The organism is Chloroflexota bacterium (assembly GCA_020161265.1).
GTDB lineage: Bacteria > Chloroflexota > Chloroflexia > Chloroflexales > Herpetosiphonaceae > Herpetosiphon.
Genome location: JAIUOC010000011.1, coordinates 57672 through 115342 on the forward strand (window position 1 = coordinate 57672; position 57671 = coordinate 115342).

At 49.6% G+C, this 57671-nt stretch carries 40 protein-coding genes (2 of these 40 cut by a window edge); 26 read left to right on the forward strand and 14 right to left on the reverse strand.

What is annotated here, in order from left to right; genetic code table 11:
- Window positions 1–58 carry the 3' end of a hypothetical protein gene (locus tag LCH85_22805; GenBank protein ID MCA0354835.1) on the forward strand. Its footprint begins 407 nt before the window's first position, so the window shows 58 of its 465 coding nt (coding positions 408–465); the start codon falls outside the window, past its left edge; its stop codon occupies window positions 56–58.
- Window positions 59–122: 64 nt separating this feature from the next.
- On the opposite strand, the gene LCH85_22810 is transcribed toward LCH85_22805, so the two are convergent.
- The 4 genes from LCH85_22810 to LCH85_22825 form a co-directional block, all read right to left on the reverse strand.
- Complete coding sequence (locus LCH85_22810; GenBank protein ID MCA0354836.1) at window positions 123–1280, reverse strand: carboxylate-amine ligase; 1158 nt, start codon at window positions 1278–1280, stop codon at window positions 123–125.
- A 107-nt stretch (window positions 1281–1387) separates the two neighbouring features.
- Window positions 1388–2749, reverse strand: coding sequence for a hypothetical protein (locus LCH85_22815; protein MCA0354837.1), 1362 nt, complete (start codon window positions 2747–2749; stop codon window positions 1388–1390).
- Between the two features lie 75 nt (window positions 2750–2824).
- Window positions 2825–3823 carry a hypothetical protein gene (locus LCH85_22820; protein MCA0354838.1) on the reverse strand — a complete coding sequence of 333 codons (999 nt, stop codon included), beginning with the start codon at window positions 3821–3823 and terminating at the stop codon, window positions 2825–2827.
- Window positions 3824–3996: 173 nt separating this feature from the next.
- Window positions 3997–4368: a helix-turn-helix domain-containing protein gene (locus tag LCH85_22825; GenBank protein MCA0354839.1), complete on the reverse strand. Its 372-nt coding sequence runs from the start codon at window positions 4366–4368 to the stop codon at window positions 3997–3999.
- Window positions 4369–4908: 540 nt separating this feature from the next.
- Here LCH85_22825 and LCH85_22830 point away from each other — a divergent pair.
- The 4 genes from LCH85_22830 (at window position 4909) to LCH85_22845 (ending at window position 8507) form a co-directional block, all read left to right on the forward strand.
- On the forward strand, window positions 4909–6153 hold the full coding sequence (locus tag LCH85_22830; protein ID MCA0354840.1) for a hemolysin family protein: 1245 nt from the start codon (window positions 4909–4911) through the stop codon (window positions 6151–6153).
- Complete coding sequence (cdd, locus tag LCH85_22835) at window positions 6143–6550, forward strand: cytidine deaminase (GenBank protein ID MCA0354841.1); 408 nt, start codon at window positions 6143–6145, stop codon at window positions 6548–6550. Before LCH85_22830 ends, cdd begins: the two co-directional genes overlap by 11 nt.
- Window positions 6551–6693: 143 nt before the next feature.
- Window positions 6694–7686, forward strand: coding sequence for an aldo/keto reductase (locus LCH85_22840; protein ID MCA0354842.1), 993 nt, complete (start codon window positions 6694–6696; stop codon window positions 7684–7686).
- A gap of 275 nt (window positions 7687–7961) precedes the next feature.
- Window positions 7962–8507, forward strand: coding sequence for a PadR family transcriptional regulator (locus tag LCH85_22845; GenBank protein ID MCA0354843.1), 546 nt, complete (start codon window positions 7962–7964; stop codon window positions 8505–8507).
- 52 nt (window positions 8508–8559) lie between these two features.
- Here LCH85_22845 and LCH85_22850 read toward each other — a convergent pair whose 3' ends face one another.
- The 3 genes from LCH85_22850 to LCH85_22860 all read right to left on the reverse strand — a co-directional run bounded on the left by LCH85_22850 (window position 8560) and on the right by LCH85_22860 (window position 14875).
- Window positions 8560–10701, reverse strand: a complete 2142-nt coding sequence (locus LCH85_22850; GenBank protein MCA0354844.1) for a hypothetical protein — start codon at window positions 10699–10701, stop codon at window positions 8560–8562.
- 148 nt (window positions 10702–10849) lie between these two features.
- Window positions 10850–13003, reverse strand: coding sequence for a hypothetical protein (locus LCH85_22855; protein MCA0354845.1), 2154 nt, complete (start codon window positions 13001–13003; stop codon window positions 10850–10852).
- A 261-nt stretch (window positions 13004–13264) separates the two neighbouring features.
- Window positions 13265–14875: an ATP-binding protein gene (locus LCH85_22860; GenBank protein ID MCA0354846.1), complete on the reverse strand. Its 1611-nt coding sequence runs from the start codon at window positions 14873–14875 to the stop codon at window positions 13265–13267.
- Window positions 14876–15221: 346 nt separating this feature from the next.
- Here LCH85_22860 and LCH85_22865 point away from each other — a divergent pair, with 346 nt between their 5' ends.
- The 9 genes from LCH85_22865 to LCH85_22905 all read left to right on the forward strand — a co-directional run bounded on the left by LCH85_22865 (window position 15222) and on the right by LCH85_22905 (window position 30781).
- Window positions 15222–15599: a response regulator gene (locus tag LCH85_22865; GenBank protein MCA0354847.1), complete on the forward strand. Its 378-nt coding sequence runs from the start codon at window positions 15222–15224 to the stop codon at window positions 15597–15599.
- Window positions 15600–15638: 39 nt separating this feature from the next.
- Window positions 15639–18428, forward strand: coding sequence for a phosphoenolpyruvate carboxylase (gene ppc, locus LCH85_22870; protein ID MCA0354848.1), 2790 nt, complete (start codon window positions 15639–15641; stop codon window positions 18426–18428).
- 285 nt (window positions 18429–18713) lie between these two features.
- Window positions 18714–20210, forward strand: coding sequence for an aldehyde dehydrogenase family protein (locus LCH85_22875; protein MCA0354849.1), 1497 nt, complete (start codon window positions 18714–18716; stop codon window positions 20208–20210).
- A gap of 185 nt (window positions 20211–20395) precedes the next feature.
- Window positions 20396–22942, forward strand: a complete 2547-nt coding sequence (locus LCH85_22880; GenBank protein ID MCA0354850.1) for a TIGR03663 family protein — start codon at window positions 20396–20398, stop codon at window positions 22940–22942.
- Between the two features lie 43 nt (window positions 22943–22985).
- Window positions 22986–26507: a TIGR03663 family protein gene (locus tag LCH85_22885; GenBank protein MCA0354851.1), complete on the forward strand. Its 3522-nt coding sequence runs from the start codon at window positions 22986–22988 to the stop codon at window positions 26505–26507.
- Between the two features lie 131 nt (window positions 26508–26638).
- Window positions 26639–27040 (forward strand): hypothetical protein, encoded by a 402-nt coding sequence (locus LCH85_22890; GenBank protein ID MCA0354852.1) that lies wholly within the window; start codon window positions 26639–26641, stop codon window positions 27038–27040.
- Between the two features lie 259 nt (window positions 27041–27299).
- On the forward strand, window positions 27300–28721 hold the full coding sequence (locus tag LCH85_22895; GenBank protein ID MCA0354853.1) for an aspartate ammonia-lyase: 1422 nt from the start codon (window positions 27300–27302) through the stop codon (window positions 28719–28721).
- 177 nt (window positions 28722–28898) lie between these two features.
- Window positions 28899–30158: a WGR domain-containing protein gene (locus tag LCH85_22900; GenBank protein MCA0354854.1), complete on the forward strand. Its 1260-nt coding sequence runs from the start codon at window positions 28899–28901 to the stop codon at window positions 30156–30158.
- A 29-nt stretch (window positions 30159–30187) separates the two neighbouring features.
- Window positions 30188–30781 (forward strand): hypothetical protein, encoded by a 594-nt coding sequence (locus LCH85_22905; protein MCA0354855.1) that lies wholly within the window; start codon window positions 30188–30190, stop codon window positions 30779–30781.
- A 181-nt stretch (window positions 30782–30962) separates the two neighbouring features.
- Here LCH85_22905 and alr read toward each other — a convergent pair whose 3' ends face one another.
- A complete protein-coding gene (gene alr, locus LCH85_22910; GenBank protein ID MCA0354856.1) occupies window positions 30963–33518 on the reverse strand; it encodes an alanine racemase in 2556 nt (851 codons plus the stop codon).
- A gap of 206 nt (window positions 33519–33724) precedes the next feature.
- Here alr and LCH85_22915 point away from each other — a divergent pair, with 206 nt between their 5' ends.
- Window positions 33725–33937 (forward strand): helix-turn-helix transcriptional regulator, encoded by a 213-nt coding sequence (locus LCH85_22915; GenBank protein MCA0354857.1) that lies wholly within the window; start codon window positions 33725–33727, stop codon window positions 33935–33937.
- A 170-nt stretch (window positions 33938–34107) separates the two neighbouring features.
- Here the strand turns inward: LCH85_22915 and LCH85_22920 are convergent, their stop codons facing one another.
- The 3 genes from LCH85_22920 to LCH85_22930 form a co-directional block, all read right to left on the reverse strand.
- On the reverse strand, window positions 34108–34884 hold the full coding sequence (locus LCH85_22920) for a hypothetical protein (GenBank protein ID MCA0354858.1): 777 nt from the start codon (window positions 34882–34884) through the stop codon (window positions 34108–34110).
- 117 nt (window positions 34885–35001) lie between these two features.
- Entirely contained in the window at window positions 35002–35955 is a 954-nt protein-coding gene (locus LCH85_22925) for a hypothetical protein (GenBank protein MCA0354859.1), read from the reverse strand.
- 177 nt (window positions 35956–36132) lie between these two features.
- Entirely contained in the window at window positions 36133–37497 is a 1365-nt protein-coding gene (locus tag LCH85_22930; protein ID MCA0354860.1) for a hypothetical protein, read from the reverse strand.
- 634 nt (window positions 37498–38131) lie between these two features.
- Between LCH85_22930 and LCH85_22935 the strand changes: the two genes are divergently transcribed.
- On the forward strand, window positions 38132–40573 hold the full coding sequence (locus tag LCH85_22935; protein MCA0354861.1) for a GAF domain-containing protein: 2442 nt from the start codon (window positions 38132–38134) through the stop codon (window positions 40571–40573).
- On the opposite strand, the gene LCH85_22940 is transcribed toward LCH85_22935, so the two are convergent.
- Both LCH85_22940 and LCH85_22945 read right to left on the reverse strand, forming a co-directional pair.
- A complete protein-coding gene (locus tag LCH85_22940; protein MCA0354862.1) occupies window positions 40570–45012 on the reverse strand; it encodes a GAF domain-containing protein in 4443 nt (1480 codons plus the stop codon). The genes LCH85_22935 and LCH85_22940 overlap by 4 nt on opposite strands.
- 126 nt (window positions 45013–45138) lie before the next feature.
- On the reverse strand, window positions 45139–45822 hold the full coding sequence (locus LCH85_22945; GenBank protein ID MCA0354863.1) for a class II aldolase/adducin family protein: 684 nt from the start codon (window positions 45820–45822) through the stop codon (window positions 45139–45141).
- 194 nt (window positions 45823–46016) lie between these two features.
- On the opposite strand from LCH85_22945, the gene LCH85_22950 reads away from it, so the two are divergent.
- From LCH85_22950 to LCH85_22990, 9 genes are all read left to right on the forward strand, one after another.
- Entirely contained in the window at window positions 46017–46580 is a 564-nt protein-coding gene (locus LCH85_22950) for a hypothetical protein (GenBank protein ID MCA0354864.1), read from the forward strand.
- Window positions 46581–46585: 5 nt separating this feature from the next.
- Window positions 46586–47281: an STAS domain-containing protein gene (locus LCH85_22955; protein MCA0354865.1), complete on the forward strand. Its 696-nt coding sequence runs from the start codon at window positions 46586–46588 to the stop codon at window positions 47279–47281.
- A 177-nt stretch (window positions 47282–47458) separates the two neighbouring features.
- Window positions 47459–48910 carry an FAD-binding protein gene (locus tag LCH85_22960; protein MCA0354866.1) on the forward strand — a complete coding sequence of 484 codons (1452 nt, stop codon included), beginning with the start codon at window positions 47459–47461 and terminating at the stop codon, window positions 48908–48910.
- Between the two features lie 361 nt (window positions 48911–49271).
- The gene (locus LCH85_22965) at window positions 49272–49850 is read left to right on the forward strand and encodes a hypothetical protein (protein ID MCA0354867.1); all 579 of its coding nucleotides are present in this window, start codon (window positions 49272–49274) and stop codon (window positions 49848–49850) included.
- A 52-nt stretch (window positions 49851–49902) separates the two neighbouring features.
- Window positions 49903–50484: a single-stranded DNA-binding protein gene (locus LCH85_22970; protein ID MCA0354868.1), complete on the forward strand. Its 582-nt coding sequence runs from the start codon at window positions 49903–49905 to the stop codon at window positions 50482–50484.
- A 222-nt stretch (window positions 50485–50706) separates the two neighbouring features.
- Window positions 50707–52140: a helix-turn-helix domain-containing protein gene (locus tag LCH85_22975; protein MCA0354869.1), complete on the forward strand. Its 1434-nt coding sequence runs from the start codon at window positions 50707–50709 to the stop codon at window positions 52138–52140.
- 87 nt (window positions 52141–52227) lie between these two features.
- Window positions 52228–52659: a hypothetical protein gene (locus LCH85_22980; protein ID MCA0354870.1), complete on the forward strand. Its 432-nt coding sequence runs from the start codon at window positions 52228–52230 to the stop codon at window positions 52657–52659.
- A 111-nt stretch (window positions 52660–52770) separates the two neighbouring features.
- Window positions 52771–53457, forward strand: coding sequence for a hypothetical protein (locus LCH85_22985; protein MCA0354871.1), 687 nt, complete (start codon window positions 52771–52773; stop codon window positions 53455–53457).
- Window positions 53458–53469: 12 nt separating this feature from the next.
- Complete coding sequence (locus LCH85_22990; GenBank protein MCA0354872.1) at window positions 53470–55308, forward strand: adenylate/guanylate cyclase domain-containing protein; 1839 nt, start codon at window positions 53470–53472, stop codon at window positions 55306–55308.
- Between the two features lie 73 nt (window positions 55309–55381).
- On the opposite strand, the gene LCH85_22995 is transcribed toward LCH85_22990, so the two are convergent.
- A complete protein-coding gene (locus tag LCH85_22995; protein MCA0354873.1) occupies window positions 55382–56815 on the reverse strand; it encodes a glycosyltransferase family 39 protein in 1434 nt (477 codons plus the stop codon).
- A 366-nt stretch (window positions 56816–57181) separates the two neighbouring features.
- Between LCH85_22995 and LCH85_23000 the strand changes: the two genes are divergently transcribed.
- Window positions 57182–57671, forward strand: the 5' portion of a protein-coding gene (locus LCH85_23000; protein MCA0354874.1) for a hypothetical protein. 272 nt of this gene lie beyond the right edge of the window; 490 of the gene's 762 nt are visible here — the first part of the coding sequence; it begins with the start codon at window positions 57182–57184; its stop codon lies beyond the right edge, outside the window.

The following is a 57671-nucleotide window of genomic DNA, read 5'->3' on the forward strand; positions in this document are numbered from 1 at the left end:
CGCACCAACATTAAATATTCGCTGGCGGGTCAATCGGTTTGGTTGCGATAGTGCCTAAATTAAGGCCAAGCAGAGCATCAAAGCCCCTCGCCCACGGCAATGGACGAGGGGTTGGATGGAGTTTAGCCACTGACTACTTGAGTTGCCTGATCGAGCGGCACACCTTCCATGGTTTCGCGAATCAGTTGATCAACAACCGCTTTGATATCGCCAGTTTCTTCGTAGGTGCGCAGTTGACGTTCGGCGCTGGTGCCATGCTTGAGCACTTGGTCAATATAATCGATCGCTGATCGCGAACCAAGGTCATCAACCACATCATCAACAAACTCACGTAATTCAATCATCAAATCGTGGGCTGATAATTCTTCACGACGGCCAAAATCGATCAGCTTGCCACCAAGGCCATAACGCGCCGCCCGCCATTTGTTTTCATTGATCAATGCACGGCTATACACGCGGAAGGTTTGGTTTTGGCGGAATAAGCTATAAATTTTGACAAAAATCGCCTGAACCAAGCCAGCGATCATAATTGCTTCATCAACTTTGGTGGCAATATCGCAAATCCGCACTTCTAGCGTGCCAAACATCGGGTGTGGCCGCGCATCCCACCACACTTTTTTGCCATTGTCGATGCTATGAGTTTTGAGCAAAATGTTGATATATTGCTCAAATTCCGCATACGATTGGAAGGTGTCGGGAATGCCAGTGCGTGGAAAGTTGGTGAAAATGATTGAGCGATAGGATTGAAAGCCAGTTTTGCGCCCCATCCAAAAGGGCGATGAGGTTGAAAGCGCCAATAAATGCGGCAGAAAGTAACGCGCCACATTCATAATTTCGATGCAGGTTTCGTTATCAGGCATGCCGATGTGCACATGCATGCCAAAAATCAGCAAGCGCCGCGCTGCCTCTTGCATCTCCTCAATCACGCCATAATAGCGCTCGTGGGGATAAATATCTTGCTTTTGCCACGATGAAAATGGGTGAGTGCCAGCAGCGGCAATTCGCAAGCCCTTGCTCGCGGCCAAACTGCCAATTGCGCCACGCAAACGAATAATCTCGGCGCGAGCTTCCTCGACCGTGCGACAGACATGCGTGCCCACTTCGACAATCGATTGATGCATTTCGGGCTTCATCTGTTCGCGTAAAATCAACTGACCCTCATCGAGAATTTGGGTGATGTACGATTTTAATTCGCGGGTTTCAGGATCGATAATCTGATATTCTTCTTCGATCCCAATCGTAAAAGGAAAATGCGGATGCCCCGGATCACGATATTCCATAAGATCCCCCGTTGGTGTGTCAGTTGATAGTGGGCTTTGGGTGGGTTGCTGCCAGTGGTATTGCCCTTTAGAATAGTTGATGTTTTTGCGCTTGTCTATGGTGAGATTTAGCTCAATTTAGAGAGCTGAAACGTTGGTGTGGTTGAGCCGCCGCCAGCGGTCACATTCAGCAACGTCACGGTCGATAAGCGCGTCAGACAACCTTGAACTTCGCTGCCAAATAAAAATGGATCAGTATCGACCAAGCGCTGGCCGATATGCAATTGACCATCGACAATAGCTGGATAATCCTCGTAGGCGATCACCACCCGTTCTTGCACCACAAATGGCTCAGTTAAGGCCTGTTGCAGTGCCAAATCCCAAGCTTCGGCCTCGGTTTCCCAGCCAATCGTAATCCCTTGGCCGCCATAATCGTCGTTTGGTTTGAGCAACAGTCGATCGCGGTTTTGCCGAATAAAATCCAGTAGGTCAACTTCTGTGCCAGCATAATCGGTGCGGCCAGCTGCCACTCGCCGCGTCCAAGGAATGTGCTGGGCAAGTTGTTGTTGGGTGGCTGAGCTAATTCCAGCGGCGCTAGTGATCGTCGGATCAGATAACAAGCCAAAGATCATTTTTTTGTGCAGCAACTTGGCACGAAAATTATTGGCCAAACAAATCGCTCCATCGCGGTAGGCCTGGGTTAATGGATGTTCAAAGGCTTCATTGCCCAAACGCTGCAAAAATTCGGTCGTCAACAAGCGTTTATAGACAAAATTAACTGGTGTGTTATTGGCATACAGCGTGCCAGCCTGATAGCGCAAATCTTCCGGCGCACAAATCACTGTTTTCAAGCCATGTTCAGCAAAATATTGCTGAAATAGTTGAAACTCCGAAAGCGTTGGCAAGCCATGCCAATCGACAATGGCAATTTTTGGCTCGCCTGTACCGCCCCATTCGCGATAAACCGCCAAAAAAGCTTCCAACAAGCGTTGGCGAGCAGGCAAACTTTCAACCCGATAGTGGCGCTGAAACTCTTGCATAATCGGCAATTGCTCGAACACCTGCGAAAGAATATCTTCGTAGGCAATTGCGGCGGGGCTTTCGGCGTTATATTCAACAAATTGAAACGAGCTACTATCGCTAGTTAAAAATGAATCAAGTCGTGAAGAAACACTCAATTCACGGTAGCCAGGCTCATACCTAATTAATTGATGTTCACCCTCGGTCAAGGCCAGCAGATCGAGTACCTCAGGCGTGCGCAACGCATACTCAACCACCGTGCGCGACGCTTCGGCCACCAGCTGCGAGACGCGCTCGATCAAGCTCGATTGCTCGGCGCTGAGAAAATGCGGGCGTAGCACATTACACAACGGACGGGTGCCAAAAAAAAGATTTTGTTGCTGTTGTAGGCTAGTGAGACGTTCTTGAGAAGCACGAGCGAGATCGGGCGTGAGGAGGGCGTGATAATCACGAATCGCTTGCTCTAACATAGGCCGCTCCATGAATAGCAACAGCGAACATAGCCGAAGGTATTTAAATGGGCTATGTTCGCTGGCTTGTAGCGATTATTCTTCGCTGGTTTTACTTGAACGCGCCTTGGGCTTGCTCGTCGCCGTCAGCAACGAGTTCCATTGATAGGTCACTTTGGTTTGTTTGCGCTTACCTAAGGCATAATCGATACACATATCAGCCATGGCATTGACCACCCACGGGAAATAGTGGTCGGTCAAAGAGTTGATATCCATATCGGGAGCTGGGTTGGTAAAATCGATGGCATAGGCGATGCCATCCTTAATCGCAAACTCGACCGTGTTCATATCATAACCAAGGGCTTCATTGAGCTTGCGTGCGCCATCGAGCACTTGTTGGCCTTCTTCGGGCGTGAGGAAGCCAGGTTCGTGGAAATAGCGATGTGGCCATGGGGCGTTGGCATCAAACTTCATCACCATAAAATGCTCTTTGCCAATACACATCACGCGGGCATATTTTTCCCATTCGATGCACTCTTGCAGCATCATACACTCAGTCCCAGTGGTGTTATAGGCATCGTACAATTGATCATAGGTATAAAGTTTGAATACTTGCTTGAAACCGCCGCCCCAAGCTGGCTTGAGAATTACCGGAAAGCCCCCGACCGCCTCGACATGATCTTCCCACGGAATCGGGTAGATCAAATTGCGCAGCGATTCATCGACCACGCCTTCGACATACGAATGTGAGGGCAAGGCAATCGTGCGTGGATGTTTAACCCCAATCGCATCGGAGAGCGAAGCGCCAAAAAACTTATCATCGGCACTCCACCAAAACGGGTTATTGACCACAACCGTGCCTTGGAGCACAGCATTTTTGAGATAGGTGCGATAGTAGGGAATTTCGTGGGAGATCCGATCAACGATGACAGCGTACTCATTTGGCTCGTTCATGGCCGTCCCGCCCAATTGCAGGTATTCGGCGGTTACGCCAACATTGCGCCGATTGACTTCCTCGATAAATGCTGGCGGCCACGACCATTCACGCCCAACCATGACCCCAATTTTCTTATCAGCTTTTTTTGCTTTTGCCAAGCAAAACCTCCTTGTAGCGGACTAGGCTTTGAGGGAAAATTCTGTGGGTAACTTTGTGGATGCTGCTTCGTTGCGAGGCGCATCATAGCATATCCAGCCGTGCTACGCCAAAATTGCTACCAGCAGAATTCTCGATCAATTGCTAGCACAAGCAGATTATTGACCATCAATCGCTAGTTATTGCGCTTATCATCGTTACGATCTTGTAAATCGCGCTGGAACAAGACAAATTCATAAACTTGCTGGCGGCGATCCGGGCTAAGCGTGGTAAAAATTGAGAGCAATGCTTCTTGTTCCCGCCGCGAATCAGAGTAGATTTTGGTTTCGGTCGAGGCTGCTTCACTAATCATTTCTAAGGCAGTCGTGCGAAAAACTTGGGCCAAGCCTTCAACTTCGGCAATGCGGGGTGAAGTATTGCCAGCCTCAACCGCGCTAATATACGAGCCAGAAACTCCAACTTTTGCGCCTAAATCATTTTGGGTTAAGCGATCGCGAGAGCGTTTGCGTTTGATAATTGCGCCAATAGCCTCACTCAAACTAGCCATGCCAATCTCCTATCTTGCTGCTAATTCGGTTGCGATTCGCTTGCATTGTACAAGAAAACCCAACAAAAAAGGAAGAATTATGAGGGATGAGGGATGAGGGATGAGGGATGAGGGATGAGGGATGAGGGATGAAATTTAACCGCGAAGAACGCGAAGGTGAAGATTTTAACGCAGAGACGCAGAGCATGGGTGGCTACAGGCTTCAGGCTAGCGGAACAATTGTTGATATCTCAAATGATCTTCGAGCCAATAGCCATAGCTCGCTTCGTGCTCTTCGTGTTCTTCGTGGATCAATCATCAATAAGCTTCTTCATATTAACCATGAAAACGTTAACGGTTGACCTCTTGCATTCACCCACAATATGCCTCATACTGCATAGTACCGAAATCTATAACTCTAGTTCGAGGAGGACGAAGGCGACAATCTGGATTGTTGCTGCTGCGTCCACAACCAGCCAGCCATAATAACGCCGTAAGGCCCGATTGAAGCCGATTGAACCCATGGACCCTGCATCTAGTTTAGAGCTGCTTGGGCTTGCGATGTGTCTCATTATTGTGAGTGTCGCATCAGCAGCCGAAGCAGCGCTCTCTACTATCTCACGCCACCGAATGAATACGCTGTTGGAGAACGGCGAACGCCGCGCCAACGTGGCTATGCGCCTGTTGGAAGACCCCTATCATCTGCGCATTGGGACATTGTTGCTCAGTACGGTTGGAACAATTGGAGCAACGGCGCTGCTCTTGACGTTTGTCGCCAATCGCACTGGTTGGCAGCAGGCCTCGTTTCTATTGATCTTTCTGCTGATTTGGCTCACCATCGGCACAACCTTACCCAAAACCCTCGCCACTGCTTATCCCGATAGTATGGTGCTTTGGACGGTGCGTCCATTGCGGATTTTGCTGTGGCTGGTTGCGCCAATGCAATGGCTCTTACGCCAAATTGCTCGCCCAATTGGCCTGGTAACAGGCCAGCATCCTCACATCGTCACCGAAGAAGAACTAAAATTAATGGTCAACGTCGGCGAAGAAGAGGGCGTGATCGAGGCCGAAGAGCGCGACATGATCGAGGGTATTTTTGAATTTAGCGATACGGCTGTGCGTGAAGTCATGGTCCCACGGATTGATATCGTCGGTTTGGCTGCGACGGCCTCGATGGAAGAAGCGCTGAATTTGTTTATTAGTGCTGGCCATTCGCGGTTGCCAATCTACGACGAGTCAATTGACCATGTGCTCGGAGTGTTGTACGCTAAGGATCTGTTTCCGCTGTTGCGTGATGGGTTGCGTGATGCTCCGTTGCGCTCGTTGGTACGCCAGCCCTATTTTGTGCCCGATTCGATCAAAGTTGATGATTTGATGCGGGCTTTGCAAAGCCGCAAAGTGCATATGGCGATTATCGTCGATGAATATGGCAGCACGGCGGGCTTAGTCACAATTGAGGATTTGCTGGAAGAGATCGTTGGCGAAATTCAAGATGAGTTCGATAGCGAAGAAGCGCCGATTCAACAGGTTGGCCCTCACGAATGGCTGTTCGATGGTCGGGTCTCAATTGATGCAGTCAATGATGCCACAGAGTTAACATTAATCAATGACGATGTAGATAGTCTCGGTGGCTTCGTTTTGTCTATGTTAGGCTCAATGCCCAAAGTCGGCGATGTTATCCAAGCTGGAGATACAACAATTGAGGTTGTTACGATTCAAGGCTTGCGACCACAACGCCTACGTGTAAGCTTAGCCCATGCCGAACACGAGTTTGCCGAGGTTGGGAGTAATACCGATGATGGTTGACTACCAAGCCCTGTTGGCCAACGCCAAAACCGCCCGCGAACGAGCTTACACGCCATACTCACGTTTCAAAGTTGGCGCAGCAGTTCTGACCGCCAGCGGTCGCATATTCCATGGTTGTAATATTGAAAATGCCGCCTATCCAGTCTGTTTATGTGCTGAACGTTCAGCCCTCGCTGCGGCTTGGAGCGCTGGCGAAACAGAATTTATCGCGTTAGCAGTTGTGGCTGATACGCCTGGCCCAGTTGCACCCTGTGGTATGTGTCGCCAATTTATGTTTGAACTTGCGCCCGATCTTCCTGTGCTGCTGGCAAATTTGGCCGAGCAAACCCAACATACTACGCCACGCGAGCTGCTGCCTGGTGGCTTTTCTCCTGAAAGTCTCAATCACAACCGTTAATCAAAACTAAAATATATATTCGACCAAGGCCCTTGTGTTGCACAAGGGCTTTTTGGATTGCTCAAAATTGGGGTATTGACTTAGAGCGCACGCAAATGTTTAGAATGCTGGCAACGACGAATATTTAGCAGGGAGACACAGGCATGCTCAAGCGAACTATTGGCAAGAGTGGCATTGAAGTCAGTGCTTTAGGTTTAGGTTGTTGGGCGATTGGCGGCCCATTCAATCACAATGGCAATCCCTCAGGTTGGGGCCAAGTTGACGACACTGAATCAATTCAGGCAATTCATGCGGCGCTTGAATTAGGCGTTAATTTTCTTGATACTGCCAATGTCTATGGTTGTGGCCATAGTGAGCAAATTATTGCCCAAGCGATCGCTGGCCGCCGCGATCAGGTGATTCTAGCCACTAAATTTGGCAATAGCTGGGATGAAGGCAGCAAAGATTCGTTTGAGCAAATTCCGATTAGCCCTGCCGAAATTCGCCAACAACTAGAAGCCAGCCTCAAACGGCTCAACACCGATTATGTTGATTTGTTGCAATTTCACTTGTGGGGCTATCCGGTCGAAGATGCCGCCCCGGTGCGCGATACGCTCGAAAGTTTGGTGAGCGAGGGCAAAATTCGCGGCTATGGTTGGAGCACCGATCGGCTTGATGCGATTGAACTCTTTGCTGAAGGCCCACATTGTATTGCTGTGCAACAACAATTGAATTTATTGCATGGCCATAGCACCGGCGAGAGCGATGCAATTATTGCCTTTTGCGAAGCCCACAATTTAGCCAGCATCAACCGAGCACCGTTGGCAATGGGTTTATTGACGGGAAAATTCACCCCCAGCACGAGCTTTAGCAGCGACGATGTGCGCAGCAAAGTCGCATGGTTCGAAGGATTTCAGGCTGGCAAGCCCAACCCTGAATGGCTTAAAAAGCTCGAAGCCTTGCGCGAAGTGTTGACCAGCGAAGGCCGCACGCTGACCCAAGGTGCTTTGGCGTGGTTGTGGGGGCGCAGCAGCCAAACCCTGCCAATCCCAGGCTTCCGCACCGTCGCTCAAGCCAGTGAAAACGCCAAGGCGCTGCAATTTGGCCCATTGAATCCTGCTCAAATGCAGCAAATCACTAGCATTTTGCAAGGCTAAACTATTTGTTTAACCGCGAAGAGCGCGAAGAACACGAAGGTTGAGGCTATGTTGGCTGAAGGCTCTAGGCTATCGGAATAATTTTGGGAATCACCATGATCTTCGATAGCCAATAGTCAACAGCCGATAGCCTAGGCATCTTCGTGTCCTTCGTGGTTAAATTTCATCCTTCATCCCTCATCCCTACAATGCTTCCCCCCTGAATTCACCTTGACAAACCCCTGATTATTCAATAATCTAGATAGACACTATTCTACTACTAGGATATACGTGCTATGAAAAAGTTGACTCAGGCTGAGGCGGCGATTTTAAGCTTGTTGGCAGAGCAGCCACGCTATGGCTATGAGCTCGAACAAATTATTCAGGCGCGGGGGATGCGCTCGTGGACGGAAATTGCTTTTTCGTCGATCTATTATTTGCTCAAAAAGCTTGAGCAAGCGCAATTGGTCGCGGGCGAAACATCTCAGGGCGATGGGCGACCATCACGTATGGTCTACAACATTCTACCAAGTGGGCGGGTCGCTTTGCAAGAGAGCCTACGCACGATGCTGAGTGTACCGCAACAACGCTATTCAGCGCTACTTTTGGGCATGGCCAATTTACCACTACTTGAGCTAAGCGAGGTTGTGGTGGCTTTGGAGCACTATTGTGAGGAGTTACGGGCGCAAATCGGGCGGGTGCAACAACGTCGTGCTGAAGAACAAACTCAATCTTGGCATATTCAAGGCTTATTTGACTATACCGAAACCATGATTCAAGCGGAACATGATTGGCTAACAACCTATTTAACTCAGATTCGCCAGCAACTTAACCAAGCTTAGCCCAAACAATAGCCACGCTCTTCGGCAACCCAAGAGCGTGGCTAGCACCGATTTACTTCACAACTTGGGGAATAAACAATTGATAGGGCAGTGGTTCAGGCTCAGCAGCAAGCTGAAAGCTGGCCACTCCTAAACTTGGGTTTGCGCCAATATGGCTAAAATTACCGCTCAAATAGAGATAGTTTTCAGTAATTGCCATGTGTTCAACTGTGCCGTTTGGGGTTTGGCTTGGGGCTTGCCAGCTATTGCCATTCCAGCGCACAATGCTGCCCAGCTGTTGCTCACCGACTTTGCTAAATGCTCCGCCAACATATAAATAGCGATCATTGATGTTGGCAAGTTGCAACGGCGCACCATCAAACTCAAATACCATGCTATTGCCAGTGTTTTCGAGCCGATGCAACTGATTGCCGTTGGTAAAATACAGCTGATTGCGCCAGGTTACAAATTGCGGCATCGAGCCATTGCTTTGCACAAACAACCCAGTAAAATCGACCCAAGCAGTACCATTCCAAGTGTCAATATCGATATCCCACCAATCATGGTTTTGGGTGATCATCAGCGAATAGATGCGATTATTGGCATAATAGATCTGGCGAAAATTGGTGTTTAGTCCTAATTCACGCCATTCAGTACCATTCAGTGCCACCGCCCCACTGATTGATTGGCTGTTAATCATCGTTATGCCATTAGCCAAAAGCTGGGTTCCCGAAAGTGTCCAGGTGGTTGTCTGGCCAATTAATTGCAAGGGAGCAGTCAACGCCCCAGTCGAATCAAATTGCCATAGCGAACTGCTCAATGAACCTGAGGTTTGATACGGATAGGGGTACGCCAAATAGGCGCGATCATCACTGGTGGCGAATAGGCTAGCCATCCCCTGCAATGCGTGGCTCGTTTGCCAGGTTTGACCATCCCACTGCTTGAGCACATTCGGCCAATTGGGTTTGATAATTGGCTGACCTTGAACGCCGGTTATTTCATCGAGCCGTGGATAAACACTGGTGCTGGCAAGTGGCGTAAGGGTTGTGCCATTCCAATGCACCAATTGCACGGCGCTGCCATCCACTTCAAAATTACCAGCAAGATACAACCCATTGGCATTGCCAACAACTGTAGTAATAGAGTTGATCGTCATTGGCAGATTGACCAATTGCCATTGATTGCCAACTAAACGCCAGAGATCGCTGATAGTGTAGGCATATAAATCGTTGCTTTGCGCCACACCAAGCACAAATTCATCGATCCAGCTGCCAAACGCCTGCCACTGATTAGTATTCCAACGATAAATCATGGTTTGCCGCGGATCATAGTTATTGGCCCAGGTATAGAGCGTCGTCCCAATTCGCCCAATTTGATCACGGGCGGCATTTGGGCCTGGCAAGCTGGAGTTTTGCCAGGTTGTGCCATTCCATAAGCCTAAACCTTGAATTGAGGTTTGATTGACGCGGCTTACACTCCCAGATGCAAAAAGCGTATTGGGAATCGCATCGAGATCGCTGATTACGCCATTAAAATCGCCAAACTCGCCAAAGCCAGTCGGTCGCCAAAAAGCTGTGCCATGGGCGGCTAGGCCATTAAACGTATCAAAATTGCCACCGAGATACAGCGTATCGCTCAGGACTTCAATATCATAGACTTGCGAAATAATGTTGTTGCGATATGAATCGTTGATGCCACTGATGCCACTGCCAAATGCTTGAAATTGGCTGCCATCCCAACGGGCAAGGCCATTCATGGGCTGGCCCGCCAATCGGCGAAAGCGCCCAGCCACCACCAATTGGTTTTGATAGCTATCCATGGCATTGATCGTATCGACATCGTTTGGTTGCAAGCCATAGCCTTGCCAAGTTGTGCCATTCCATGCGGCTAGGCCATTAAACAATTGCCCATTCAGGTAATTGAATTTACCAGCGACATATAAACGATTATTGGCATCAAGATGCAACTTGGTGATCGTGCCAGCGGTCGCTAAACTATTGCCAAATTCATTATTCCATGTGCCACTAATCACGCTGCTGCTGCTGAGTGGCGTAATTTGATTGAGTTCAATTGGCGCTAGTTGGGCGGTGCTAGCCCCAAGCTGTTTAGCAGTGACTTTTGCAGGTAGCGTTTGGCTGGCAAAACTACTGATTATTGCGCCAAGGAGCAGCACAATTAAGCCCCAACGTCCTTTAAAAAACCGTCTCTTCTGCATGGTTAGTTCCTCGTACACAATCAATAAACTAGGCTCGATCCTACCATTGCTGCGCTGGTTGAAAGATCGTCGGTAGGGCTGATTTTATACTCAAAGCAACGCGCTCGATTTAAACCAAACGCGTTGCAATCGGTGCGATCAATTGAGATTACTTCATTGCTTGGGGGATAAATTGGCGAAAGCTAGGATTCGCCGCAACCCCGTTAATCACAAAACTGGCAACACCCAGTGATGTAGTTGCGCCAACATGGGTAAAACTTCCAGCAATCTGAATTAAATCTGAGGTGACTGCCAATTGGCTGATCGCTCCATTTGGTACATCGGCAAGGCCTTGCCAACTGGTTCCATTCCAACGTGCCAATGGGCCAACGGCTTGATTATTGACTTGGTTAAAGCGCCCAGCAACATAGAGATAATCAGCAGTGCTGCGCAACACGAGCGGCATATCATCGAAACTCGCAACTGACACTAAATCTGTGCTATTAAAATCAAAACGCCGCAGATCATTGCGATAGAGAAAATAGAGTTCGCCATTCCAAACTGCAATTTGCATGGTTAATCGCTGATCAAATTGTTGCCATGCGGTCAGATATTGCCAAGCTGTGCCATCCCACACTGACATTTCAATAATCCACGAAGCCCGCTCGGCCTCGGTACGGATTGAATAGATCTGTTGATCGGTAACATAGACATTGCCATGGGCATAGCTAGGAATGAATGATCGCCATTGATTGCCGTTGATCGCAATTGTTCCAGCAATTGGTTGATTGTTGATTGTGCCTGAATGCATACTTGCTAAGACATCTGTCCCCGAAATTGTCCAAGTAACGTTATAGGCATTTAAGGGAACTGGCGCACTCAGGCTGCCATCTAGCTGCACTTGCCAAATTGCACTTGCTAAATTTGAGGTGGTCGTAAATGGGCTACTGCCAACTAAATAGGTATTGTCGGCGGTGGTCAACAGTTGAGTTCCATAAGGCAACCGACGCAATTGCTGCCAAATCGAGTTGTTCCAAACCTGAAGCATCGATTGGGCTCTAGCGATAATCAACGGCTGCCCATTAAGATTGGCAATATCTTGGGCATAGCCTTGTTGGATCGTCGTTGCCAAGTTGGTGATTGTGTTGCCATCCCAAAAAATCAAATGACTTGCTTGGCCATTGACCGTAAAACTGCCTGCGAGGTAAATTCCAGCGCTGCTAGCTTCGATCGCCGTAATAGTTTGAATTGCCATGGGCAGATCAAGGCTGCGCCAACCAGCTGCCGTGCGTTGCCAGAGCTTGTCGTTGGTAGCGCTATACAATTGCCCATTCAATTGAATAAGATCACGGGCTGAGCCAGTAATCACGGAGCTATCGACAACCCAATCGTTGGCATCCCAATGATAAAACTGGGTAAGATAGGGTTGTTGATTGATATATTTGCGTAGATAGAAGGTATTATCAAATGTGTGAAGCTCTTGGTAAAAACGGACACCTTCTGGGATTGGGGGATTGCTCCAAACACCATTTTGGCGTAGCGCAAAATAATCAACCCCAATATCATTAATTGAGAGTAATTCGCCCGATAGCAGAATTGCATTATCAATTGCCGCAAATTGATAGAGTGAACTATCAATATCTGCAACTTCATAATAACCGCTTGGCCGCCAAGCAAGCAGTGAATTGACTGCTAAATTATTGAATTGAGAAAAATTACCACTGATATACAACGTATCAGTCACAACATCAAGATCATAGATTTTAGGTCGATTCGAATAATCAAAAAAATCGCTGGTGCCACGAAAACCCGTTCCAAACGCTTCGAATGCTTGGCCATTCCAACGGGCGATCCCGTTCATGGTTTGGCCCGCCAATTTGTCAAAACTGCCACCAACAATCAATTGATCGTTGTAGGTAGTCATGGCGAGAATTGAGCCTGGATCGTTAGGGTGCAAGCCATAGCCTTGCCATGTGTTGCCATCCCACGCGGCCAGCCCATTGAATTCGTGCCCATTCAGATAATTGAATGAGCCGGTGACATACAGCCTATCGTTGGCATCGACATACAGTTTGCTGATAGTGCCTGGGCTTTGCAAGCTATTCTGAATAGTGGGATTCCATGTGCCTGTGATGACGCTGCTGGTGGTTAAGGGCGAGGATTGGATGGTTGTTGGTTCAAAAGCCCTGTCTGTCGCTGAGCTGAGCGGCTGATTTGGTTGAGATTGGGGCTGTTGGGCTTTGACTGTGCCCAGATTGAGCAGGATACCAATTAAGATTAAATAAAATCCGATTCTGTTTCCGACGATCCGTTTCCGCGCCATTGCTGAACTCCAATAGGCATCTTCATGCCACTAGCTATTCCTAGCCAGGTGTAGTTGGACTATAACATATCGACTACGACTACTACCTTGCCTCGTAATTAGTATAGAAAGTCTGTCAATGATTTTATTAAAACCGCTAAATTTTATTACGTCAATTATTAATAAAATAGCCAGCTCTATTTAATTCATTATGTTAGGTTAATTAAATAAAAACAGCCTGTGAATGTAACAGGCTGTTCAATAATGATCTGACGAAACTGATTAATCGAGTCGAACTTTGGCACCGAAGTTTTTGGCTTCTTTGCTGACAAAGTACGTGCCACACGCTGCATCTATCAAATCGGGATTGAAGGTGACTTGTTCCATATTATATTTGGCGATGCTGATCATCTGATCGAGAATATCGCGCGGTTGGCACATACGGAAAGGCCGATCATCCGGCTTGTACCATTTTTCCACCAAATAATCTAAGCCCTTGGGATCGAGGTTAATTTTGCGACCTTTGCACACCAACGACCAAATTTGTCGCCATTGCGATTCATCGGGGTCGCGCACCTCAATTTTGAATTTGATCCGACGCAAGAAAGCTTCGTCAGCCACTTGACTAGGGTCAAGGTTGGTCGAAAAAATTAGCAATTGATCGAATGGCACTTCGATTTTTTGGCCAGTGATCGTGGTCAAATAATCGTAGCGCTTTTCGAGCGGCACAATCCAGCGGTTGAGCAAGTCCATTGGGCGACATTGTTGGCGACCAAAGTCGTCGATCAAGAAAATCCCGCCGTTGGCTTTCATCTGGAAGGGTGCTTCGTAAAAACGCCCAGTTTCGTTGAAAGTCAAATCGAGCGCTTCGAGGGTCAGTTCGCCCCCGACCACCACCACAGGCCGTTTGATTTTGGCCCAACGTAAATCATAGCTTGAAGTGCCGATATTGGCCTCTTTATCGACCAACGTATGCACAATGCTATCGTAAACTTTGATAATTTGACCATCAGCATCAATCGCATAGGGCACGAAAATATCATCGCCCATCAGGCGGGTAATCCGTTCGGCGATACTGGTTTTGCCATTGCCAGGATAGCCAAACAAGAAGATCGACGCGCCCGAATTGACCGCTGGCCCAACTTCATTCAACACTTGATCGGTGATAATCAAATCGCTAAAGGCTTTGCGAATATTGCGCCGCGTGATCACCATGTTTTTGATCGTTTGCGCCTTGACTGATTCTAAAAACTGCTCGAATGGAACTGGAGCAGGCCCGCTGTAATTGCTTTTCTTCATGGCATCTTCGGCAGCTTGCGAGCCACGCGGAGTCAAAATATATTCGTAATTGGTATCGCCAAAGCCACGTTGCCCAGCAATGTCGATATATTCCGAGTTGCGCATTTGGGTGATGACTGGATCGACCACACTATAGAACAAGCGCACTTCTTGGGCTAGCTCCATACCAGTGACCCGCGAACGGTTATAAATCACCCGCAGCAATTGGTCCTGAATTTGGGTTCGATTCAGGCCAGTTTCTTCAATTGTAGTTGGTACTTTGGGGTGATAGCTATTCCCCGATGGGGCTGAGCCGTCATCGTTCGGCACATCCCCCCCAAGTACCCGCGCACCACTCAACTTGCCGCTGGCTTGGGCCTCGGCCACCAGCGCATCAAGCTGTTGTTTGTGCATATTTAAGTGGCGCGTTGCCTCATAGTCGTTCTGCTCACGCGCTTCCTTCAAGCAATCATACAGGGCACGAGCAACGGCATACTTAATTCCATCGACATACATATGATGCAAATATTCGCCCGGTCGCACGTAGCAGTCGGGTGTATGATCATTGCGGGCTTTCATTTCGTCATACGAACGCGCATCGAGTAAAAATCGCATGCCTCACATCCCTTCGTTTACTGCGCTTGCAGCAAGCGTTGCTAAATTCTCAAAATCAATCTAATTGATTATAGGGGGCAAAAATCACCCCATGCAAGCACGACTTTGGGGGGAAATGGTTAAAGTACCTTAATCCCCTCTGCTTGGCCTACTATCGCCGATGACCATAACAGGTCAATACTGCTAATTGTGGGTGGGGGTTTTACGCCAACCAACGACTCGCCGCAATATGCTATCGTATAGTCATTATTGTACTACTACATCATATCGTAATTATTCACGATTCTTTAACCACAAGACCATGAGTTGCTAAAGAACTCGTGTAGGATGAGCAAGGAGCGCCAGTATGTTTAAATCAACGCCGCAGAGCGCACAAATTGTGATTATTGAAGATAGCGCGACCGTGCGCGATATGCTTGCACATATCATCCGCGACGATGGCTATCAGGTTGCAACCTACACAACTGCCGTGGATGGGTTAAAATACCTCCAGTCCAGCCAACCGCCGCGTCTGATTTTGCTTGATCGGGTCTTGCCGTATATGTCGTCGGAAGAATTTCTCGAGGCATTGCAAACCGAGCCACGGCTCAGCGCGATTCCAGTTGTGATCATTTCAACCTATTTATACGACGAACCAGCGCCGATCCCGTACACGGTTGGCTATCTCGAAAAGCCAATCGCGATCGACGATTTGATGCGTGTGGTGCGTCGCTATTGTGATTAGGCTGCGGCCAGTGTGCCGCTTATGGTTTGGAGTGTGGCGATGTATACACCTGAAACCGACCGCACGCCGCTTTCAATGCTGATCCATTCCCTCGGGCATGTGCTTGGCGATGTGATTGTGGCCCAAGATGGGGTGTCAGCGTTTGAGCTTGAAGAAGATGTGCGCCAACGCACCAAGCAACGCCGAAGCGATGGAACGCTGCAAGAGACTCAAACCCTGACCGAGTTAATTAGTCAATTACCAGTCGCTCAACTAATCGGGCTGATCAAGGCCTTTACCCATTATTTTGGCTTGGTCAATTTGGCCGAAAGCGTTGAACGCTTGCGAGTGCTAGCCGAGCGCGACCGCCAAAACGGCGATGCTCCACGTTCTGAATCGGTTGAATTGGCGTTGCAAGAGCTGCGTGATCGTGGCATTACCGCCCAGCAAGTTCAAGATTTGCTTGATCATGCCGAGATTCGGCCCGTTTTTACCGCCCACCCGACCGAGGCCAAACGCCGAACAACGCTCAAAAAGCATCATCGGATTGCTGGGGCGGCGCGGCAATTAACCGCCGATACAACCTTTCAACGTCAACGTGAACGCTTACTCGAATCAATTCGTGAAGAAGTGATCTCGCTTTGGCAAAGCGATGAAGTGCGAATTATCAAGCCAACCGTGATCGACGAAGTGAAAAATAATCTCTATTACTTCGAAGAATCGCTGTTCGATATGATTCCGCAACTCTACCGTGATACTGAGGCTTCGTTGCGCCAAATTTACCCTGAGCACGAATGGCGTGTACCAGCCTTCTTGCGCTTTGGCTCGTGGGTTGGCGGCGATCGCGATGGCAATCCATTTGTGATTCCCTCAGTCACGGTTGAAACGCTTAAATTGTTGATGGGCCGTTCGTTGCGCGAGCATATTCACTCAGTTGAGCGCTTGAGCCATCGTTTAAGCCAATCGTCGCGCCAAGTGCCAATTAGCGAAGAATTAGCCCAATCGCTAATCCACGACGCGCCGTTGTTTCCTGAATTGGCGCAAGTGCTGGAGCGGCGCAATCCGCATGAGCCATATCGCCAAAAATGCTCCTACATTCACGCCAAGTTACATGCCACATTGGCTTATGTTGAGCGCTACGAGCCAGATTGGGCACGCGGCGGTCATCGCCCAGCTGAAGGCACATGGTATGCCAATGCCAACCAATATCTCGCCGATTTAGCGACCATGGAATATAGCTTGCGCACCAATGGCGCAGCCTCAGTCGCCGATGGCTTTTTGCGCGATATCCAATGCTCAGCTAAAGTGTTTGGCTTACACACTGCGACCCTCGATATTCGCCAACACAGCAGCCGCCACACCAACGCCTTGAGCGAAATTTTTGAATATGCAGGCATCTGCGACGATTACGCCAGCCTGAGCCAAGCCGAACGTACCATTGTTTTGGAGCGTGAGCTAGCCAATAATCGTCCGTTGATCCCAACCCATCTCTACTACAGCCCCGAAACGGTTGAGATCATCGAAACCTTCCGTACAATTCGTGCGGTGCTTTCCGATTTGAATGCTGAGGCAATCGAAACCTATATTATTTCGATGACCGAAGGCCCAAGCGATATTTTGGCAGTGCTGTTGCTGGCGCGTGAGGCAGGCATTTATCAGCCAGGCGAGCATAGTTGGCTAAATATTGTGCCATTATTTGAAACTGGAGCCGACCTCATCGCCGCGCCAGAGATTATGCACACGCTGCTTTCGAGCGAAGCCTATCGCCAACATTTGGTGCTGCGCAACGATGTGCAAGAAATTATGTTGGGCTATAGCGATTCCAACAAAGATGGCGGTTTTGCCGACGCTCACTGGGCGCTCTATCTTGCCCAAGTGGCCTTAGCCGAAACCTGCTTCCGTCATCGGGTAGCAATGCGCTTGTTCCACGGTCGTGGTGGAGCGGTTGGCCGTGGTGGCGGGCCTGCCAATCGCGCGATTTTAGGTCAACCACCAGGCACAGTCGGCGGGCGGATCAAAATCACTGAACAAGGCGAAGTGATTAGCGATCGTTATGCCGAGCCAGAGACGGCCTATCGCCATCAAGAGCAAATTATCAACGCCGTATTGCGCTCGTCGTTAGGCGTGAGCATCGCGCATATCAGCCAAGAATGGCACGACGCGATGAGCAGCCTAGCCCAAGTATCGCGCAAAGTCTATCGGGGCTTGGTCTACGATCATCCACATTTCTTGGAATACTTCCGCAATGCTACGCCGATTACCGAAATTAGCCGCTTGAATATTGGCTCACGCCCAGCCAGCCGCAAAGCCAGCGACCGCATCGAAGATTTGCGGGCGATACCCTGGGTCTTTAGTTGGATGCAAAGTCGGCATACCTTGCCTGGTTGGTATGGCTTGGGCAGTGCCTTGGAGCATTTAATTCAAGCTGATACCAATGGCCTAACCACCTTGCAGGGAATGTACAACGATTGGCCATTCTTTCGCACCATGCTGGATAATGCCCAAATGATTTTATCTAAGGCTGATATGGATATCGCGGCGCAATATGCCCTACTTGTGCCCGACCAAGCCTTAGCCAACGAAATCTTTGGCTTGATTAAGGCCGAATATCAACGCACGGTTAAATGGATCTGCGAGGTGGCTCAAATTAATGAGCTGTTGGATACCAGCCCAATTTTGCAGCACTCGATTAAGCAGCGTAATCCTTATGTTGACCCATTGAGTTTTGTGCAAATCGAATTGCTCCGGCGTTTGCGCACCGATCCCGATGGGCTTGAGCACAACGATCTTGAGGATGCAATTCTGCTCAGCATCAATGGGATTGCCGCAGGCTTGAAAAATACTGGTTAGCAGTCGGGGTCTAGGGATCAGGGATCAGGGATCAGGGATCAGGATGGTAAGCACATAGATCATAGCTGGAATGGTTTATACCGTTGGCCGTGGTTTAACGTTATAAACCATTCCAATTAGCAGTCCGGTTACGAAAAGCCAAAAGCCTAGAGCCAATCCCCCTTCGTGTTCTTCATCCTTCATCCTTCATCCTTCATCCTTCATCCCTCATCCTTCATCCCTCGTCGCCCCAAGCTTGTATGGTAAGATAAGGCAAGATTTGATTTTACTTCACGGAGGACAACGATGTCGGACCATAAGGTGTACTATAACTACATTGGCGGCGAGTGGGTGCCAGCGCGTTCGGGCAAGACCTACGAGAACCGCAACCCCGCCGATACCCGCGATGTGATTGGCATCTTCCCCGACTCTGGTGCTGAGGATATTGCCGATGCGGTTGCCGCAGCCAAAGAGGCCTACAATGCATGGCGACTTGTGCCAGCTCCCAAGCGTGGCGAGTTGCTGTATCGGGCTTCGCAAATTCTTCAAGAACGCAAAGAGCAATATGCCAACGATATGACCCGTGAAATGGGCAAGGTTTTGGCCGAAACCCGTGGCGATGTGCAAGAAGCGATCGACATGGGCTATTTTATGGCTGGCGAAGGTCGGCGTTTGTATGGCGTAACCACGCCCTCGGAATTGCCCAATAAATTCCAGATGAGCGTGCGCCAACCGTTGGGCGTGTGTGGCTTGATTACACCATGGAACTTCCCAATGGCCATCCCATCGTGGAAGATCTTTCCAGCCTTGATTTGCGGTAACACGGTGGTGATCAAGCCTGCCGAAGATACGCCACTTTCAACCTACAACTTTGTGCAAGCCTTGGTTGATGCTGGCCTACCTAAAGGTGTGGTCAATATTGTTTCGGGCCATGGCCCAACTGCTGGCGAGCCATTGGTGCAACATCCCGATGTGAAAGTGATTTCGTTCACTGGCTCGACCGAAGTTGGTCGCCATGTTTCAACCCTTTGTGCCCAACAAGGCAAGCATGTGTCGCTCGAAATGGGCGGCAAAAACCCCATGATCATCATGGACGATGCTGATCTTGATTTAGTGTTGGCGGGCGCAGTTTGGGGCGCATTTGGCACAACCGGCCAACGCTGTACCGCGACCTCACGGATTATTGCTCATCGCTCAATTGTTGATGAACTGACCAGCCGCATCCAAGCTGAAGCCAAAACCATTCAAGTGGGCAATGGCTTGCTCGACGGTATGCAAATGGGGCCATCAATTAACGAAGGCCAATTGAGCGTGGTTGAAAAATATGTCAAGATTGGCCGTGAAGAAGGCGCTGAATTGGTGCTGGGCGGCGAACGCTTGACCGATGGCGATTTGGGCCATGGCTTCTTCCACCAGCCAACCATTTTTGGCAATGTCAAACGCAATATGCGCATCGCTCAAGAGGAAATTTTCGGGCCTGTGGTTTCGATCATTCCGGTTGATAGCCTTGAAGAAGCGATTGATGTTGCCAACGACGTGCCATATGGTTTGTCATCGTCGATTTATACTCGCAATGTCAATAATGCCTTCATTGCCATGCGTGATCTCTACACTGGGATTGTCTATGTCAATGCGCCAACCATTGGGGCCGAAATTCACCTGCCCTTTGGTGGCACCAAAGGCACTGGCAACGGCAAACGCGAAGGTGGCACCCAGGTACTCGATACCTACAGCGAATGGAAATCGTTGTATGTCGATTACAGTGGTGGCTTGCAACGCGCCCAAATCGATAACGCCGAATAATCAGTATTTCAGCCGAGAGCCAGTCGTTGGGCTGGCTCTCGATTGGATGCAAAAGCGCGTTAAGACTTTGTTTCTTGTCACTCCCCCCTCGTTCGAGTACAATACCAAAAAATTCTGGCACATTTCGTTGTCTCAATGAGCAGCGCTGCTCCAACCCCTTTGCAACGACACGAGAACACACACTTATGATCGCAACATCTTCACGACAGGTAGCCGTGCCACGCACACAACGTCGCCGCTTCACGGTTGAACATCTGGCCTATATTGGCCTTGGCTTGCTCTCGGTGCTGATGCACTTGTGGGCGCTTGGCGGTCGATCATTGCACCACGATGAAACGATTCATGCCTATTATTCGTGGTTGCTCTATCGCGGCGATGGCTATTTGCATGATCCGTTGACCCACGGGCCGTTTTTATATTATTGGACAGCTTTGCAATACTTTTTGTTTGGCGACAATGATTTTACGGCGCGTTTGGCCGCTGCGACCTTTGGAATAGCCTTAACCCTCACTCCTTGGCTGTTGCGCAAAAATATTGGGCGTGGCACGGCCTTGTTGATGGTGGGCTATCTGTTAATTTCGCCAGTAACCTTGTATGTCGGGCGTTTTATTCGCCACGATATTTTTGCGGTTACCCAAGAAATTATCTGTCTGATTGCGATCATTCGCTATATTTCCACCCGCCATGTGCGCTGGATTTATATTTTCTTCGCTTCGTTTGCTTTAATGTTTGTAACAATTGAGACCTCGTATCTCTTTACCTTGACCCTTGGCAGTTTTATTGTGTTGGTCACCTTGTGGCAAGTCAATCGCAAGCTGTTGATTCTGTTTGGAGTCTATGGCTTATTGGCGGTAGCTTGTCTCAAGGGCATCCCTGATCATCGTGGCCTGTTGGTTACAGCTAATGGTAATCCAGCCCCAGTGCTCGATGTTAACGGCCAAGAGCAATGGCTGCCGCTGCCGTTGGTTACTGAAAGCCAAGCCTTGGTCGTGCGCAATCAAGGCGACGATCTGTTTTTCGATGACACCGCCAATGGTGGTTTCCGCCAAGGCTACTTCTCGAAGCTCAGCGAAACCTTGTTTGGGATTGATGATGCCGAGGTACAATCGAACCCAAGCCGCTTGTATCACCAAGTCAAAAATCAAACGCTTTATGGCAATAACGGCGTGTTTATGCACATGCCAATTACCGCCCTAACGCTGCTCACGCTGGTCTTTTTGATCGCGGTGATTGTGATTATTTGGTTTTACAAGGGCAAAGATCAAACCCAAACCATGTGGAAACGAGCGGTCAGCCAAGCCCCTGAGCGTAGTTTATTGCCAGCTTTGGATTCACTGTGGAGCATTCACGGGGCGCTGGCAGTAATTTTGGGCTTGGTGATTTACGCCGCCTTCTTCACCTCGTTTGGGGTGCATCCAGTTGGCGTGGTTTCGGGGATTGCTGGTTCGCTGCTGTATTGGGTGGCGCAACACGATGTTGAGCGCGGCGGTCAGCCCAGCCATTACTATTTTGTCCAATTGCTAGTGTACGAGCCATTGCTGCTCTTTGCTGGCTTTGCGGCAACCTTGGCAGGTATCGGCCACTTAGCGTTGCAAATCAAACGGGGCGCTGCTTTGACGGCTCAGCGCATGGCTCCTGGCTTGTTGGCGTGGTGGGCGGCTGGCTCATTTGCCTTGTATAGCTGGGCTGGCGAGAAAATGCCATGGATCACCCTGCACGTGGCCGTACCATTGATTTTTATTGCCGCTTGGGGCATTGGGCAGATTTTTGCTTGGGGCTTTCAGCCAATTCAAAAAGCTTGGCTGAGCAGCAAAATGCCAACCCGCCGCGATGAATGGCTTGGGCTATTTGGCTATTTGGCGGTGGTGGGTTTGGTTGCTAGCTATGCACTCATGCAATTGGTGCGGATGATTCGCATCCAACCCAATATTGCGCCAACTGGTAGCCCCGCCACACCGATGTTCCTCGTAAGCATGATTTTGATTGTGCTAGCAATTACGGGCTTTTATAGCTTGTTCCATGGCTGGCGGCGAGCGCTGACAGGCTTAACCTTGGCCTTAACCATTATGTGGAGTGCCTATTCATTCCGCTCGGCTTGGCGCTTGAACTATCAAAATGGCGATATTCCAGTAGAAATGCTGGTGTATGTGCAAAGTTCGCCCGATGTTGGCCGCGTGATGGATGATTTACGCGAAGTTTCGTTCGCAGAGACAGGCCGCATGGAATTGCCGATTATGTACGATAACGAGCAAATCTGGAAGTGGTATGTGCGCGAATATACCAAAGCAGTCGGCTTCTCTGGCTCGATGAATAGCCCAGCCAGCGCTGAAACAGCGGCAATTTTGATGATCGACAGCAATTGGTCTACCAACGAAGCCAATGTCCAAGGCTTCCTTGAAGGGCGTTTCCCATTGCGTTGGTGGTTCCCCGAAGGCCAGTTTTATCGCTTTGCCGAAGTACCAGAACTTGATGCCAATGGTCAAACCATGCGCGATAGCAATGGCGAGCAAGTGATGAAAGCTGCGCCATATGATCAAGATTCGACAATTGGGCGGGTGATACGCAACCCATTTGATGCTAAAACCCAAAATGAGCTTTGGCGTTATTTGCTGTTCCGTCAGCCACCAGGCCAACTCTCATCGGTTGACTTTAAAGTCTATGTTCGCCCGCGCTATGCCCACGTGTTGGGCGTGCAAGCTCAAAACGTGAATGGCCAATCGCAGGTGCGTTAGGCCGGTCTGTGTTTCCACTTTGTAACGAGATGATTTGTTGCTTATGACCACACCTGACTTAACCAAAAAGCGTCTGCGTCGCGCTCAGCCAATTCAAGTGCGCCGTCGGCAGAGTTCATCATGGTTAGATCGTTCGATTGCGTTTAGCTGGCTGAATAGCGAGCTGATCGGCTATGTTGTGTTGATTGCGCTGAGTGTGTTTATGCACTTGTGGCAATTGGGCAATATGGCCATGCACCACGATGAATCGATCCATGCCAAATATAGCTGGCAGTTTTATATGGGCAAAGGTGGTTTCCAATGTGGCCTGAATAGTGCCCAGTCGGATACCTACTGTTATAACCCAGTTTTTCACGGCCCAACCCTGTATCTCAGCACCTATCTGAGCTACTTTTTATTTGGGGCGAGTGATGCCACCGCCCGTTTGCCAATGGCAGTCGCAGGGATTGCCTTAGTCGCTTCGTGTTGGATGTTGCGGCCATTAATTGGTAAACGCGCTGCGTTGTTGAGCGCTGGCTTGATGGTGCTCTCACCAACCTTGCTCTACTTCACGCGCTTTGCCCGCCACGATGCCTTGGCAATTCTGTTCACCTTCTGGTTGATGGTTGGCTTGTTTCGCTTTTGGCAATCGGGCCGCAGTCGCTGGCTGAATTTGGCCATGGCCAGTTTGGCGCTGCTCTGGGCAACTCATGAACTGGTCTTTATCATTGGCTTTATCATTATCAGCTTTTTGGCGCAACGTTGGCTCTGGGAAGTTTTAGGCTCGAAAATATTCGTGATTGGCTCAGGCATTTTGATGGCCGTCACTGGTATTTTGATGATCTTCCAGCCGCATGTTTCGCTGCCAACTGCCACCAACCAAGAAGCCAATGTATTAAATTTTGGTGGAATCGGCTTGATTGGCTTTTCAACCTTGCTCTTTGGCCAATTGGTCAGCTTGCGTTGGAGCGAAGCGCCGCTATTTCGTCAAGGCTTGCGCTATGTCAATAAATGGGTGTTTTGGCAAGCCTTTGCCGCTTTTGCCGTAACCTTTATTGTACTGTTTAGCACCTTCTTCACTTATCCACGCGGGATAGGCGATGGCCTGTTTGCTGGAATTAGCTATTGGTTTGGTACGCAGCAAACCTATGCGCGTGGCGACCAACCATGGTTCTACTATTTCATGCAATTGGGCATCTACGAATTATTGCCAGTCAGCTTAACCTTGGTTGGCTTAGGCGGCTGGCTGGCCAAAATTGGTTGGCGCAAGGCGGTTATCAATTCCAGTTTATGGGATGAAGAAACTCCCAAACCTGCTGAGGCTGACGCTGCTCCTACGCAACCCGAGGCCGAAGCTGAGCCAGCAGTTGTGACAATTGAACCAATTGTTGATGGCATTCCAGTTGGCGAAAATCCAGTTGTAATTGCTGGTCAAACCTCATATATGGCCCAAGCTGAAGCCGAAGCCAATACAACCAAACCTGGATTCGAAGAAACAGTACCAGCAATATGGTTAGGATTTTTATTCTATTGGTTCTTGATGGCCTTGACCGTGTTTTCGTGGGCTGGCGAGAAAATGCCTTGGCTAACGATTCACATGACCTTACCAGCAGTTTTGGCCGGAGCATGGGCGCTCGATAAAATCATTGAGCGCACCAATTGGGCCGAAACCAAGCGCACAATTGCATGGTTGGCAATTCCTTTGGGTAGCATTGCTTTTGCCCTGATTATTGCAATTATGGGTTCGATTGGGGCTTCAACCGGAGCCAGCCAACAGGTGATGACCACTCGCGTCAGTGGCTTCTTGCTGGTCGTGTTATTGCTGATCGTTGGGGTGTTGCTGTGGATGTTGACGCAACGAGCACGTTTGCGCATCATTGCAGCTTTTGCCACGTTGGGAATTTTGGCACTTTTGGGGATTTATAGCCTGCGCTCCAGTGTGGTTGCAGCCTATATTCAACCAGATGTGCCCGTGGAATTTTTGGTGTACACCCAAACCGCCCCTGATATGCCCGTGATTGTGCGTGAAGCTGAGCGCTTGGCAATTAGCCAAACCCGCAACAGTCGCTCAATCGAAGATCCAACGGGCGGCCATACCATGAAAATTCTAATTAGCTCAGGCGATGATGCAAGCCCAAGCCGCGAAGGTGGCTTGAATCAACCGCTCGATTGGTATTTCCGCGATTGGACGAATATTCAGTGGGTCAGCAAGAGCCAAATCGCCACGCTCGACCAAACGATGCTCGATGCACCAATGGCGATCTTCTCGAAATCGAATTTAGCTACTGATACGACCCAACGCATGGAACAAGCAGGCTATGTGCAGCTCTACGATACCTATCATAACTGGTGGTTCCCTGAGACGAGCAGCGATGGCCTATCAAGCTATAAAGAAAAACTGTATGATCCGGCCTATGGCTGCGATCCAGCACTCAAAGGCCAGCAAGATGTCAATGGGCGCTCAAAATTTAACTGTACCTTGGGCGGCGCATTTATTCTAACATGGCCATTCCGTCCATCGAATTGGGTCGCGTTGCGTGAGTACATGCTCTCGCGTGAGTTGCCCGATACGGTTTCGTTGAGTGGCCGTGAAATTGTCGTTTTCGTCAAGCGCGATTTGGCTAGCTTGCCGGTTGGCGAGGGCGGGGCAGTTAGCGGTACAGGCAGCACGCTCAAATTGGTTTCCGAAGGCCAATTGTTAGGCGATGAACCAGCCGAACCACGTGGCATTGCAACTGGTCCCGATGGCTCGGTCTATATTGCCGATGCCCCGAACAATCGCATTTTGGTTTATCAAACTGACAGCCAAACCCGCATTATCAGCGGCACGAACACTGGCGCATTGCTCGAACCATCGGGCGTTGCAGTCGATGAACAGGGCTTTGTCTATGTTGCTGATACCTGGAATGCCCGCATTGCTAAGTTCAACCCTCAAGGCAATTTCGTCACCAGTTGGGGCAGTGGTAGCGAAGAATTACAACCTGGCTCAGGCAAGCGCTTGACCCGCACTGGCGGCACAACTGAGGGCAATAGTGCTAATCCGCTGGGCTTCTTTGGCCCACGCAACTTAGTGGTCGGTAGTGATCGCGTCTATATTGCCGACACAGGCAATAAACGGGTGGTTGTCACCGATACTGATGGCAATTATCTGGGTCAAGTTGGCACCGCTGGCGCAGGCATCGGCCAATTCAACGAGCCAATTGGCTTGGGCATTGCCAACAACAATTTATATGTTGGCGATACTTGGAATGGTCGAATTCAGGTATTCCCACTTGATGCCAATGGCGTACCGCAAGGCGTACCAAGCGTGCAATGGCCAGTTGCGGGCTGGCAAACCGATACCTACCTCGACCCATTCATTGCGGTTGATAGTCAAGGTCGGGTGGCAGCGGCAATTCCTAGCAAAAACCAAGTTGCCTTGTATGGGGCAACTGGCCAATTGCTATTGGTTTGGGGTGGCCAAGGCAACGACGATGCCTCAACTGGTCAGCCTAGTGGCATGGCCTTCGCACCCGATGGCAGTGTGTATGTCAGCGAAAAAGCCAATCGCCGGATTCAGCGCTGGGTTCTGCCCAAAGTTCGCTAAATTGTCCTAGCTTACTACAAGCCCATGGTCAAAACCATGGGCTTGTGTCATTAATCAGGCTTGCTATGCTACAATGGCGTTAATTCCAGCCCCCATTATTAACTGCTCTTTTGCGTAGGTGAAGGTGTGTTATGACTCAGCCGCAAACCACATATGACCCCGATAGCGATAGCCTTTTGTTGCGTTTGGCCTATGGCGATGAATGGTTGCAGTTTGATTTAAACGACTATGTGCAGGTCGAGACCGATCCCCAATTGCAAACGTGCTATGCCCTAACCTTAAATGATTATTCACTGCTGATTGCTCAAACCAAATACGGCCAGCGTTTCTTTCCGCTTGATGGTTTGCAAACGCTCCACCAAGAGCAACAAGAACGGCTGCTGGCATTATTGCTCAGCCAAGGCTTACAACCATTTTTAAGCGTTGCCGCCTTTACGCCATCCTTGGTCGATACTGTCCCGATGATCACCATCCACGATTCGATCAGCTTTGATCAGGCCGAATGGCAATCGCGTTTTGGCCAATATCGTTAAATTTGATGGTTGGGCTATCGGCACAATTGTTGGTATTTCAACCAAGCCGATAGCTCATAGCCTTAGGGTGTAGAATCAAAACTCCCGATCGCCGATCCCCAACAACCGATCTCCTTCCCTATGTTCTATGTTCTATGTTCTTCTAGCTTCTTTCTGTAGTTAAATCTTTCACTTTTGCTTGGCAAGTATCGACCTGCATGATTAAAAGCATCGCGTATAATAGGCCATATATTGATTCGACCTTTCATGTGGAGGTTTTATGTCGGCTGAGTTTCGTGTGGAGAAAGATTCGCTCGGTGAGGTACAGGTGCCAGCGTGGGCATTGTATGGGGCACAAACTCAACGAGCAGTGCAGAATTTCCCCATCAGCGGGCTGAAACAGTACCCTGCATTCATTTGGTCAATGGCGACGATCAAAAAGGCCGCCGCTCTTGTCCACCAAGATTTAGCGTTGCTCGATGCCAAAATGGCCGCAGCGATTGTGCAAGCAGCCGATGAAGTGATCGATGGCAAATTAAACGATCACTTTGTGGTTGACCCATTCCAAGCTGGCGCTGGTACTTCGCACAATATGAATATCAACGAAGTGATCTCTAATCGGGCTAACCAAATTTTGGGCTACGAGATTGACGACCCCAAAAAGCCCGTCAACCCCAACGATCACGTTAATATGGCTCAAAGCACCAACGACACGATTCCAACCGCGTTGCGTTTGGGCGCGTTGTGGCGCTTAGATGAGTTGGTCAATACGGTAATTGGCTTGGCCGAAGTATTGGCTGCCAAAGGCCAAGAGTTCGATCATGTGCTCAAATCAGGGCGCACCCACTTGCAAGATGCTGTGCCAGTGCGCTTGGGCCAAGAATTCAATGCTTATGCCAAAGCTGTTCGGCTTGATGCCAAACGCATCCAAGCTGCTGGCGATCGTTTGCGTGAACTGGGCATTGGTGGCACAGCCACTGGCTCAGGCTTGAACGCTCACCCCGAATATCACGCTCGCATGGTCACCAAATTGATTGGTTTGACTGGGATCGATTTGCGCACGTCAGACGATTTGTTTGAACGCATGCAAAGCATGGGCGACCAAGCCGATTTCTCTGGCTCAATGCGGGCTTTGTGTGTCACCTTGATTCGGATTGCCAACGACCTGCGTTTGTTGGCTTCTGGCCCAGCAACTGGCTTGGACGAAATTCGTTTGCCAGCAGTTCAGCCAGGTTCGTCGATTATGCCTGGTAAAGTCAACCCAGTCTTGGCCGAAATGCTCAACCAAGCCTGTTTCCATGTGATGGGTAATGATCACGCAGTAACCTTGGCTGCCCAAGCTGGCCAGTTGGAACTTAACGTGATGATGCCAATCATCGGCTATAACATTTTCCAAATGATGGATGTCTTGATTGGCGCAGTCAAGGCCTTTACCGAAAAGTGTGTCTTGGGTATTCAAGCCAACGAAGAAAAAGCTACAGGTTGGTTGGCCAAGAACGCCATTTTGGTAACCGCGCTCAACCCAACGATTGGCTATCTCAAAGGCGCTGAAGTGGCCAAAGAAGCCATGGCGACCAACCGCACGATTCGCGAAGTGGTGGTCGAAAAAGGCTATTTGACTGCTGAAGAAGCCGATAGCTTGCTCGATGTTCGTGCTATGACCGAAGGCGGGATCTTCGGTGGCGGCGGCGCTGGCGGCTAAACATTAAGCTAAATCCAACTATTTCAACCCCTTGCTCAGCCTGAGCAGGGGGTTTTTGATTACTGGCCGCAATACCAAAACTGTGACTTTGTTTGACACAGCAGTTTGTTAGAGTAAGGCCAGCAAAACCAAGTGGCCCAATGCACAGGTTTGAGCGTTAGACAATGGTTTGAGTATATGCGAGGTGCAATTGTGGGTACGGCAAGCGCTGCGCCGCAAGGCGAACCAACCCAGCGCCGCAAGTTCCAGCTGACCAACTTAGATGGCAATAACAACAAATACTATCTAGTTGAGATCTGGCAGCTTGCAGCAAATGATGTTTATTTTCGCGCTACCTATGGTCGGGTTGGCTCTGCCGCCCAAATCGATGAGAAAGTGACGACTCAGGAATGGATCGAGCGCAAAATTCGCGAAAAGCTCAAAAAAGGCTATCACGAGGTGGCTTTACACCGCCCAACGGTCGTTGCCACCGCGCCAGCACCAGTTGTAACGCTGGCTGAGCCAATTCGCAAAGTGATTGATTATATTTTCGATGAGGCTGGCGAGGGCATTGCTTCGTATTTGGCAGTTGGCCTCGATGCAATTTCGGCTGAGCAAATTGAGCATGGCCGTAAATTATTGGCCTTGTCTCAGCTCCAACATAGCACATGGCAAAAAAGCCAAACGCCCGCTAATTTGGCCTTGCTCAGCAGCACGATTCAACATTTTTACAATACCGTGCCAACCAAATTGCCCAGCCGAATCAAGCGTGAAACCGTCGTCGAGAATTTTTGTAACGATTTCGACCAACAAGAAACGCGTTTGCATCAGCTTGAGGCCGCGATTGCGACGATGACTGCTCAGCAGCAAAATCCGCAGGTTTCACGCTACGAAACCTTGGGCGCTGATCTCGATCTCTTGCCACAGAACGATGATCGCTATCGCCAAATTTGCGATTATGTGGACCGAACCAGCGTGCATGGCTATAAAGTGCGGGTCAACAGCGTTTTCACAATCAATATTGCCGCCGAACGCCGTACCTTTGAGCAAAGCCAGTTTGGCCGCAGCAATACTCAATTGTTATTCCACGGCACGGCAGGCCAAAATGTGCGCCACATCTTGCGCAGCGGCCTCGTTTGCCCGCGCACTCCCTCGAATGGGCGCATGTTTGGCCACGGCATTTATTTCGCCAATAAGGCCACCAAATCAACCAATTATTGCTCGGTGCGGCGGCGTAATCGCCCGATGTTTCTCTTTTTGGCCGATGTGGCTTTGGGCAATCCATATGTTGCGCCAACTGCCCAGAGCGATTTTCGGGCTGCGCCCAAGGGCTTCGATTCGGTTTGGGGCAAAGCGCAACATACCGTCGCATGGGCCGGCAAACTGCAATACGATGAATTTATTGTCTATCAATCAGCCCAACAAACCTTACGCTATTTGGTGCTTTTCGACCGCTAAAAACAACACTATTAACTTTGGAGGCTTGTATGCAACTTGGTGATTGGGTTGAATTTCAAATTATTGTCAGCAAACAATCAAAAGGCCCAGGCAGTACGCCAACCACCCAAAATATGGGGCGAGTACGGCGCGGAATGGTCATTGGGGTGCGCAATGTTTATGATGTGGTTGGTGGCAATCCGCCACAATTAGCCAATCCCCAACCAGTGTTGATTGTGGCGGTTTCGTTGCATCGAGCTTACCGTGTTTTCCCCCACGATGCCACACTGACCAATCCACCAACGCCACGCCGTAGCCGCCAACGCCGGGTTGCCGCGCCAGCAGCCCAAACGGTGGCTCATGGCAGCGATGACGACGATTGGCACGCTGTCGATGATCAGGCATTAAGTTTATTAATCGCCGAACAAATTGGCAATTGGATTACCGCAGGCCAAATGTTCACTGCCTACGATATAACGATGGCCTTGCGCAGCGCCAACCCACGCTTGATCATCAAGCATGAACGGGTACGACCATTAGTCCATGAAGTGATGGCCTCGGCGGTGGTCAGCGGCTTGTACGAACGCGAAAGCGCCTCGTTCAATAGCAATCAAGCCACGCGCTACTTGCCAATTGAAGCCTAAATCAGAACATAGATCATAGAGCAAAGAACATAGAGTATCGAAACCGCGAAGAACACGAAGATCGCAAAAATTAACTAGGTGGTATGTTTGAGTTGCCGCTAAATGGAATAGGACGATACATCCAACCTTCGTGCGCTTCGTGTCCTTCGTGGTTAACGGTCTCTAATCTCTAATCCCTCGTTTAGCGCTCGGCAAAATGCTCGACTGGCTCACGGGGCACGCGGGGTAAGATTGCCGAAACAACTTCATAGGCATTCGTCCCCAACCACTCAGCCACTTCCTCGGCGCGAATTTGATCAGTACCCTGTTGACCGATCAGCACCACCTGATCGCCACGTTGCACAGCATCAAGTTCGGTCACATCGATCATGGCATAATCCATACAAACCCGCCCGACGACTGGCACGCGCTGACCATGAATCAGTACTTCGCGCCACGGCTGGGGTGCACGCCGAAATCCATCGGCATAGCCGACCGGAATTGTGGCAATGCGCGAGATGCGGCTAGTGACAAAGGTACAGCCATATGAAATTGGGCTGCCTGCTGGCAACTCGCGCACTTGAGCTACCTCAGTCTGGAATTCTAAAACTGGCTGAAGATTCAAATGCACATCGCTGCTTGGGTCGATGCCATATAAGGCTATTCCGGCTCGCACCATATCATAGCGAGCACTTGGATGAACCATGGCCGCAGCACTATTGGCGGTATGCACCACAGGCGGTCGTAATCCACGCTGAGTTAATTGATCAAGTAGCGTTTGAAAACGTTGCAGTTGCAAGCCAAAAAAGCTTGCATCAGCCTCATCGGCGTTGGCAAAATGGGTGAAAATGCCGACAACCTCAATGCCCGCTAAGCCTTGCAACCATTCGATAAAATCTACCGCTTGCTCAACCGCCAAGCCCAATCGGGCCATGCCGGTATCAATTTTGATGTGCACCTGGGCTTTTAGACCCAAGGCTAAGGCCTGTTCATGCAACGATTGAGCAACATGGCGATCAAATAATGCTACGCTGATCCGATTGAGCAGGACTTCGCGCATTTGCCAAGCTGGCGTATAGCCCAAAATCAAGATTGGCGCGGCAATATCAGCTTGGCGCAAATGGAGTGCTTCGCCCAAGGTTGCTACCGCCAACGAGCTTGCCCCATTTAATAAGACGGTGCGGGCTGAACGAACTGCACCATGGCCATAAGCATCGGCTTTAAGCACCGCCATGACAGGTACGCCGACGGCCTGGCGAATGCGCTGGACATTGCTCGCCAAGGCATCAAGATCAATCCGCACCGTCGTGGGTCGATCGGGCAGGCCAATGCGCACATTGCGCCAAACATGCTCTTGGCGCACCAAAACCTGACGTGGATCAGCTTCAGGAGCCAACAAGCCTGCGACGACATGTTCCATCCGTGCTTCAGCCGCCCCCTTGACCAACACCAAATCACCTGCACCAAGATCGGTTGGGACAGCCGCTAACACCGCCGCCGCACTATGCACGCTCATGGTGTTAATTTGATAACCGTAAGTTGCGCTTGCTTCACGGGCACTGGTAGCAGCAAGCGCAGCTTGGTCGCCTTTAGTAATCAGTAAATCAACATTTTGGGCAGCAATTTGACCCGCTTGTTGATGAAAGCGAGCACTGGCAGTACCCAATTCAGCCATATCACCGAGGATCGCAATCCGGCGGCGAGCAGGCAACGACCCAAGCGTTTGCAAGGCTGCATACACCGATTCGGGCGCAGCATTAAAGGTATCATCAATAATGGTTGCGCCATTGCGGCCAGCCAACGGATTGAAACGGCCATGGGCTGGGCGCAAATCAGCCAAGGCCTCCTGCATTTCGGCCAAACTCAGGCCAGCAACATGGCCAACAGCGATCGCAACGGCGGCGGCCTGAACACTTGGCACGCCACTTGCTAGGAGTTGAATACGTTCAGGGGCATGTTCAGGTATGTGGATAGTGAATCGGGTTGACTGAACAGTGCTGGTCACATTGCCCCAACGAATTTCACACGCTGCATTCTGCCCAACCCGCAGAAGGCGAGCGTGCGTTCGTTCAGCCATTGCAGCCACAAGAGGATCGTCGCCATTCAAGATTGCGTAACCGTGGGCGGGTAACTGTTGAATAATCGCGGCTTTTTCGTGGGCAATCGCGGCTTGTGAGCCAAATGCCCCAAAATGAGCCGAACCAACATTGGTGACAATCCCAATCTCGGGGGGGAAAAGCTGACACAGCTGGGCAATCTCGCCTGGGTGATCAGCCCCGAACTCTAAAACTGCCCATTGCTGAGCCGCAAGCTCGGCCATGGTCACCGATAAGCCTAAATCGGCATTGAACGAACGTGGGCTACGCAACACCGAGTAGCGGCTTGCCAACACATGGGCAATCGCTCGTTTGGTTGATGTTTTACCAACGCTGCCAGTAATTGCTACTGTGCGCGGCGCGTGTTTGGCAAACTGAGCCTTAGCCCAGCTGCGCAATAAGATTAAAGGATCGTTACAAATTATCATGGTGATTGATGCAGGAATGACGCTAGGTGCATATTGACAGACCACTCCGGTTGCCCCAGCGGCAATTGCATCGCGAATAAAACCATGGCCATCGGCCCGCGCTGTTTGTAGCGCAATAAACAAATTACCAGTTTGGGCTAGGCGTGAGTCATAGGCCCAACCTGACCATTGTATTTGGTCGCCAGCTTGGGCTATATGTGCTCCAGCAGCGATTAAATCAGCAACGTGAATCATTTAATTCCTACCAACTACCAAGCCTAATCGAGCATGTTAGGCCAGCGATCTACACCATGCTATCCCACATGGCTTCCCTACTTATGGGGATGCATTATAGCCAAAATTGGCGACCTTCGTCCTATCAGGATATGTGCATAGCGCCAAGTAGAACGGTTGTATAATCGCAGTGTGTGTTGGTATTTTATCTCGTGGAGGGATGTTTTATGCAACGGATTCGGGTAGTGCTACGCGAAGTGGCGCAACAAAAGGGGTTCAACATCACATCACTGGCCGACGCTGCCAAAGTCAACCCTGAAACGGTTCGCAAACTGTGGCACGATGAATCGAAGCGCATCGACCGCGAGAACCTTGAGAAAATCGCTAATGCGCTCCAAGTTAGCCCGCTAATGCTGCTCTCAGTTGGCGGTAAGGAATGAGAAACAATGAAGGTCGGGGTTACCCGACCTTCATTGTTTCTAGCGGTAGAATATTCAGCAGATTTCATTGACAGCGAGGGGTAGCCATGCTATGATCGCAGTATACAAAAAATTTGCTCCATTATATGCGAAAGTCGGCTCCATGCCGTGCGCTCGGTAAACGAGCCTAGCTATAATGGAGTAATTTTATTTAACTCAAAATTATTTTTTCGATCATAAAATTTTTCACGTTCTCTTGCTTTTGTATCGTATAAATCGAAAATGAGACTAATTTTTGAACGCACAATATCAATATAACGAATTTCACGATAGATAAATGCTCGCTGAACTGCCCAATTCATATAATCAATAATTGATAAACAAGGCTCAGCACTAGGAGTTTGCGCATAAATCTGGCGTTGATTATCTATTGTACGATTATTTTTTTGCTCAAACTTGGCTACTGCTTGATTGATTGCTTCATCAAGTCGTTCTTGGCGAGTACTGGAACCACGTTGTGAAAAATAAATATGATTTGTGTGATGCAGATGTAAATTATTTTGAAATAATAGGCTCACTAGGTGATGATAAAACTCGCCTTCCTTCGCTTGAAAGTTATTCCGAAAAACTTTTTCTACTTTTCGCGCAACCACAAATTGCGCACTAAAATCCATCGTGGCAAGTTCTTCAAAGAAACTGTCACGAATCTTGGCAACATCATTCTTTGCATGAAAAGCCTTCTTCGTTTTAGCTAATGATGGAATTTGTTGGTATTCAGGATTATTCACAACAGATTGATGAAATTGCCAAACCTGGTTGCGTAAAAGTGAAGGATTATTGGTTTTAATAAAGCCAAGCAGTAATATTTTAGAGCATCCCTGTTCGCCAACAATCAAGTTGCCACGTTTATCATAAAACGTTGGATCACCAGATTCATCCACGAAAAAATAACAATCATTTGGCTTCATGCCGGCCACCCTAGCTAGTTTGATCGTTCAATATCATACCTAAAATTGAGGGCTGAACAAACTATAGGATTAACCCATAGTCATTCAGCCCTCAACAGATTCAGGCATCCAACTCGTTTACAAGAAATCGATTTCGCAGGCACCTGACATACAGGCCAATTCTTGGGCTGCCGTGGTCAAATCTTCTTCTTCGTAGCGATAGACTTTCGAGAAGTCGATTGGCGGGAATTCTGCCGCCAGTTTTTCGTATTCTTCGCGGCCAATCTCCACATACGGCATTTGGGCATAATTGGCATCAAACGATGGCAAGAAGGCCATCCCTCCAATTACCTCGCGGTTTTCCCAAATCCACTTCATGACTTCCATTACTTCATCGGGCTTGTAGGTAATCGTCACCGATGGATTGTGCTCAGTCCAATTGAGTTTGTTTTGCAACCAATAGTTACATTGCTCAATCGCCCCACGGCTGTTACGCGTGATGGCATTTTCGGGCGCTTTGACTGGGAAGTGCACCACCCAGGTCGTGGCATCATCACGGGTTTGGCCATTTTCAGGGTCCATTGGCACGCCAGCATCACGCAACACTTTGTAAATTGGTGAGTGGGTGCTGACCCGCACGTTGCGAATGTAATAGGGTGCCCAGCGTGAGTGCAAACCTGAAGCACAATCGAGCAGTTGGCTGCTGTTGCCACTTGGCTTGACACAGGTGATCGATACCGATTGATTGATGCCCAACTTTTCGGCATACTCGCGGTTGACTTCGACCGCAATTTCTAGCAAACGGCGCTGAACTTCGGGATCTTGCGCGACTTTGCTATCCATTTGGCCAGTGATGTCTACGCCGAGCAAGCGTTCTTCTTGGCAGTTTTCCGACCACTGAGGCCGCAAGCCTGGGAAGTGGGTCGCCATCGATTGAATCGTACCGATAATCGTAGCAACCTCGACTTTTTCGCGCAATGTTTCAAAGGTATCGTCGGCGCGGGCGACCGCTGCCGTCAAATTACAAAACTGGTAGGGCCGCAGAATAATTTCGCCACCAAAACTGTTACCTGCTCTTGCGAGCCGCCACAACCATTTCTGTTGTGGTCTGCACCTTCAATCGGTTATACGTGCAGTTCAGAGTGCGTCACCAACTCGACTGAGTTGCCCCTTGTCACTCGTTCGCGGCTTCCCTTGCGGGCGATCCGACGACGTTACCTACTTCTAGGCTTCCATCGTTATTCAGGGTTTTCCTAGGTTGTCACCAACTTAGGCCGCTAGGCTCAACGGATTCGTGCCAAATTCGGCGGGCTTACGACGGCTTGGGCGCATATCGATCGCGCTTTGGCGATTGAAGATGCCAGGTTCGCCGCGACCAGACTTAACCATCGCCAAGACTTGCTCGATAATTTCGAGTTGGGTCAAGCCACTTGCTGGCCAAACTGCCGAGTTGTTGGCGTTCCAGCGTTGGCTATTTTCGCGGTCGAAATCACCATCTTTGGCGGTCAGCATATCGTGATCATCATAATCGAACAGACTGATCATTGCTGTGCGACGCACGCCACCACTGACCGCTGCATTGCCAACCGAGCACATAATGTCGTGGGCATCGATTGAGCGCAGGAATGAACCTTGGCGAGCCAAAACCCGTGAGCGAGCAAAATCGAGCATTTGACGGAACGGCTCAGGCCCAGAGGCACGACCACCTTTGATCCGCAAGGGAGCGCCAGCAGGCCGTAATTGCGAAAGATCAAAGGTTACATCATTGCCAGCGAACCAGGTTTCTAAGCCAAAGCGCAGTGCTTCAGCCCAGCCCTCAGCCGAATCTTCGACCACATATTGGCTAGCTGGTGCGCCAGATTGACGCTTGACCCGTGGGAATTGCTCAATGTATTTATGTTCGACTGAGAAGCCCACGCCACAACCGCTCATCGAAATAATCAGCGCCTCAACAAACGAGTCGATGCTATCGACTGGTAAATACGAGCAGTTATAAATGGCAATATTGTTGCGGCGAGCAGCTGGTCCAGCCATCGCCAACAAACGCATCGAAGGCATCGCCCGCATTTCGAGAATAGCTTGGCGCACGCGGTTGTAATCGGCATCGTCAAGTTTATTGTCAGAAATTTCGCGCAAGAAATTGACCGAGCGATCGACTGTTTCGATCCAAGTTTCGCGGCGACCTAAATCGTAATCGAAGCGCGAGTATTTATCAAAAAATTGAAATTTTTGCAACGGCGAGGGGAAATATTGATCCGATTCGGCAAACGCATGGCGAATCGCTTCGGGAACAGGGCGTTGCTCACGCTTTTTGGCATGCTCGGCGCGATAGAGAATATAGCTCTTGGCGGCTTCGAACTCGCCAGCAGCTTGCAACATCACCTCAACCGTATCTTGCACGGCCTCGACGGTTGGGGTCGTGGTATATTTGGCAGCCAAAATATTGACCACGCGCTGGGCCAATTCGGCAACGGTGGTATGCGGTTGACGGCCTAAACCAGCAAAACAGCGGGTCAAAGCGCGTTCAATCCGGGCCACATCAAACGTCACCTCACGACCATCACGCTTGATGATTGTGGTTGGCGGCGCTACTTGGCGGTCATCGAGCGAGGTCAACGTGACCTGTTCCGTCATAACCAAGTCCTTTCAAACATCCAAAATAAAGACAACAAAAAATTAAGGGTGCAATCAAAATGTGATTGTTCCCATTGTTGGAGTAAGTATTGCTTGGTTGCGTGTGCATTTAACGCAGAGGCGCAGAGCAATCGATTTAATTTGGTTGCATTGGGGCAACCATGAATACCTAGAGAGTGAGCCTTCCCATTAAAAAACAGCAAGTAGAGAGTGCTGGCTCTTACTTACTGTACAAACTCAAAAAAACTGCGTTACATGCCGTAACGCCACTGTAAATCTACTCTGTAACCTGTGCTTAGTTGAAAGCAATGAAGTGTTGTGCAATCCAATATATAGTATGTCTTTTTAGCTGTCAACACTAGATGTAGTGTTTTTTATGGTAAAGTGTGCTAAAAAACGAGGTCTCATCGTTGGCTATTTAGCAGATTATAACGGTGCAAAACTTGCTTATCCACAAAGTATAAACAGGCCCGCAAACCGATTTTAACCAAGATGAGAGAATCCTAAATTGGACAAAATCACCCCTAAGGGTGAAACCATTCGTGGGATTTGAACTATCATCATTTAAATGTAATGTACCAACGCGAGGGTTTGGCTCTATAATAGGCCTAGCGATTTTAGACAAGGTATGTTTATGGCGCAAGCAAACCAGCCCAAACCAACAATTGCTTGGAGTTTGATCGGCGGACTGGCGCTAGGTCCAATTCTGCTGATCATTCTGCGGCTGTTTCCTGCGCTCGATCTGCGGATTCAATCGCCAGCTGGCCATTTTTGGATTGTTACCAGTGCCTTGCTGGTTGGTCTTTTGATGATTGGCCTAGTAATTCGGGCAGCCTTGGTGCGACGCGATGGCCGAGCGCTAATGCTTGGTTTTGGCTTTTTGGCCATGTCGCTGATGTTTCTAATTCATGCGATCGCCACGCCAGGCGTGATGTTTGAAAATACCTCGGTCGCAACCCAGTGGTCAACTCCGTTGGCGCTGTTGGTGGCGGCCATTATTTTTGCCTTGAGCATGAGCCAGCGGCTTGCCGAGGGTTTGATTCGCTGGTGGGGGCGTTGGTTGGCGCTTGGCAGCAGCCTGTGGTTGGCCTATGCTGGATTGATGCTGATCTACATTCCCAATACCGTGATGCCAGCAATTCAAGCTCCAACCACCCAAGCTGGTCAGGTCAGTCAACATGGCTACGACGAATATGGCGATGCGTATGGGTATGGCGATGAAGCTGATCCTACACCAGCCGCAACCACCCAGCCAACCCAAAGCAGCCAAGCAACTTACGATGAGTATGGCGATAAATATGATTATGGTTATGGCGACGACGAAAGTGCTGCCGCGCCACTGGGCACACCGCAACCAACCAGCGCCGCCAGCCCACATTCCCTGCATAGCCAAATGCGTAGTTTGGCCCCAACAATCTTTCCGTTTGTGGTTTGGCTCACCGTAGCGCTCTTCGGCTGGACGGCATGGTTTTATGGTAAGCAATGGCGAGAAACTCCAACCCTGCCACTAGCAACCTTTGTAATTGCGGCGATTCTCTTGGCAGAAACGGCCTTGGCTGCGTTGTATGGCGAGCTTTGGCAGCTTTCGTTTTGGAGCTATCACGTCTTGTTGTTGGCGGCAATTGGTACAATTACCTATGGCGTAATTCGCGGGGTTGAACGAACTGGCTCGTTGACCAGCGCGGTTGAGGGTTTGTTGCTCAATAGCACCTTGCAACGCCAACAAGCGGGCTTTCAAAATGCCATGAGCCAATTGTTGAATGCGTTTGAGGCAGGCGACCGCACAGCGAGCCAACATTTACGCCGTGAGCTGAGCCAACGCTTTGCCCTCGCCGAAGATCAGCTTGATCTATTACAACATGCCGTGGGCTTGGTCGAGCAAGATCGCGAGCAAGGCCGCCGTTTGCAAGCCTTGGTCGATATTAGCCATACGGTAACGCTTGAACTCGAAGCCGATGCCTTGATTAGTCGGGTTATCGCCAGTTTAGCGAATATGTTGCAGCCAGCCTTGGCCGCAGTTGGCTTGCTTGAGGCTGAGCAGTTACAAATTCAGGCGCAACATTATTTGATCAAAGGCGAACCATCGCATCAAAGCCTGAGCCTGCCGCTTAGCGCCTTTCCGATGGAATGGCTGACCGTCACCGATTTGCCCTATATCAGCGCTCTAACTGGCCCACTCAAGCCTTTAGCAGTCAATCTACAACCAGCCTACCTGATTCCATTGCAACATCATACTCAGTTGATTGGGATTTTATTTCTGCAATTGAATGCCGATCAAGCTATCGATGCCCGCAGTGAGGGCGTGTTGCAATCGGTTGCGGCCCATCTCGCCACAGGTATCACCAACAGTCGCTTGTATAGTGCCCTGCAAACTGAGCATCAACAATTACAACGCAGCGAGCAACTGCGCGAACAGATGAACCAGATGGTTGTGCACGATCTCAAAAATCCGCTGACTGTGATTATTAATTATCTTGATTTGTTGCGTCGCCAAGCACTGCCAGAGAGCCAACGCGAATTGGTCGAGGGTGCTCGGCGTTCATCACGCACGTTGGTGGGCTTGGTTTCCGATTTGTTGGATACAGCGCGGTTGCAAGAAGGCCATATGAGCATCAACCGTGAGCATGTGCCAATCGCTCCGCTCTTGCATAATGTGGCCAATGAGTTGCGTTCATGGGCTGAGCAAGAGGCCAAAATTATCTCGATTCAGGCCGACCCTGAGTTGTATGCAACGATCGATGGCGATTTGATGCGGCGGGTACTGAGCAATTTACTATCAAACGCAATCAAACACACGCCAATCCAAACTGAAATTAAATTAATTGCCTACCAAGCCGATAGCCAAATTAGCTTCCAAGTGGCCGATAATGGCCCAGGCATCCCCGAAGCGTTGCAAGCATCGTTATTTGATCGCTTTACGATTTTGAATGAGCAGAATCATACCCGCCAACGCAGTACAGGCTTGGGCTTGTATTTTTGCAAATTAGCGGTTGAAGCTCACGAAGGGGAAATTGGCGTGGTCAGTAATCCAACAGCAGGCACAATTTTTACGATCACCATGCCACATCATAATTAAGCGCCAGCAACTTTGAGCGCCACCAGGGTAATATCGTCGTGCTGGGGGTGCTCGCCGATAAATTGATTAATTTCGTTGATCACCAAATTCACCCATTCAGCGCTGGTCAGGCTATGGTCTTGTTCGCGCAGCAAGGTCTCAAAGCGATCGAAACCCCACATCTCGCCGCTGGTATTCTTCGATTCAACCACGCCATCGGTGTAAAACAGCACCATATCGTTGGGTTCAAGCTGATAGCTGGCCGTTTCATAGGGTGTATTGGCCATAATGCCCAGCGGAAAGTGTGGGCCAGGCGCGGTTGCATATTCCAAATCGCCATTGGCGCGGCGAATAATTGGGTCAAGTTGGCCAGCATTCGCCAAGGCCAAACTATGCTCAACCGTATCAAAGGTCGCATAGGCCAAGGCCACAAAGGTATGGCGTGGAATATCCATGGTTACCCAGCGATTGGTTTCCTGCATCACAATTTGCGGTATCTCGTGATCCCACGCTTCCGAGCGCACGACCGACCGCGCCACCGCCATCAACATTGCCCCAGGAATGCTCTTGCCCGACGCATCGCCGACCATCAAAGCCCAGCGACCATCACGCAACTCGGTTACCTCGTAGAAATCGCCACCAGTTTCGCGGGCTGGCAAACACAAGGCCGCCAACTCCACGCCTTGGGCTACAGGCAGGCTGCGCGGGAACAAGTTGCTCTGAATTTGGCGGGCAATTTCTAATTCTTGTTCAACCCGCGTAACTGATTCTTGGTAGAGCCGCGCATGCTCAAGCGCTGTTGCTGCTTGGTTGGCGAAGGTCATCGCCAAATCGGTATCGCTTTGAGTAAAGGCGTTGGGTTGTAACGAATTAATATTCAGCACGCCCAACACCACACCCTTGCTGATCAAGGGCACGCCAATCCACGAACGCACCACACTTGGCATCGGCGAGCGCGTCCATTGCGGATCGCTGATGGTATCGGGAACCACCAACGGCTGACCGCTCAACATCACCCGTCCTGCACCACTAGTCTGATCAAGCGGGAAGGTCAATTCACGCCATTCGACCGCTAACTGCTCATCTTGGGCTTGGCGTGCGACAATTCGCAGCAAATTATTCGATGGGAGCATGACCGAGGTTGAGTCGAAGGTAATTACTTTGCGCAATTCACGCAAAATCAAATCGAGCACTTCATCGGGATTGAAGGTGGTGTTGAGCACACGGGCAATTTCGCGCATGGTTTCGGCAGTGCGGTGAGCAGTTTGTTCGGCGGCATACAAGCGGGCATTGCGCACACTCAGCGCCAGCTGACGACCCACATTAAACAAAAATTGTTCATCGCTCGAACCAAAGGCTGCTGGTCGCGTTGCCCGCACTGCCAGCACGCCCAACGGCTGATCCGAGGCGATCAGCGGGACACTCAGCCACGAGTGCATAAACCCAGAGTTGGTCGGAATCGGCGGCTCCTGCAAATCGGGATAAAGCGCCCAATCGCGATAAATATCGTTCATGCGCAGCGGCTTGACATGCAGATAGGTCCAGCGCGTCAGCGAGCCTTCGGGCAAAGGATGGCCAATCACTGCCGTTTCAACTTCCTTGCCTTCTTCTAAAACCACCGCCGTTTCAACCCGATCAGCGTTGCCAATCACTACTTGGAAGGCATCGGCATTCAGAAAACTGCGCAACACCAAATCCATCGAGCGCAGCATTTCATATAAATCAAGGGTCGACGTGACCAATTGGGTGATGCCTTGTTGGGCATCAAGCTCAGCCAACTGGCGTTCACGTTGGGCAAATGAACGGGCATTTTGAATTGCCAAACCCAATTGATGCGCCACTTGCAGCATAAATTGCTCATCGCTCTCGCTGAAATGGCTGGCATTCATCGATTGCGTGGTGATCGCGCCCAAAACCTCGCCACGGTGGTTGATCAAGGGTGTGCCAAGCCACGACAAGGCCACTTCATCATTGACCTGCACCGTTTTCAACTCGGGATACAGTTTGGGAATATCGGTAATTGTATTGTTAAAACGCAGCGCTTTAGCATTGCGCAAAATCCAAGCTGTCGGCGTATTTTGCGGCAACGATGTGCCGATCATCGAGCCATAATCAAGCAACTCACCACGTTCAACCACGCATAAATCTTCAATGACATAGGTTTGGGGGTTGTTTAATAAGATATAAAAGCCATCGATTTTGAGAAACGAAGTCAATAATGGGTTCAAACCACGGAACATCTCGTGAATTTCCATAGTGCGATTGAGCAATTCGCCAACTAATTTCAAGGTATTGAGTTCGGCCAATTGGCGTTCGCGTTGGGCAAACAGCCGCGCATTTTGAATCGCCAAGGTCAGTTGTTGGCCGACTTGGGCCATAAATTGCTCATCGCGATTGCTAAACACATTGGCTTGAAAACTTTGAATTGCAATTAACCCAATCACATTGGCAGTTTGATCATTGAGCGGCACGCCCAGCCAAGCCTTCGTCCGATCCGACGAAATGCGCACTTCGTTATCTTCAGGAGCAACTTCAGTCGAGGTTTCATTTGAAATATCGCCAAAACGCAACGGTTTGCGGGTGTGCAGCACTTCCCAAGTTGGCGTGTGCTCAGGCGGAATCAGGCCGATCATCCAACGAAAATCACCCTCACCCTCACGATTCAAGGCATAAACTGCTTCGACCATGTGGCTTTGGGGATGATTGAGCATCACAAAAAAGCCATCGATATGCAAAAATTCAGTTAGCACAGCATCGATTGCCCGCAGCATGGCCTCAATTTCGAGGGTTGAGCTGAGCAAACTGCTGATCCGTTGCAAGGCATTCAGTTCAGCCAATTGACGTTCGCGCTGCTGATACAACTGCACATTCAACACATGCAAGCTAACTTGGCTGGCGACCGATTGCATAAAAAAGCGATCGCGATCACTGAACGCATACGGGCGATAATTTTGAATCGCGATCACGCCCAAGGGACGGCGATTGGCATCGAGCATTGGCACGCCTAGCCAACTTTCCGAGGGCGAGCCTTTGACTGTGCGCCGAATAATCGTTGGATAATGGCGAATATCGCGTGAAACATGGCGCAAAAACAATGGTTCACATTTGCTCAGCACCCAATCAGTAAACGAACCTTTGCGCGGCATCGACTCTTCGCTCAGATACGTCGCCTCATTCTCGTCCTCAATTGCAATACTATCAGTCAATAATTGGCGTTCAGGGTCGTAAATTGCCATATAAAACACATCGACTGGCAAGAACGAGCGAATTGCATCATTTAACTGATGCAGCAAAGTTGAGAGATTGAGTGCCCGAACCGTTGCCGTACTGATCGCGCTCAAGGCCTCTAGCTCAGCAATTTGGCGACGTTGTTGAGCCAAAATATTGCCATGCTCCAAGGCCAAAGCCAATTGATTGCTGACCACTTGCAACAACTCAACTTCTTCAGTTTTGAAGGCGCGTTGCTCAGTTTGGCCAACCATCAAGACACCGATCACGGTTTCATGGCGGCGCAAAGGGATGGCGAGGGTTGTGCCGAGATGGCTGAGTTGAGCCATTTGCCAATATTTGGAGTGGGTATGATTATCGACAATCGCCGAATTGCTACTGATTGCAATCCCAAAAATTGAATCAAGCGGCGCGAACGATTCAGGCAGGCTGCCATTTTGCATGCCACGCTGAACAATTGGCTGAAGTTCGCTCCCGCTCAACGAACACACCACGCCAGCATTGAGATGCATCAACTCCAGCATAAAATCGAGTGCCAGGCCAAACATCTCAGTCAATGGCAATTGCTGAGTCAACATCGCCGCAATATCGCTAATCACAAATAGATCGGCGTTACGCAGCTCGATTTGACGTTCCAACGAGCTAGTTAATTCAGCCTGACGATGCGAGAGCAGGGCATTTTCCAGCGCCACCGCCATCGAATTAGCAATCCGTGTCAGCAGATCAAGATCTGTCTCATCGAATGCGCCGACGGTGTAACTTTGCAATGAAATCACGCCCAAAGCCGATGTACCAATAACTAATGGTACGCCCATCCAGCCACGCGAAAGCTTATCGCTGCCAAATTGCAAAAGGCGGGGTAAGCCAATCGTCTCACGTTCAATCGCCAAATCACGAAAGAGCAAGGGCTGGCGTTGGCGAATCAGATAGCCAGTCAGCGGGCCGATTGGATCATGTTCGCTAAATTCAATAACGCCCTCATCGGCCAACATCGCGATGCGATACGCGCTATCGTCGTATTGGTCGGAGAGGGCGATAAAACAGGCATCAAAATTCCAAACTGTCTGCAATTCTTGATAAATGGTGCGCAACAACTCGAACGAATCCTGCTGCCCACGACAAGCTAGCCCAATGCGATAGAGCGCATCGAGAGCACGTTGGGTTTGATGGCGTTCAGCCTCAAGGGCTTCTACCCGATTTTTCAGCGTGGGTTTACGAGTACGTTGGGTCATAGTGGAACCGCAGCAGTTTTATCAGCGCAAACATAGCACAAAATAGCATGCAGATCAACCGATGCCAATAGCAAAGCTAGTACCAATAGCCTAATCTGCTTGGGGGCACATGGGCTAACTCCATGGTTAACCATTGCTGATCGTAGGCTCAGCCTTTGGATTACCACCACGAGCACGCCGTGCCGCCAACAAATCCGCTACGTGTTCAGGAGCCAAGGGTTGCAAGCGACCCATGCTCAAGGCGGTCGAAATAATTGTAGCGGCTTGTTCGACCTGCTCAGTCCGATGAAAAGCTTTGGTCAGGCTAGTAGCAACGGTCAACGAACCATGGTGGTCTAACACCACCGCATCGTGATCACAAATAAACGGCTTGATTGCCTCGCCTAGCGCTGCCGTACCAGTGCGAGCATAGGGCACAGTGGGAATTTTGCCCAAGGTCAGAATAATATCCTCTAAAAGTGGCTGGGTCAGCTCGATACCAGCAATACTACAGGCTATCGTTCGTGGTGGATGCGCATGGACACAAGCGCGAACATCGGGGCGCACCGCATAGACCGCCAAGTGCATCAACAATTCACTCGAAGGTAAGGGGGTCTGTGGGTCGAGCGGGACTCCCTGACGATCAACGATAATTAAATCGTCGGGCTGAAGCAGACCTTTGCAATAGCCCGTGGGCGTGGTCAAAATACGTTGCTCATCGAGCAATAGCGAAAAATTGCCGCTATATGAAGGAGTCCAGCCGCGTTCATAGAGCCAGCGGCCAATTTGCACCATCTCATGGCGAGCTTGTAACTCGTAGTCAGAATTCATGTGAAAAATCCCCCCAAAGGTGGACTAAAACGGCCTATATCCCCTGATATAACACCTAAAAGCTCACCCGTACTAGCAAAAAAATAGGAAAACATAACTAATAAATGGCTAAAATTCAGTTCAGGAAATGCTGCAAGAACGCGTATAATGGCAATGTTCAGGCTCTCACCCCCATTGCAACTGAAAGGCACCCTATGTATCGTTTTGAACGACATGCACCATTTGACCTGACTGTGTATGCTGATCCTGGTCAAGATCGGAGTGGCCCGCCATTAACGCAAGGTGGTATTTTCTTATTAATTTCAACAACCGCCTCCGAACATTGTACGCCCACGATGCTTGATGTCTTAGACGAAGTTGATCCAGAGGCATGGTATCATGGCCAACTATTAGAAACCATGCTCAATACCTTCGAAGACCAAGACCAAGCCTTGGTAATTGATATCGGCAAAAACATCTATTATTCGATGGAAGCCCAATTTCGGGCAGTTGGCATGCAAAAGCCCGAAGATGTGATTACAACCATTCCAATGATCTGGCTCTACGCTACGCGTGGCGATGGTGGCGAATGGCGCAGTCGCATGACTGGCGACAAAACCGCAATCATTGAAATGGAACAACCCTACAATTGTATGTTTGAACAAGGGGCAATGCAAGGAGCGCTGGAGTGCTTCGATGCCCGCGATGTTCAAATGAACCATTCTAAGTGTATCCGCAATGGCGATGCCTTCTGCGAATTACATGTTTCTTGGAAATAAACCCTATGGATCAACCAGAGCGCCCAGAGCAACCAACGCCTCCAGCATCGACCAACCAATCACGACTTTCACGTGAAGATCGGGCGCTAATTCGCACGATTGGCAGTACGTTGCGTAAAGTTATTCAAGGCGAGGCTGCTGAACACCTTGTGCTTGATCGTCGCGATGAACTCGGAATTTTGGCCAATATGGTCAATCGGGTCAGCAAAGAGCTTGCGCTCTCCCGCGAACAGGATCAAAAACACCTAGCAGAGCTTGAGGCTCGGCTAGCCGAGTTGAAGGCAGCCCGCGAAACCGAAGAACGGCTGCTGTATACGATTGATGAAATTTCAACCCCAATTCTTAATATTTTTACCAACGTGGTGTTGATGCCATTGATCGGTGCAATCGATAGCAACCGCGCTCAACGCATGATTGCGCTCTTGTTGGAGCACGTCGTGCGCACGCGAGCAAGTGTCGTGATTTTGGATATTACGGCGGTTTCATTAATTGATACCCAAGTGGCCAATGTGCTGATTCGGGCAGCGCAATCGTGTAATTTACTTGGTGCTGGCGTTATTTTATGTGGCATGACCCCTGATGTTGCCCAAGTTGTCGTAAGCCTTGGGATTGATCTTTCGATTTTTCAAACCACCAGCGATTTACAAGAAGCACTCTCGACAGCCCTGCGTACCCTCAAGTACCGTATTCAGCCTATGTAAAGCATAGACTATTGGCCTATTGAGCCTAGTACTGACATCTAATACAGTATATGCAGTCAGGACAGATGCAAAAGCTGACTCGCAGATTCACACTTGACACCTCATTCCAGCCCTACGTCATAGCTAATAGGTGGTGAATTTGCGGTCAGTCTTTTTTAACCGAAAACGAGGGACGTTATGACGCAACTTAGCCGCCGTACATTCTTGAAAAGTCTCGTTGCAGGTGCTGTGGTAGTTGGTTTTGACCGTGCTACTAGTTCGTGGGTCACTTCAGCCCACGCCGCCGAGCAACTCGCGCCAAATTTCCCAACGTTCGATGGTGTGCTCTACACCGATGCCGCCACCCGGGCCGAAGCAGCCGATGATTATGGTCATATTATTCACCGTACTCCCAATGCTGTGCTCAAACCTGGCTCAGTCAATGATATTGTGCGCCTCGTTCGCTTTGCCAAAAATAACAATATTAAAATCTCAGGTCGTGGTCAAGGTCACTCCACTTATGGTCAGCCCCAAATTCAAGGTGGGGTGGTGATCGATATGAGTACCATGAACACGATTCATGAAATTGGCCGCGATTATGTCATTGCTGATGCTGGCTTGAAATGGCATCAACTGCTTGATAGCACCTTGGCCGAAGGCCTAACCCCACCCGTAATGACCGATTATATTGAGCTATCAATCGGTGGCACATTAAGCGTCGGCGGGATTGGCGGAGCCAGCCATCAACATGGCGTGCAAATCGACAACGTAATTGAATTGACAGTCGTCACCGGCGAAGGTAACTTAGAAACCTGTTCAAAAAACCGCAACAAAGATTTATTTGAATCGGTGCTTGGTGGCTTGGGCCAATTTGCTATTATCGTGCGAGCTAAGCTCAAATTGATTCGCGCCGAAACCCATGCCCGTGTGTTCAACTTGTTCTACGACGATATCGAAACCTTTACTGGCGATCAAACCCGCTTGATTCGCGATGGTCGTTTCGATTATGTTGAAGGCCAAGTTGTGCCCAAGGCTGGTGGTGGCTGGAACTTTATGCTCGAAGCAGTAAGCTATTATTCAGGCAATAAGTTGCCCAATAACACCCGCTTGTTGCGCAATTTGAGCTACAACCAAGGCACTGAAGTTATCTCAGATACGACCTATTTCGCTTTCTTGAACCGCTTGGAAGCAACTGAAGCCTTCTTGCGCTCAATTGGCGTTTGGTTCTTGCCACACCCATGGTTCGATGTGTTCGTCAAGAGCCGCCACGTCAACCAATACGTTGGCGATATCTTGGAAACCTTGACCCTCGACGATACTGGCCAAGGCCCAATCTTGCTTTACCCAGTCAAGACCAATAAATTTACCAAGCCATTCTTCCGCGTACCCGATGGCGAAATCGTCTTCTTGTTTGATATTTTGCGCACCGCGCCAAATATTCCCGAAGTGATCAACGCTATGATGGCTAGCAACCGCGAGTTGTTTGAAACCAACCGTGATCTTGGTGGCAACCGCTACGCAATTGGGGCAATCGAATTCAGCCAAGCTGACTGGCAACAACACTTTGGCAATGTCTGGAACGACTTCCGCCGTGCCAAGAACCGCTACGATCCTTGCAATATCCTTGGTGGGGGCCAAGGCATATTCTAAGCCGAAGATCGTGGTTTCCAACGCCTATCGAGCAATTCGATAGGCGTTTTTGTTTGATGATTGATCAACCAAGGGCTATCGGTAGTTAGGTGGAAATACCAACATTTACTCCGATAGCCCATAGCCTACATTACATACTTCGCGCTCTTCGCGTCCTTTGCGGTTAAAAACCAGTCCATGATATCTGGTTGCGCATCCCTCATCCTTACTTCTACGGCTTGTCATAGCGGATACTAGTGCTTTTGGGGGTCAGCAAACCCGACCGTGTACGTGCTTGACATCTGCGCAGGCTATGCTATGCTGTTTAGAACAAATGTACTGAATCGAATAAAAGCGCTATTTGACGAATGGGGAACCGAGTATGCAAGCCAAGCAACAGCTAAAATATGCCTTAGTGGAATACACCACCAACAAAAACTTTTGTAATGTTTACGATGCAATGGGGATCGAGCGGCTTGAATGGGAAGTTGTCAGCTATGATCGGGCACGGCGCGTGCATCTTGATCGGGCTAACGCCTACTTACCAATTTTGCGTTGTAAATTGTTGGTGCACCACACCTTAACTGGCAAGGCCTTTGAGCCTGGTTGGAAGCTTGAAGTATTCGGTGGCTCAGTTCGCGACGATGGGATCGAAAGTCGTTTGTTTAAAGTTGAATGCGATCCTGGCGCTGATCATAAGTTTGCTCGCTTTCCAATTCGCTTATCAATCACGATTGGCCCAGGCAAGCAAACTGCAACTGGCGGCATTGCCCCCGATGGTAAGCCAACCACCCAAATGGCAATGCGCTTTCCTGCCGACGATTGGCTGGGCATTTGCCTTGAAATTCGTGACTTTTTGCAACAGCACCAAGGCCGATTAGAAGCCTATCGCAAATCAACCCAGCGCGAACGGCTTGAAAACCGCCGCAAAGATAGTCCTGCTCACAGCGCTGCCGCTTGAGTATTGATCGATACATGACGAGTTTTTACGTTAAAACGGAGGATTTACTACCATGGCCAAGGATCTCAACAAAGTTCAATTGACTGGGCGTTTAGGTGCCGACCCCGAAATGCGTTTTACACCCCAAGGCACTGCTGTCACCACCTTTCGGGTGGCCTCAAACCGCTCGTGGAAAACTGCTGAAGGCGAACAACGCGAAGACACTGAATGGTTTTCAATCGTCGCTTGGAACAAACTCGCCGAAATTTGTAACCAATATTTAAATAAAGGCACTCGCGTTTATATCGAAGGCCGCTCCCAAACCCGATCATGGGTTGAGGAACAAAGCGGTCAAACTCGCTATAAAACCGAGATTGTGGCCAATGATATGATTATTCTCGATGGTCGGCGCGAGGGCATGGCCTATAACGCCGAGGAGCCAGAAGAAGAATGGGCCAGCCCACCTGAACCAGCTCCAGTTGCCCGACCTGCCGCTGTCCGATCTGCTGCCCCTGCTCGCAGCAACGGCAATGGCAATGGTGGTAGTGCTGCTCCCGCCAAAGCACCAGCTCGTAGCGCCGCGCCAGCCGCAACCCAAACGCGGCCAGCTTCACGCAAGCCAGTCGTAACCGACGAAGACGACTTGCCGTTCTAAATTATTGCTTGGCTCCCGATTGCAACACCACCGTTCCGCACGACGGTGGTGTTTGCTTAAGCTCTATACAATGTGCACAAAGCTATTCACAAATTTAACAATTGAAAGCCAAGGAAGCGCTTGCATGAGTTGCCACACTATGCCATAATTCAGCATCAGATTGTGCAAATTGCTAGAGAGGCGATTTTTAACCAAAATCGTCGCCAAGTTTAGGTATCGACCGTGGCAACTCTATATGAAATTTGGCGCTTGGCCTTACCACCAACAACCAGCCTGCGAGCTGGTGAGGCCAACACCCTTGCAGTGCGGGCAGTTGTGCTGGCACGTCCAACCCAACCAGCGCTCCCCGATCTTGCTGGCTCCGAAGTTGTGCTCGTTAGTACAACCGTCTTGGATTCGTTGCGGCTTTCATTGGCTCGCTTGATTGAGCGCTTGAATGGGACTTCGGTGTTGGCGGTTGGCCTCACCGGAATGGTTGATGAACGAGCAGTTGCGGCGGCCGAAACCGCCAATATTACCTTGTTTGAATTGCCACATAACGCCGATTTGCGCATGGTGCAACGTGAAAGCGAGCGCTTGCTCTCTGATCCCGAGGCTCAATACGAGCGTCGTGCAGCTCAGCTCTACAGTGCTCTAACCACGAATGGCCTGAGTGAAGGACGCACAACGCTTTTACGCATGCTTGAACTCTGGACTGGTCATAGTGTGGTTTTCCCAGCTGATGCGGGCATGCCAACCACCGTACCAGTGCTGCTTGATGGCCATCGCGTGGGGTTTTTGGGCAGCATTGGCAGCCATCCGTGGGATGCAGGGGCGCTCGAGCAAGGCTCAGCCGCATTATCGTTGCTACTCGATAAAGAACGGGCAATCGAAGCCACCGAGGATCGTTTGCGCGGTAGCGTGCTTGAATCGTTGTTAGCAGGCATTCCCTTGGATGTGCCTGGCCAACGGCGGGCAGCCGAGCAAGGTATTTTGCTCGATTCAGCTTATGCCCTAGCTGCTTTACGCCCACAAGATTCCTTGCAGATCGATCGGGTGATGGCGGCAGTGCGCCGAGCCTGCGATCGCTTGCGCTATCCAGCGTTTATTGCTGATCACGATGGAATTATTGTGTTGGCCATGCCGATCGATAGCCTTGATAACCCTGAGCAGCGGTTGCGCGAAGTGCACAGCGCCCTGCATGAAGCCAGCTGGGTGCTTGATGGCGGCTTTGGCATTGCCTCGGAAAATGGTGCCTGGTCAGGAGCTTGGGCCGAGGCGATTGGTGCATTACGCTTAGGCCGCGAATTACTAGGGGCAGGCGTGTTAGCCGGTGGGGCTGAATTAGGCGTTTATCGGCTACTACTGAGTGTGGCAGACTCAGCTCGTGCTAGAATGTTTTATGATCGGACGATTGGCCCATTAGCTGCTCACGATGCCAAACAAGATGGCGACCTGTTGTACACCCTACAAATGTTCTTTGCTTATCTTGGCAACCATAGTCAGGCCGCAGCAGCGCTGCATATTCACCGTAATACCCTCCTCTATCGGCTTGGTCGAATTGAAAATATTACATCGCATCATCTCGACCGCGCACCCGATCGGCTGGCATTACAGTTGGGTTTAGCCCTGCATCGGATCTATCAGAGCCAAAAGCCTGATCTAAAAAAGGCGTAGAATAGAGGACAATCGAAGGAGCAGGCGCTATCGTGGCGATAGCGTCCAACATTGTTGTACTCGACACACGATTGTTCGGAGGATTGTATGCGGCTCTGGCGTAAAACAGTGGTACGGGCAACGCTCTTGTTCAGTGATTCTGGGGTGATGGTTGAAGCCTACGATGAATATATGTTTAGCGAAACTTCGCCGCCCTTGGTTGTCGGCAAATATCGCGAAATTCCTGCGCCGCGTGGTGCTGCGGTCTTTGCGATTCAATTTACCCATGTGATCACCGAAATCTTTCAAACGCTCCAAACGTTTAAACTTCAATACTACTTGCCGCAACAACCTAATTCGTTTTTGGAAGATTATCTGAGCGGCCCAGGAGCTGATGCTGATTTATCGCTGCGGGCAGTCGCAACCGGAGCCGATTCGCTTAATCGTGATCAAAAACGGGTAATTTGTACCTTGTTATCGAAAAGTGACCCGCAAGCATGGGAACGTTCACGCGAGTTTCGGCAACTGTTAGAAAAATAGGTGCTGGATGCCATTTGATTGTGGCAGCCAACGCCCTAGCCAAATTGACAATGACCCAAGATTTCACCATAATGGTGCAAGATTCACTCATTGGACAATGGTTTAAACGTTATGGCGCAACCAATAGATTTGCTGGTTTTGGCAGTATCGCGGGTGAAAAAAGGTGTGGCCTTAGCTGGCATGAGCACCGAAGCTCACCCGATTACTGGTCGGGTGTGGATCGATATTGTGCGGGCTGATGGCCCGCTCCAATTGAGCGATCTGACGTTGGCTGATGGTTCGTTGATCAAACCTGGTGATGTCGTGCGTTGGGAAGGCTTGGAGCCGCATCCACAACCGCCATTTGTTGAGCAATGGGCGATCAGTGCTGCTTCCAGCAAACAGTTGCTGCGGCATATCACACCAGAACGCTATGCTAAGTTTCTGCCTGAGCATCTCGACCAAGATCCGACGGCGGTGCTTGAACGCCGCGAACGCTCGTTATGCTTAATTCAAGCCCACGAAGTGCATGCGATGTTTGAACGGGAAGAAAAACGCTTCAAAAGCTATATGCTGTTTGATTTGTTGGGCTTGGAAAGTGTTGATGAAACGCCGGTGACTGATGTGGCTTGGCGTGCCTTTGGTCAACAATGGATGCAATCTGAAGGTGTCGATGAATTAGCCTTTGATCCCGATGATTTACAGGCTCGCTTCGGGCCAATTTATCTGGTGATTGGGATTCATGGCAATAGTTTGTTGGTGCGTGGAGTTCACACAGTACCAGCCTATGCCGCTAGGATCGACCCAACTCGGCTGTAAGGGAGGGGCATAATGGCGCTTAAGCCGTTTCGCCTAAAACAATCGACTATCGTGCCACTAGGATTGGCTGAGGTTTGGGAAATTGCGGCTCAAACCAGCAAAGTTAACCATGCCGTTGGCCTGCCACCGTTAGTTTATAGCGAACGAACCCGCAGCGATGGCGTGCGCGAGGTGGTTGGTAATGCGCGTCAATATGGTCTGCCAGTGCAATGGGTCGAACATCCCTTTGAATGGATTTATCAAAAAGAGCTGCGGGTTGAACGAGTTTTTGAGCATTTTCCGCCGTTAGATCGCTTGATCGGTGGCACAATTCTCGTCCCGCATACCTCGATTAGCACCGAAGTTGAAACCTTTGTCCATGTTTTCCCAAAAAATCTGCTGGGCTATCCGGTTGGTTGGTTTATTGCCAATCAGATGATTACTGGGCAAGCGGCTTTTTTTCGCTCAGTGGCCCAAAAGCCTAATGCCACCAATTATTTCCCGCCAGCTCGCAAAGTTCGCACCAATCGTAATGTGTTGCAAGAGTTACGCAACCGCATGCGCGATTTACCTTGCGATCAGCAATTAATCGATCGTTTGTTTGAGCTGATTCAAACCCAACGCGATGAAGATGTTGCGACCATGCGGCCATTTGTGCTGGCTGATGCTTGGGGCGCTGAACGACTTAGCCTGCTCCGCGTCTTTTTATATGCTACCTGGACGGGCCTGCTCGATATGAATTGGGATGTGTTATGCCCTAATTGTCGGGTTGCCCGCGAACCCTCACCACATTTACGCGATCTAACCGCGACTGCCCATTGTGAAGTATGCAATATTCGCTACGATCTCAATTTTGATGAGTATGTTGAATTGCGTTTTTCGGTTAATCCCAAAGTGCGCAGTGCTAGCAATGCAACCTTCTGTGCGCTTGGCTCGCCAGCTTTGAATGAGCATATCGTTGCCCAAGCACGGCTCAAACCCAACGAACAGCGTGAATTATCGGTTCAGCTTGGCACTGGTGGCTATCGCTTGCGCATGTTGGGGATAGAGCAACGCTGCACGATTCAAGCCCAAACTACTGGCGCAACCAATGCCACGATCAATTTAACTACCACTGGCCCAGACCAAGCAGCATTAAATGTGGCAAATCAACCAGTAATTCTGAATGTGCATAACACCACTGATCGCGAACAACTGTTGATTATCGAGCACGATGCTTGGGGCGTTGGTCGGGTCAGTGCCTCATTAGTTTCGACTTTACCTGAATTTCGCTCATTATTCTCATCAGAAGTGCTAGCACCTGGCTTGGGCTTGGCAATCAAAAATCTGACAATCTTATTTAGCGATATTAAAAATTCAACCCCGATGTATGAAAAACATGGCGACTCAAGCGCCTATGCCATGGTGCGCGACCATTTCGATGTGCTATTCAAGGCGATCGAACAGCACAACGGCTCGATTGTAAAAACGATTGGCGACGCAGTGATGGCGGTGTTTGCAAGCCCAAGCGATGGCGTTGCGGCAGCCTTGGCAATCCATCACAATATGCAGCAAGCCAACCAAGCTCGCCCTGAACGGCCACCAATTGTAATCAAAATTGGCTTGCATACAGGAACTTGTATTGCGGTTAATGCCAACGAAGTGCTTGATTACTTTGGCACAACCGTCAATGCTGCGGCGCGTGCTCAAGGCCTGAGTGTTGGTGATGATGTAGTCTTGACTTCCGATGTGATGGAATCGGCGGGAGTGCGGGCAATGCTCAGCCAACACGATCTGCTGAGCGAACCTTTCACTCACAATCTCAAAGGCATATCGCAAGTATTTACGCTCTATCGGCTGATGCCAATCGCGCAACGCGAGCATCAAGCATAGAATCTGAGGGATCAGGCGAGATTTTTCACATCATGAATCATCAAATTTATGCTCGTTACGTTTAATTGCATATTTATTGGTTACGGGCTTTAATTTCATATTCACCAAGACAATCGATCCGAGCCACTTGGTGATAGCTGCGATCAGTTGCTTGTAATACATCTAGATCATAGGCTTCGCCTTGGAAAATAATCAGGTCATACGCTTGGGCATCAATCGTTTGAATAAAGGTATCAACTGGTTCATTCCAGCCTTTACGTCGAAAAAATTTTAGTACAGCTGCATTACCAATCACCTCTTTGTTATTGATCACTGCAAAGCCAGGATTTTCCACTAGGATTGGGCCAGCTGCTCGTTGAATATAACGATTGAGTTGATTACAAGCTTGAAGATCGGCCTGAGTTGGGTTCAAACCAAATTCAAACGTGTTTTTATTAAACAAGGCGACTGGTTTAAGCGTTGGAAAGGCAAAGCAAAAAATCTGAATCAATAGCAGCCCGATCGCCGCATCGCGTAATCGCGGAATAGTCGGTTTTTCGAGTTGATCGTTCAGCATAAAAGCTATCATCATTGCGGTAATCGCGATCGATTCAATAAAATAATTGGTTGAAGCTCCATCACGCCCAGTCGTAACTGTGGTAATCAACGCCAATGTTGCATAGAGCATCAGCAATCGTTCACGTTTGAAATAATGAACGACAAAATAGACGTAAGCTAATAAAAAGAGAAAGTGGGTAGTCATAAAATTCTTTAACTGACCAAGAAATACCCGTGGATACCATTCCAATTGATTGTAGGTAATAATATGCTGTAAGAATTCACCCTGCGTAGCGTAATTCAACCAAAGCACCGCTGGAATAAGCAAGCCACCCCAAGCTCCTAAAAAGATCAGCAATAACTTACGATCACGTATTAGGAGATAGATCGCAATTGCCGCAGGTGCTGAAAGGGCACTCTGCTTGGTTGCAACCGCCGCAACACATGCGATTGCGGCAAACAGTGCCGAGCGGCTATTTTGGTTCAGATCAATCGCAATAACGGCGGCTAAACTAAAAAAGACTGCCAAACCATCGACTCGGCTCCAAGCACTCCAGTAATACACGTAGATTGAATTAAAGAATATCAATCCAGCAAAAAGGCTATAGCCAATTGGCATATGCTTGCGCTGCAAATACCAAACGATCAGAACCGCAATTCCAATAAACGCAAGTGCTGATACAAGGCGGGTTGCAATAAATGATGGCCCAGTGATCAGCATTAATTTTGAGGCGATCCACGGAAACAATGGAGGATAATTGGATACAAGAAAGGGGCTACGATCAACTGGTTGATAAATCGACTCACCTTGAAACAACAGCGCCGCATCACGTAACACAAACCCTTCACCATTAGCAATGTCGTAGGGAAATGCAAGCACAGCATAGATATGATACATCCCACGAATTGCCAAGCCAAGTAATAGGCTATTAATAAACCCCAGCATCGTTAATGATTTAGCTAGTTTCATTAAATTTTCCCTTCTCTTATAAGCCGTCTCAGAGGTACTGAAGGAGGGTATATAAACAACTATGCAGGATTGGATTTGTTGTCTTCCCATCATCTCACGATGGCAAGCGGAGTAAGTATACCATTTATGCAGCTATTGCTTGGAGGGTTAAGCAAGGCTACTATGCTACAATGGCGTTGATTCAAGGCTCATTTTGTGGATTGTGCTTTGCCAAGCGGCAAAAGAACGGATGCTAGCATCATTGGTCGATACCATCCCAATGATCACAATCCACGATTCAATCAGCTTTGATCAGGCTAAATGGCAATCGCGTTTTGGCCAATATCGAAATACTTAAATTCTATATTGTGATTGAGAGAGTGTGCTATGACAATGGATCTGATGCAGACTGCCCGACAGGCATTGCATAAACACAATTATCCCTTGGCGCAACAGCAATTGATTACGCTTGTGCGGACTAATCCTCAAAATGGCGAAGCATGGTGGCATTTAGCTCAAACGTTTGACGACCCTCAAAAACGTCAAGATTGTTTGGAGCGTGCTCAGCGTTATGGCTACTCACCGCCAATAGCAATAGCTGAGCCTGAAGTAATTTTGCCATGGGAACAAGCCGAGGCATGGAATAACCCAATGCCAATCCTCAGTCTCCCAACATCGGTTGCGCCACCACAGCCAAGCAGTTCTGTGGCTGCAAGTCCAAGCTATTCAGCGCCAAGTACTGCGTATCAATTACCAGCCGCACCACCCAAGCCAACGCTTAAACCAGCCGATCTACATCAAATTGTTAACATTCTTAAAAGTTCTATGTCGCGAGATCAGCAAATTCAGTCGGTCATGAGCATGTTTCATTGCACGC

Bases quoted from the DNA above. Each gene is read 5' to 3' on its own strand.
- LCH85_22810 (MCA0354836.1), bottom strand. From the start codon at position 1,280: ATGGAATATCGTGATCCGGGGCATCCGCATTTTCCTTTTACGATTGGG.
- LCH85_22815 (MCA0354837.1), bottom strand. From the start codon at position 2,749: ATGTTAGAGCAAGCGATTCGTGATTATCACGCCCTCCTCACGCCCGAT.
- LCH85_22825 (MCA0354839.1), bottom strand. From the start codon at position 4,368: ATGGCTAGTTTGAGTGAGGCTATTGGCGCAATTATCAAACGCAAACGC.
- LCH85_22830 (MCA0354840.1), top strand. From the start codon at position 4,909: ATGTGTCTCATTATTGTGAGTGTCGCATCAGCAGCCGAAGCAGCGCTC.
- cdd (MCA0354841.1), top strand. From the start codon at position 6,143: ATGATGGTTGACTACCAAGCCCTGTTGGCCAACGCCAAAACCGCCCGC.
- LCH85_22840 (MCA0354842.1), top strand. From the start codon at position 6,694: ATGCTCAAGCGAACTATTGGCAAGAGTGGCATTGAAGTCAGTGCTTTA.
- LCH85_22845 (MCA0354843.1), top strand. From the start codon at position 7,962: ATGAAAAAGTTGACTCAGGCTGAGGCGGCGATTTTAAGCTTGTTGGCA.
- LCH85_22850 (MCA0354844.1), bottom strand. From the start codon at position 10,701: ATGCAGAAGAGACGGTTTTTTAAAGGACGTTGGGGCTTAATTGTGCTG.
- LCH85_22855 (MCA0354845.1), bottom strand. From the start codon at position 13,003: ATGGCGCGGAAACGGATCGTCGGAAACAGAATCGGATTTTATTTAATC.
- LCH85_22860 (MCA0354846.1), bottom strand. From the start codon at position 14,875: ATGCGATTTTTACTCGATGCGCGTTCGTATGACGAAATGAAAGCCCGC.
- LCH85_22865 (MCA0354847.1), top strand. From the start codon at position 15,222: ATGTTTAAATCAACGCCGCAGAGCGCACAAATTGTGATTATTGAAGAT.
- ppc (MCA0354848.1), top strand. From the start codon at position 15,639: ATGTATACACCTGAAACCGACCGCACGCCGCTTTCAATGCTGATCCAT.
- LCH85_22875 (MCA0354849.1), top strand. From the start codon at position 18,714: ATGTCGGACCATAAGGTGTACTATAACTACATTGGCGGCGAGTGGGTG.
- LCH85_22880 (MCA0354850.1), top strand. From the start codon at position 20,396: ATGATCGCAACATCTTCACGACAGGTAGCCGTGCCACGCACACAACGT.
- LCH85_22885 (MCA0354851.1), top strand. From the start codon at position 22,986: ATGACCACACCTGACTTAACCAAAAAGCGTCTGCGTCGCGCTCAGCCA.
- LCH85_22890 (MCA0354852.1), top strand. From the start codon at position 26,639: ATGACTCAGCCGCAAACCACATATGACCCCGATAGCGATAGCCTTTTG.
- LCH85_22895 (MCA0354853.1), top strand. From the start codon at position 27,300: ATGTCGGCTGAGTTTCGTGTGGAGAAAGATTCGCTCGGTGAGGTACAG.
- LCH85_22900 (MCA0354854.1), top strand. From the start codon at position 28,899: ATGCGAGGTGCAATTGTGGGTACGGCAAGCGCTGCGCCGCAAGGCGAA.
- LCH85_22905 (MCA0354855.1), top strand. From the start codon at position 30,188: ATGCAACTTGGTGATTGGGTTGAATTTCAAATTATTGTCAGCAAACAA.
- alr (MCA0354856.1), bottom strand. From the start codon at position 33,518: ATGATTCACGTTGCTGATTTAATCGCTGCTGGAGCACATATAGCCCAA.
- LCH85_22915 (MCA0354857.1), top strand. From the start codon at position 33,725: ATGCAACGGATTCGGGTAGTGCTACGCGAAGTGGCGCAACAAAAGGGG.
- LCH85_22920 (MCA0354858.1), bottom strand. From the start codon at position 34,884: ATGAAGCCAAATGATTGTTATTTTTTCGTGGATGAATCTGGTGATCCA.
- LCH85_22930 (MCA0354860.1), bottom strand. From the start codon at position 37,497: ATGACGGAACAGGTCACGTTGACCTCGCTCGATGACCGCCAAGTAGCG.
- LCH85_22935 (MCA0354861.1), top strand. From the start codon at position 38,132: ATGGCGCAAGCAAACCAGCCCAAACCAACAATTGCTTGGAGTTTGATC.
- LCH85_22940 (MCA0354862.1), bottom strand. From the start codon at position 45,012: ATGACCCAACGTACTCGTAAACCCACGCTGAAAAATCGGGTAGAAGCC.
- LCH85_22945 (MCA0354863.1), bottom strand. From the start codon at position 45,822: ATGAATTCTGACTACGAGTTACAAGCTCGCCATGAGATGGTGCAAATT.
- LCH85_22950 (MCA0354864.1), top strand. From the start codon at position 46,017: ATGTATCGTTTTGAACGACATGCACCATTTGACCTGACTGTGTATGCT.
- LCH85_22955 (MCA0354865.1), top strand. From the start codon at position 46,586: ATGGATCAACCAGAGCGCCCAGAGCAACCAACGCCTCCAGCATCGACC.
- LCH85_22960 (MCA0354866.1), top strand. From the start codon at position 47,459: ATGACGCAACTTAGCCGCCGTACATTCTTGAAAAGTCTCGTTGCAGGT.
- LCH85_22965 (MCA0354867.1), top strand. From the start codon at position 49,272: ATGCAAGCCAAGCAACAGCTAAAATATGCCTTAGTGGAATACACCACC.
- LCH85_22970 (MCA0354868.1), top strand. From the start codon at position 49,903: ATGGCCAAGGATCTCAACAAAGTTCAATTGACTGGGCGTTTAGGTGCC.
- LCH85_22980 (MCA0354870.1), top strand. From the start codon at position 52,228: ATGCGGCTCTGGCGTAAAACAGTGGTACGGGCAACGCTCTTGTTCAGT.
- LCH85_22985 (MCA0354871.1), top strand. From the start codon at position 52,771: ATGGCGCAACCAATAGATTTGCTGGTTTTGGCAGTATCGCGGGTGAAA.
- LCH85_22990 (MCA0354872.1), top strand. From the start codon at position 53,470: ATGGCGCTTAAGCCGTTTCGCCTAAAACAATCGACTATCGTGCCACTA.
- LCH85_22995 (MCA0354873.1), bottom strand. From the start codon at position 56,815: ATGAAACTAGCTAAATCATTAACGATGCTGGGGTTTATTAATAGCCTA.